This is a genomic window from Ensifer sp. Root954 (assembly GCF_001429005.1).
GTDB classification, from domain to species: domain Bacteria; phylum Pseudomonadota; class Alphaproteobacteria; order Rhizobiales; family Rhizobiaceae; genus Ensifer; species Ensifer adhaerens.
In genome coordinates this window covers 311-44,596 of sequence record NZ_LMJM01000010.1, presented here as the reverse complement: position 1 = coordinate 44,596, position 44,286 = coordinate 311, and the positions used below count along the sequence as shown (strand labels likewise).

General features: G+C 59.1%; 43 protein-coding genes and 2 pseudogenes. 24 read left to right on the top strand and 21 right to left on the bottom strand.

The features are described from left to right. The 4 genes from ASE71_RS36765 to ASE71_RS06055 all read left to right on the top strand — a co-directional run. On the top strand, positions 1-352 hold a 352-nt coding region (locus ASE71_RS36765), incomplete at its 5' end, for an SDR family NAD(P)-dependent oxidoreductase (protein WP_244497354.1). Between the two features lie 140 nt (positions 353-492). Further along, positions 493-1,650, top strand: a complete 1,158-nt coding sequence (locus tag ASE71_RS06065; RefSeq protein WP_162251858.1) for an ROK family transcriptional regulator — start codon at positions 493-495, stop codon at positions 1,648-1,650. Between the two features lie 80 nt (positions 1,651-1,730). Then, positions 1,731-2,165, top strand: coding sequence for an RbsD/FucU family protein (locus tag ASE71_RS06060; protein WP_060520136.1), 435 nt, complete (start codon positions 1,731-1,733; stop codon positions 2,163-2,165). Between the two features lie 41 nt (positions 2,166-2,206). Beyond that, positions 2,207-2,866, top strand: coding sequence for an HAD-IA family hydrolase (locus tag ASE71_RS06055; protein ID WP_060520137.1), 660 nt, complete (start codon positions 2,207-2,209; stop codon positions 2,864-2,866). Between the two features lie 4 nt (positions 2,867-2,870). Here ASE71_RS06055 and ASE71_RS06050 read toward each other — a convergent pair whose 3' ends face one another. After that, positions 2,871-4,073: an ROK family transcriptional regulator gene (locus tag ASE71_RS06050; RefSeq protein ID WP_060520138.1), complete on the bottom strand. Its 1,203-nt coding sequence runs from the start codon at positions 4,071-4,073 to the stop codon at positions 2,871-2,873. Between the two features lie 294 nt (positions 4,074-4,367). Here ASE71_RS06050 and ASE71_RS06045 point away from each other — a divergent pair, with 294 nt between their 5' ends. From ASE71_RS06045 to glcF, 13 genes are all read left to right on the top strand, one after another. Then, positions 4,368-5,621 carry an ABC transporter substrate-binding protein gene (locus ASE71_RS06045; protein ID WP_060520139.1) on the top strand — a complete coding sequence of 418 codons (1,254 nt, stop codon included), beginning with the start codon at positions 4,368-4,370 and terminating at the stop codon, positions 5,619-5,621. A gap of 98 nt (positions 5,622-5,719) precedes the next feature. Beyond that, the gene (locus ASE71_RS06040) at positions 5,720-6,601 is read left to right on the top strand and encodes a carbohydrate ABC transporter permease (protein ID WP_060520140.1); all 882 of its coding nucleotides are present in this window, start codon (positions 5,720-5,722) and stop codon (positions 6,599-6,601) included. A 13-nt stretch (positions 6,602-6,614) separates the two neighbouring features. Then, positions 6,615-7,496 carry a carbohydrate ABC transporter permease gene (locus ASE71_RS06035; protein ID WP_060520173.1) on the top strand — a complete coding sequence of 294 codons (882 nt, stop codon included), beginning with the start codon at positions 6,615-6,617 and terminating at the stop codon, positions 7,494-7,496. 5 nt (positions 7,497-7,501) lie between these two features. Then, positions 7,502-8,593 carry an ABC transporter ATP-binding protein gene (locus ASE71_RS06030; protein WP_060520174.1) on the top strand — a complete coding sequence of 364 codons (1,092 nt, stop codon included), beginning with the start codon at positions 7,502-7,504 and terminating at the stop codon, positions 8,591-8,593. Positions 8,594-8,617: 24 nt separating this feature from the next. Then, positions 8,618-9,694: a Gfo/Idh/MocA family protein gene (locus ASE71_RS06025; protein WP_060520141.1), complete on the top strand. Its 1,077-nt coding sequence runs from the start codon at positions 8,618-8,620 to the stop codon at positions 9,692-9,694. Continuing rightward, the gene (locus tag ASE71_RS06020; protein WP_060520142.1) at positions 9,694-10,527 is read left to right on the top strand and encodes a sugar phosphate isomerase/epimerase family protein; all 834 of its coding nucleotides are present in this window, start codon (positions 9,694-9,696) and stop codon (positions 10,525-10,527) included. Before ASE71_RS06025 ends, ASE71_RS06020 begins: the two co-directional genes overlap by 1 nt. Beyond that, entirely contained in the window at positions 10,527-11,348 is an 822-nt protein-coding gene (locus ASE71_RS06015) for an alpha/beta fold hydrolase (RefSeq protein WP_413814627.1), read from the top strand. Before ASE71_RS06020 ends, ASE71_RS06015 begins: the two co-directional genes overlap by 1 nt. Next, on the top strand, positions 11,341-12,042 hold the full coding sequence (locus ASE71_RS06010; RefSeq protein WP_060520143.1) for a ribulose-phosphate 3-epimerase: 702 nt from the start codon (positions 11,341-11,343) through the stop codon (positions 12,040-12,042). Before ASE71_RS06015 ends, ASE71_RS06010 begins: the two co-directional genes overlap by 8 nt. A gap of 14 nt (positions 12,043-12,056) precedes the next feature. Then, on the top strand, positions 12,057-13,037 hold the full coding sequence (locus ASE71_RS06005) for an ROK family protein (RefSeq protein ID WP_060520176.1): 981 nt from the start codon (positions 12,057-12,059) through the stop codon (positions 13,035-13,037). 20 nt (positions 13,038-13,057) lie between these two features. Next, positions 13,058-13,498, top strand: a complete 441-nt coding sequence (locus ASE71_RS06000) for a GlcG/HbpS family heme-binding protein (RefSeq protein WP_060520144.1) — start codon at positions 13,058-13,060, stop codon at positions 13,496-13,498. Between the two features lie 59 nt (positions 13,499-13,557). Beyond that, a complete protein-coding gene (locus tag ASE71_RS05995) occupies positions 13,558-14,997 on the top strand; it encodes an FAD-binding oxidoreductase (RefSeq protein ID WP_060520145.1) in 1,440 nt (479 codons plus the stop codon). Continuing rightward, positions 14,994-16,196 carry an FAD-binding protein gene (locus tag ASE71_RS05990; protein ID WP_060520146.1) on the top strand — a complete coding sequence of 401 codons (1,203 nt, stop codon included), beginning with the start codon at positions 14,994-14,996 and terminating at the stop codon, positions 16,194-16,196. Before ASE71_RS05995 ends, ASE71_RS05990 begins: the two co-directional genes overlap by 4 nt. A gap of 142 nt (positions 16,197-16,338) precedes the next feature. Continuing rightward, complete coding sequence (gene glcF, locus ASE71_RS05985; protein ID WP_060520147.1) at positions 16,339-17,643, top strand: glycolate oxidase subunit GlcF; 1,305 nt, start codon at positions 16,339-16,341, stop codon at positions 17,641-17,643. A 487-nt stretch (positions 17,644-18,130) separates the two neighbouring features. Here glcF and ASE71_RS05980 read toward each other — a convergent pair whose 3' ends face one another. From ASE71_RS05980 to ASE71_RS05950, 7 genes are all read right to left on the bottom strand, one after another. Beyond that, on the bottom strand, positions 18,131-18,775 hold the full coding sequence (locus ASE71_RS05980; RefSeq protein WP_029742521.1) for a helix-turn-helix domain-containing protein: 645 nt from the start codon (positions 18,773-18,775) through the stop codon (positions 18,131-18,133). A 68-nt stretch (positions 18,776-18,843) separates the two neighbouring features. Next, entirely contained in the window at positions 18,844-19,182 is a 339-nt protein-coding gene (locus tag ASE71_RS05975) for a hypothetical protein (protein WP_029742522.1), read from the bottom strand. An 88-nt stretch (positions 19,183-19,270) separates the two neighbouring features. Further along, positions 19,271-19,882 carry a response regulator FixJ gene (gene fixJ / locus ASE71_RS05970; RefSeq protein ID WP_029742523.1) on the bottom strand — a complete coding sequence of 204 codons (612 nt, stop codon included), beginning with the start codon at positions 19,880-19,882 and terminating at the stop codon, positions 19,271-19,273. Continuing rightward, on the bottom strand, positions 19,878-21,362 hold the full coding sequence (locus ASE71_RS05965) for a PAS domain-containing sensor histidine kinase (RefSeq protein WP_029742524.1): 1,485 nt from the start codon (positions 21,360-21,362) through the stop codon (positions 19,878-19,880). Before ASE71_RS05965 ends, fixJ begins: the two co-directional genes overlap by 5 nt. Positions 21,363-21,612: 250 nt before the next feature. After that, complete coding sequence (locus ASE71_RS05960; RefSeq protein WP_029742525.1) at positions 21,613-22,380, bottom strand: SDR family NAD(P)-dependent oxidoreductase; 768 nt, start codon at positions 22,378-22,380, stop codon at positions 21,613-21,615. Between the two features lie 192 nt (positions 22,381-22,572). Next, a complete protein-coding gene (locus tag ASE71_RS05955; protein WP_049810946.1) occupies positions 22,573-22,836 on the bottom strand; it encodes a hypothetical protein in 264 nt (87 codons plus the stop codon). Positions 22,837-23,371: 535 nt separating this feature from the next. Continuing rightward, positions 23,372-23,851 (bottom strand): MarR family winged helix-turn-helix transcriptional regulator, encoded by a 480-nt coding sequence (locus ASE71_RS05950; protein ID WP_029742527.1) that lies wholly within the window; start codon positions 23,849-23,851, stop codon positions 23,372-23,374. A 46-nt stretch (positions 23,852-23,897) separates the two neighbouring features. Here ASE71_RS05950 and ASE71_RS05945 point away from each other — a divergent pair, with 46 nt between their 5' ends. The 4 genes from ASE71_RS05945 to ASE71_RS05930 all read left to right on the top strand — a co-directional run bounded on the left by ASE71_RS05945 (position 23,898) and on the right by ASE71_RS05930 (position 28,539). After that, a complete protein-coding gene (locus ASE71_RS05945) occupies positions 23,898-25,415 on the top strand; it encodes an FAD-dependent oxidoreductase (RefSeq protein WP_060520177.1) in 1,518 nt (505 codons plus the stop codon). Then, complete coding sequence (locus ASE71_RS05940; protein ID WP_060520149.1) at positions 25,412-26,386, top strand: quinone oxidoreductase family protein; 975 nt, start codon at positions 25,412-25,414, stop codon at positions 26,384-26,386. Before ASE71_RS05945 ends, ASE71_RS05940 begins: the two co-directional genes overlap by 4 nt. Next, on the top strand, positions 26,383-27,615 hold the full coding sequence (locus tag ASE71_RS05935; RefSeq protein WP_060520150.1) for an MFS transporter: 1,233 nt from the start codon (positions 26,383-26,385) through the stop codon (positions 27,613-27,615). The genes ASE71_RS05940 and ASE71_RS05935 overlap by 4 nt, the downstream gene beginning before the upstream one ends. A 309-nt stretch (positions 27,616-27,924) precedes the next feature. After that, positions 27,925-28,539 carry a DUF308 domain-containing protein gene (locus tag ASE71_RS05930; RefSeq protein WP_049810997.1) on the top strand — a complete coding sequence of 205 codons (615 nt, stop codon included), beginning with the start codon at positions 27,925-27,927 and terminating at the stop codon, positions 28,537-28,539. Positions 28,540-28,666: 127 nt separating this feature from the next. Here the strand turns inward: ASE71_RS05930 and ASE71_RS05925 are convergent, their stop codons facing one another. Then, on the bottom strand, positions 28,667-29,608 hold the full coding sequence (locus ASE71_RS05925; protein ID WP_029742814.1) for an AraC family transcriptional regulator: 942 nt from the start codon (positions 29,606-29,608) through the stop codon (positions 28,667-28,669). Between the two features lie 91 nt (positions 29,609-29,699). Between ASE71_RS05925 and ASE71_RS05920 the strand changes: the two genes are divergently transcribed. Next, positions 29,700-30,677, top strand: a complete 978-nt coding sequence (locus ASE71_RS05920; protein ID WP_029742813.1) for an oxidoreductase — start codon at positions 29,700-29,702, stop codon at positions 30,675-30,677. A 267-nt stretch (positions 30,678-30,944) separates the two neighbouring features. Here ASE71_RS05920 and ASE71_RS05915 read toward each other — a convergent pair whose 3' ends face one another. The 5 genes from ASE71_RS05915 to ASE71_RS34680 all read right to left on the bottom strand — a co-directional run bounded on the left by ASE71_RS05915 (position 30,945) and on the right by ASE71_RS34680 (position 34,220). Then, entirely contained in the window at positions 30,945-31,391 is a 447-nt protein-coding gene (locus ASE71_RS05915) for a carboxymuconolactone decarboxylase family protein (RefSeq protein ID WP_029742812.1), read from the bottom strand. A 94-nt stretch (positions 31,392-31,485) separates the two neighbouring features. Then, a complete protein-coding gene (locus tag ASE71_RS05910) occupies positions 31,486-31,926 on the bottom strand; it encodes a cupin domain-containing protein (protein WP_371814290.1) in 441 nt (146 codons plus the stop codon). Between the two features lie 10 nt (positions 31,927-31,936). After that, on the bottom strand, positions 31,937-32,689 hold the full coding sequence (locus ASE71_RS05905) for an SDR family oxidoreductase (protein WP_029742810.1): 753 nt from the start codon (positions 32,687-32,689) through the stop codon (positions 31,937-31,939). 11 nt (positions 32,690-32,700) lie between these two features. Next, positions 32,701-33,213 (bottom strand): RrF2 family transcriptional regulator, encoded by a 513-nt coding sequence (locus ASE71_RS05900; protein WP_029742809.1) that lies wholly within the window; start codon positions 33,211-33,213, stop codon positions 32,701-32,703. 122 nt (positions 33,214-33,335) lie between these two features. Continuing rightward, entirely contained in the window at positions 33,336-34,220 is an 885-nt protein-coding gene (locus ASE71_RS34680) for a zinc-binding dehydrogenase (protein ID WP_244496893.1), read from the bottom strand. Positions 34,221-34,495: 275 nt separating this feature from the next. Here ASE71_RS34680 and ASE71_RS05890 point away from each other — a divergent pair, with 275 nt between their 5' ends. Continuing rightward, positions 34,496-36,121: an ISL3 family transposase gene (locus ASE71_RS05890; RefSeq protein WP_089046219.1), complete on the top strand. Its 1,626-nt coding sequence runs from the start codon at positions 34,496-34,498 to the stop codon at positions 36,119-36,121. Here ASE71_RS05890 and ASE71_RS05885 read toward each other — a convergent pair. From ASE71_RS05885 to ASE71_RS34885, 5 genes and pseudogenes are all read right to left on the bottom strand, one after another. Continuing rightward, a complete protein-coding gene (locus ASE71_RS05885; RefSeq protein WP_146243049.1) occupies positions 36,109-36,600 on the bottom strand; it encodes a hypothetical protein in 492 nt (163 codons plus the stop codon). The two genes, ASE71_RS05890 and ASE71_RS05885, sit on opposite strands and share 13 nt — an antisense overlap. A 485-nt stretch (positions 36,601-37,085) precedes the next feature. Further along, on the bottom strand, positions 37,086-37,877 hold the full coding sequence (locus ASE71_RS05880; RefSeq protein WP_060520151.1) for a hypothetical protein: 792 nt from the start codon (positions 37,875-37,877) through the stop codon (positions 37,086-37,088). A 112-nt stretch (positions 37,878-37,989) separates the two neighbouring features. After that, positions 37,990-39,306, bottom strand: coding sequence for an alpha/beta hydrolase (locus ASE71_RS05875; protein ID WP_371814291.1), 1,317 nt, complete (start codon positions 39,304-39,306; stop codon positions 37,990-37,992). Positions 39,307-39,405: 99 nt separating this feature from the next. Further along, positions 39,406-39,771 (bottom strand): annotated as a pseudogene (locus tag ASE71_RS05870) (arylsulfatase); the annotation flags it as partial. Then, a pseudogene (locus ASE71_RS34885) lies at positions 39,772-40,222 on the bottom strand (SUMF1/EgtB/PvdO family nonheme iron enzyme); the annotation flags it as partial. Between the two features lie 690 nt (positions 40,223-40,912). Between ASE71_RS34885 and ASE71_RS05865 the strand changes: the two are divergent. Beyond that, a complete protein-coding gene (locus ASE71_RS05865) occupies positions 40,913-41,890 on the top strand; it encodes an AraC family transcriptional regulator (RefSeq protein WP_244496894.1) in 978 nt (325 codons plus the stop codon). A gap of 63 nt (positions 41,891-41,953) precedes the next feature. On the opposite strand, the gene ASE71_RS05860 is transcribed toward ASE71_RS05865, so the two are convergent. Both ASE71_RS05860 and ASE71_RS36760 read right to left on the bottom strand, forming a co-directional pair. Next, positions 41,954-43,939: a mechanosensitive ion channel family protein gene (locus ASE71_RS05860; RefSeq protein WP_060520153.1), complete on the bottom strand. Its 1,986-nt coding sequence runs from the start codon at positions 43,937-43,939 to the stop codon at positions 41,954-41,956. A 202-nt stretch (positions 43,940-44,141) separates the two neighbouring features. Beyond that, a partial coding sequence (locus ASE71_RS36760; RefSeq protein ID WP_244497356.1) for a DUF1214 domain-containing protein occupies positions 44,142-44,286 on the bottom strand: 145 nt, incomplete at its 5' end.

The following is a 44,286-nucleotide window of genomic DNA, read 5'->3' as shown; positions in this document are numbered from 1 at the left end:
CGGGCGGATCGTGAACATCAGTTCGCAAGCCGGTACTGTCACGCTGCGGGGCGAGGCAATCTATTGCATGAGCAAGGCCGCGATCAACCACCTGAGCCGCTGCCTCGCGGCCGAATGGGCGCAGTACGGGATCACCGTCAATACGGTCGCACCTACCTTTATTTGGACGGACTCGACGCGGCCAGTACTCGCAGATCCGGATTTTTACAGTCGGACAGTGGGCCATATTCCACTTGGTCGCATCGGGGACACCGACGACGTTGTTGGGGCAGTGGTCTATCTCGCCTCCCCGGCGGCCTCGTTGGTGACCGGTGCCAATCTGCTTGTCGACGGCGGATGGTCGATCGCATGAAGGTGTCGCCTGGAGGGTAACCTTTGCTTGCGTTCGGGCATCTGATAGTTCGTCAGAATATGTCGTCGGTAGCGATTCGAATGCGCTGCCGGCATCCTGCGATAGCTCCTGACTGACACATGGTGTCCCTGGGAGGAATGTTGACGACGAACAGTGTCCTGCGACACATGAATGCGGTCCGTTGCTTGCGCGTCCTGCGCAGGGACGTCTCGCTTTCGCGCGCCGATATAGCTCGTGAATTGAACGTCACGCGTGCTACGGTCGGCAACTCGATTAAGCAACTCCTTGCCGAAAAGCTCGTCATCGATCTCAACGAAAGCGCAGAGGCAAGCGGTGCAGGGCGGCCAGGCGCCCTCGTATCCCTTAATCCGACGGGTGCATATTTCATCGGACTGGACATATCTTCGGCTGAAATAAACGCCGTTCTCGTCGACTTCTCGATGCGTGTCGTGGCCAAAAGGATCGTATCTATCGCGGACCGCTACCAAGATCCCGACCGGGTGATCGCGCTGCTCGCGACCTTGCCGAAAGAACTCATAGAAAATTCGAAGGTGCGCGCCTCACGAGTTAGGGGCGTTTGCATCTCCGTGCCCGGCATCGTCCGTGAAGGCAGGATTATCTCGGCGCCATGGCTCAATTGGCGGGACGTCGATGTCGTGGCAGCAATGTCCAAAGCCATGCAGCCCTTGCAAAAGATCCACATCTGCAATGACGCTGTCGCGCTTGCGTGCGCGGTGGCCACGGATGCGGGCGAAGGCGATCTGAGTGACGCGCTCCTACTGCTGCTTGCCCAGGGTATTGGCAGTGCGCACCTAAGGCAGGGCCGTGTTATTGAGGGTGCGCATGGGCTTGGCGGGGAGGTGGGACACATGGTCATGGGCGCACGCCCACAAATGGCGGCGACCCACACCTTCGAAATCCTGGCCGGTTACCAGAGGTTCTTGCCCTTTATCGACCAAGAGAGCCCGATCCCTGAGGGGTTGGCACGTCTGGCGTCGCTCGTGAACTCGCCGGAGTTCGATAGCGCACTGGACGAGTGGGCCTCGGCCCTTGCCACCGGTTTCCTCAACCTCATTCATATTCTCGATCCCAAGACGATCGTTCTCGGCGGTCCGCTTGCGGTACTCTATCCAAGGGTCGCGTCGAGAGTGGGGGCGTTGTTGGCCGAAAACCTCGTTCACGGCTTCGACGTTCCGCCCATTTCCGTTGCGAAATTCGGTGGCGACGGTGCGGCAATTGGGGCGGCCGCGCTTTTACGTGAAAGCCTTTTCGATCTGCCCGAACTGCCTGCAATTTAGAAGAACCGCGCAGGAAGTCGTTTGACACCTCATTTGTATTTGTATAAAGCAAAAGCAAATAGACTCAGAGGAGGAAGCCAATGCTCAAACACATCGATCCCATTCTATCGCCAGAACTGCTTTATGCCCTGAGGGCAATGGGCCATCGCCATGACATCGCTATTGTCGATGCCAACTTTCCGTGTGACGGCGGAGACGACCGCCTCATCCGGCTCGATGGTGTTGATGGCCCACGCGCGCTTGAAGCCATCATCGGGGTGTTTCCGCTCGAAGAACAGGAGCCGCATGTAGCCTGGCGCATGATCGCGGAAAATGATCCGGCGAAAATCCTGCCTGTCTTCAAGGACTATGCTTCTGTTCTTGAAAAGAGCGAAGGAAAGCCGATCGAGTTGACCGCCGTCGAACCAGATAACTTCAAGGATCGTGTCCGGGCTGCCCACACGGTCGTCGTAACCGGCGAGCGACGCTTCTACGGCGGCGTTATCTTGCGCAAGGGTGTCATCGCTCCGGAGTGAGGAGTGATCGCCTGAAGAAAATCTGATCCGAACGTTGCATCATGTCCGACCTTCTTTACGACGACACCTTCGAAGCCTTTTTGTTCGATATGGACGGCACCATCCTCAATTCGATTGCCGCAGCGGAGCGCGTATGGGGAGCTTGGTTTGGGAAGTTCGGCCTTGACCCCGAGGTCTTTCTTCCAACCATCCACGGGAGGAGGGCGTCGGAGACGATCGCTTCGCTCGGGCTTTCTCACGTCGACCCTCACGCCGAGGCGTCGGCCATCACGCAGGCTGAAATCGCAGAGGTCAAAGGCGTGGTGCCCATTCCCGGGGCACCACTTTTTCTCAACAGTCTGCCGCCGCGCAAGTGGGCCGTCGTGACATCGGCTCCTCTAGCTCTTGCAAGAACAAGGCTGGAGGCGGCGGGATTGCCGACGCCAGCCATTCTGGTGACGGCCGAAGACGTCCAGAAGGGAAAGCCTGCGCCGGATTGTTTCATCCTCGCAGCCGAGCGGCTGGCTGTGAACCCAGCCCGCTGTCTGGCCTTCGAGGATGCGGAGGCTGGAATCGCTGCCGCAGTTTCAGCCGGTTGCACGGTCATGGTTGTGACTGAGACCCACAAGCTTGGTTTTGAAGGCGCCCACAACCAAATTGCAAACTATCTGCGCGTCCGGCCCGAAATCCTCCGCGGAGGCCTTGGCTTGGCCCGGATCTAACAGCTCAGCGCGCTGACGGCCCGCGGTTACGTCGATAGATCAACTCTTCATCGACCGAAAGCATTCGTTTGTGCAGCATCGAGGCTCCTCCAATCGCGGGGCCCTCCGGGCCCAGCTTGGATAGGCGGATCTCCGGGATCGGGTGCTCGTCCAGCAGATTCTGGCGAACATTCTCCATGACCTCGTCGCGGCACAAGTCGTAGAGCATCGCGACGGGGCCGCCGAGCACAATTCGTGCCGGGTTGAAGATGCTTGTCAGCGTCGCAACACCCCGGCCAAGGTAAAACGACCAATCCGTCAGCGTCGATAGGGCCGCGCGCTCCTTCCGCCGAGCTGCGCTTGCGAACTCGTCGATGTCGCTGGCGGATCCTCCATGAAAGCGGTAGCGGGCGAGAACCGCCTCGCGGCCGATGAAGCTCTCGAAGGATCCGGAGATGGTCGCAAGCTCGACGAAGCCTTCATCTCCAAGGATGATATGGCCAAGCTCTCCGGCATAACCGTCCTGTCCGTGCAACAATTGTCCTGAGTTGACGATCGCGCCGCCGACGCCGGCGTCGAGGAAGATGTAAATTTCCGTATCAGTGCTCTCGTCCTTCGAGCGGTACATCTCCGCCATTGCGAAGGCGTTGGCATCGTTTTCCGCAGCGAGCAGCAGATCTTCGGGAAGCATTTCCGCCAATTTGTCGAGGATCGGCTCTTGGCGCCATCCAAGAATCGGCGCACGTAGGATCGTTCCGGTCCGATCAATGACGCCGGGCGCCGTCAGACACAGACCTCGAACCGTATGCGTCTGCGACAGGCTCTTGGTGAGCGATTTTACGGTCCTCACCAACTGCTGAATGATGCGTTCGGGATCGGCGACAGCCAAATCGAAATTTGATTGAGACTGCGCGACGACCTGTGCCTCCATGTCGAGCGCCACGACCGTAAGACGACCAACGCCTATGTCCGCGCCAATGAAGACGCCGTAGTTGGCATTGAGCCGAACGAACGTGCCGGGGCGTCCTGTGCCTGCACTCTTGTCGTCTTCTGAATTGTCTTCGACAAGCAATCCTTCTTCGGTGAGGCTCGCCACAATGCTGCTGGCGGTCGACCGCGTAAGTCCAAGTTCACGGGCGATGTTGGCGCGGCTGACCTTGCCTTGCCGAAAGACGACATCGAGCACCCTGACTTCGTTGATGTGCCTGACGGCGCTGGGCATGGACATGGAGTGCTCCGACTAGGTTGGGCCCGCGAGACTGGTAGCGAATCCGCGTGGGATCGCCTTTCGAGCGAAAGCATATAGTCATTTCAGCCGCGACTGTCGCCGATTTTGCCGGCTTTCAAATTTGTCGACCAACTCGACCGCGGCGAGGCCGCTTCCGTTCACATTTTTGTCCACGGCCCATCGAACCAAGTTGACACGGTCGCGTCAATATGTTTGTTTTCCATCCAAACAAACGGAAGAGGAGAAGCCGTCTGTTTGCAGAGGCGGCATGGGGCCGCCCAGGGGAGGAACTAAATGAAATCGACTTTCAAATCACTGGCCATTGCCGCGGTGCTCAGTGCTTCGGCGTCCGGCTTCGCCCTCGCACAGGACAGCGTCGAGGTGTTGCACTGGTGGACCTCGGGCGGCGAAGCCGCCGCCGTCGGCGTCTTGAAGGATGACCTTCAGAAACAAGGCGTCGGCTGGCAGGACATGCCCGTCGCGGGTGGCGGTGGCGAGGCGGCTAACACGGCGCTCAAAGCGCGGGTGACTTCAGGCAACCCCCCGACCGCTGCGCAGCTGCTCGGCATGGCGGTAAACGAATGGTCGGAGGAGGGGCTTCTTGGTGACCTGACTTCGGTCGCCGACGAGGAAGGGTGGGACAAGGTCGTGCCCGACGCCGTCAAGAATTTCGCCGTGCACGACGGCAAGTGGCAGGCCGTACCGGTCAACATCCACCGTCCGAACTGGCTCTGGATCAACGCGAAGGTCTTCAAGGACAACGACCTGGAGCCACCGAAGACCTGGGACGAATTCAACGCAGTCGCCGACAAGCTCAAGGAGAAGGGCATCGTTCCCCTCGCTCACGGAGGCCAGCCGTGGCAGGACACAACGGTTTTCGACGACGTCGTTCTCGGGATCGGTGGGCCGGAATTCTACAAGAAGGCCATTCTCGAATTGGATGATGCGGCGTTGAAGTCGGATACGATGGTCAAGGTCTTTGACCAGATGCGCAAGATCCGCGGCTATGTCGACCCGAACTTCTCCGGCCGGGATTGGAACCTTGCCACCGCGATGGTTCTCAAGGGCGAAGCGGCCATGCAGCTCATGGGCGATTGGGCGAAGGGCGAGATCGTCAAGGCCAACCTTGCGCCGGGCGTGGATATCCTATGCGTCACAGCGCCGGGCACCGAAGGGGCGTTCCTGTTCAACACTGACTTTTTTGCCATGTTCCCGGTGGGCGACAGCAAACTTTCGGCCCAGCACAAGCTCGCGGCAAGTGTCATGTCCCCGAGTTTTCAGGAAGCGTTCAATCTGGTGAAGGGTTCGATTCCAGCCCGAACGGACGTCTCCGACGACAAGTTTGATACCTGCGCAAAGAAGTCCATGGCCGATCTCAAGAGCGCCGTTTCATCCGGGACGCTTCTGGGCTCGCTCGCACATGGCCACGCCGAGCCGGCAGGCATTCAGCGCGCCATGTTCGACGTCGTCACCCAGCACTTCAACTCCGACATGTCGTCCAAGGACGCAGTCGCGGCGCTTGTGACTGCGATCAACGCCGCCAGATAAAGATCCTCCCAGGAGTTGGCCGCACCACAACGGCGACCAACTCTTGCGCGGCACCAGTCGTCTAGGCGGCTGGTGCCGCTGAAATCGGGCAGATAGCAATGACTCTTTCCAAACGTATACAGGCCGCGTTGCCGGCGCTCGTCCTATCGCCGTCGTTGGCGGCGATCGCGATCTGCGTTTATGGCTTCATCGCCTATACCGCGCTTCTATCCTTCACCGGATCGAAGATGTTCGCCAGGTTCGATTTCGTAGGCTGGCGGCAATACGAGCGGCTCTTCGACAATCCGCGTTGGATAACCGCGATTGAAAACATGGCGATCTTCGGCGGTCTCTATGTCGTGGTTGCGACCTGTCTCGGCCTCTACATCGCCATCCTGATCGACCAGAAAATTCGGTTGGAAGGCGTGTTCCGCGCGATCTTCCTCTATCCGATGGCACTGTCCTTCGTGGTCACCGGGGTGATCTGGCAGTGGCTTCTCAATCCCGGCCTGGGGCTGGAGCACATGGTGCGCAGCCTCGGCTGGCAGTCATTCACCTTCCAGTGGTTGGTGGATCCGGATTGGGCCATCTACACGATTGTCATCGCTGGCGTGTGGCAAGTCACCGGCTTCGTCATGGCATTGTTCCTGGCAGGACTTCGCGGCGTCGACACGGAGATCCTGCGCGCAGCGCGGGTGGATGGCGCCCCCATCCACAAGGTTTACACGCGCATCGTCATTCCGGCTCTCAGGCCCGTATTCCTGACCGCGTTCGTCATCGAAGCCCATCTCGCCATCAAGAGCTACGACCTCGTCGTCGCCCTCACCAAGGGCGGGCCAGGCGTCTCGACGGAACTGCCCTCGACATTCATGTATTCGATGACCTTCACCCGCAACGAACTTGGCGTGGGCGCGGCCAGTGCGACCGTCATGCTGACGAGCCTTGCCGCCATCATTGTCCCCTATCTCTATTCGGAGCTGCGCGATGACCGCCGTGCCTGACAGCAACTTTGCGATGGCCCTGGGGCGACCACGATCGCTCAATCCGACCAAGATGTTCGGCCGCATCTTCGTCTATGCCTGCTTGGTCGTGCTCGCCGCTTTGTTCCTCGCGCCTTTGGCCTCGATGGTCATGACTTCGCTGAAGAGCATGGACGAAATCCGCAGCGGCACGCTTCTTTCCGTGCCGCGCGCCCCCACGATCGAAGCGTGGGTGTCCGTATGGAATTCGGCATGCATCAGTGTCGCCTGCGGCGGTCTTAAGGGATACTTCGGCAACTCGTTCCTGATCGCCGTCCCGGCGACGTTGATTTCGGTCGGCCTCGGCGCGTTGAATGGCTACGTCTTCTCCACCTGGCGGTTCCGAGGAGACAACGTCCTTTTCGGATTGATCCTGTTCGGCTGCTTCATTCCGTTTCAGATTGTTCTAATTCCAATGGCCGGACTGCTTGGCATGCTCGGTCTCGCGGGCACCATTCCGGGTCTCGTGCTCGTGCACGTCGTATACGGCATTTGCTTCACCACCATGTTCTTCCGCAACTATTTCGTGACGGTGCCGGCAGAAATCTTCAAGGCGGCCCGGGTCGACGGCGCGGGCTTTTGGGCGATCTTCTTCCGCATCCTGCTGCCGATCTCGTGGCCAATCGTCATGGTGTCGATCATCTGGCAGTTTACCGGGGTTTGGAACGACTTCCTGTTCGGCGTCTCCTTTGCCGCCGGCTCCAACCAGCCAGTGACCGTCGCCGTCAACAACCTCGTCAACACCTCGACCGGGACCAAGGCTTACAACGAGGACATGGCGGCCGCGATGATCGCAGCTATGCCAACTATTGTCATCTATGTGGCCGCGGGCCGCTACTTCCTTCGCGGCCTGATGGCCGGCGCAGTCAAAGGATAATGCTCATGGCCAATCTCGCCATCAACCATGTCACCAAGAGCTTCGGAAGCCTCGCCGTCCTGAAGGACATAAAGATCTCGATCGATGACGGCGAGTTTCTGGTCCTTGTCGGCCCCTCGGGGTGTGGCAAGTCCACGCTGCTCTCGATCATCGCAGGTCTGGAGGAACACACGTCCGGGACCATCACGATCGACGGCAGGCCCGTGGATGGTCTGGAGCCGAAGGAACGCGACATTGCCATGGTGTTTCAATCCTACGCGCTCTATCCCGCGATGACGGTGGAACAGAACATCGGCTTCTCGCTGGAAATGAGCAAGATGCCGAAAGCCGAGCGCGTCGAGCGCGTCGGAAGGGTTGCGGACCTGCTTCAGATAAGCCATCTGCTCAAGCGCCGCCCTGGCCAACTTTCCGGTGGCCAGCGTCAGCGCGTGGCTATGGGACGCGCGTTGGTGCGCGAGCCGAAGATCTTTCTCTTCGACGAGCCGCTCTCCAACCTCGACGCCAAGCTCCGTGTCGAGATGCGCACCGAGATCAAGAGGCTCCATCAGCGGCTCGGCGCCACCATCGTCTACGTCACGCACGATCAGATCGAGGCAATGACGATGGCGACGCGCATCGCCGTGATGAAGGACGGCGTGCTGCAGCAATTCGGCACGCCCGAAGACATCTACGACCGACCCGCCAATGTCTTCGTCGCCACGTTCATGGGATCGCCGCCGATGAACCTTCTCCCGGCAACCGTGGTTGAAGGGGCGTCGGGCCCGTGGCTGTGCCTGAAGGGAGCGGACGTTACCCTGCCGTTGCCTGCTTCAGTGACGGCGCGACTGGTGCCTGGCAGCGACGTGCTTCTTGGCTTGCGGCCGGAATGGCTTTCGCTAGCGACGGAAGAAGTGTCTGCCAATCCGATGCTTACGCTGCATGTCGACGTTATAGAACCGACCGGTCCAGACGTGTTTGTCGCCCTTCGCGCAGGCGAGCGCGAGATCATGGCGCGGCTACCGACGGGAACATCGATCCGTTCCGGTGAAAAGCGGGCCTTCGCGCTCGATCTTTCAAAGACCGTTGTCTTCGACGCCGGTACCGGCATCGCCCATTAAAAACTCAGTTTCAGGGACACACCAATGCCAGCAAAACAGGAAAGACGTCTTCGCGTGGGAGTACTGGGAGCCGGGCAAATTGCCCAGGCCGCCCACTTCGAGGCATGCACAAAAGCGGCCAACGCCGACCTCTATGCGATCTGCGACGTTGCGGACGATCTGCGTGAGCGGATGGTCATCACCCACGGGGCTCAGAGATCCTACAACGACTATGACCGGATGCTCGCCGATCCGGAACTCGACGCCGTCATCATCGCAACCGCAGATGCGTTCCATGTTCCGGCCTCCATTCGCGCCTTGGAAGCGGGCAAGCATGTGCTGTGCGAAAAGCCCGTCGGCGTGACCGTCGAGGAATGCTTCGATCTGAAATCAGCCGTCCAAAGGTCCGGCAAGGTCCTCCAGGTTGGTCATATGAAGCGCTTCGACGCAGGGCTCCAGGCGGCCAAGTCGTTCATCCGTGACGAGATGGGCGACATGATCGCGCTGAAGGCCTGGTATTGTGACAACACCCACCGCTATCCGATGACAGATGCCGTCCAGCCGCTGATTGTGACCAGTTCGAATGCCAAGCGTCCGTCCACAAACCCCAAGGCGGATCTTCGCCGATACTACATGCTGGCGCACGGCTGCCATCTGATTGATACGGCCCGATACTTCGCCGGCGACATCGTTGCCGTAAATGCGCGCCTCTCGGAGCGCTCGGGTATCTGGTGCTGGTTCGTGGACGTCGAATTCGCCTCCGGCACGCTCGGCCATCTCGATTTGACCGTCCAAGTGCGTATGGACTGGCATGAAGGTTTCCAGATCTACGGCAAGAACGGCAGCATCCTCGGTAAGACCTACAATCCCTGGTACTACAAATCGAGTGAAGTCGACATATTCCGCGAGGCGGACGGCGCCACCCATCGTGTGCTGGGCGCGGACGGCCATTTCTATCGTCGTCAGGTCGAAGGCTTCGCGCGCAGCGTTCTGGACGGCGCGATTCTCGAAGGGGCGAACATCGACGACGGCGTCGCCTCCGTTCAGGCGATGGTCGCGATCGCTCGGTCGGCCGAGACCGGGAAGCGCGTCGCGCTGGCGGACGTTTCAGGTGGTGTGTGATGAAGCTTGGTATTTTCGCAAAGACGTTCGAAGGCACTGATCCCCGTGTAGTGCTCCAGTCTGTCGCAGCCGCAGGCTATGCGGGCGCGCAATACAACATGGCCTGCTCCGGCCTTCCTTCATTGCCAGACGAGATTTCCGACGGTCAGGCCCAGGCGGTGGCTGAGGCCGCCAAGGCCTGCGGCGTGGAGGTGGTGGCGGTGTCCGGCACCTACAACATGATCCACCCGGACCGAGCTTTGCGCGCGGCGGGCCATGAGAGGCTCGAGGTGCTTGCGCGCCATTGCGCGAGGATGTCGACACGTCTCATCACGCTTTGCACCGGTACGCGTGACCCGATCGACCAGTGGAAGGAGCATCCCGACAACGACACGGCCGAGGCGTGGCGCGACCTTCTCGCGGCTATGGAGACGGCTGTTGACATCGCCGAACGGTACGACGTGTATCTCGGGATAGAACCGGAACTGGCCAACCTCGTGAATTCAGCGGAAAAGGCGCGGTCGCTGATCGACGAGGTGAAAAGCTCACGTATCAAGGTCGTGCTCGATCCCGCCAATCTTTTCGAAGTGACGAGCCTCGATGAACAACGCAGGGTCGTCTCCCTCGCAGTCGACCGCCTGGCGGATCACATCGTCATGGCACATGCCAAGGACCGCAATCCAGATGGCACTTTCGCCACCGCAGGAAAGGGTGTTCTCGACTACGCCCACTATCTGGGATGCCTGAAGGCCATCGGCTTCAACGGCAGCCTCGTCACCCATGGTCTGTCGGCCAGCGAAGCTGCCGGAGTCGCGTCGTTCTTGACGCAACACCTTCAGGACGGAGCGGGTTGATGATCAAGGCCATCTCTCCGTTCGAGACCGCTGACGGAACCATTTTGAACGTCGATACGGCTGGCGAAGGACAGGCGGTCGTATTCCAACATGGTCTGTGCGGCGACGCAGCCCAAACGGATGAAGCATTCCCGGCAAAGCCCGGCTTGCGTCGCATCACGGTCGAGGCCCGGGGGCACGGCCGCTCGCAGGCGGGGCACCTCGACAACCTGTCGATCGCCACGTTCACCGACGACGTTGCTGCCTACATCGAACAGAACTTCCCTGATCCGGTGGTTATCGGCGGTATTTCGATGGGAGCGGCGATCTCTTTGCGCCTCGCCGTCAAACGGCCGGATCTCGTCAAGGGGCTGGTCGTCGCCCGCCCCGCCTGGGTGATTGAAGCGGCGCCAGCGAACATGGCGCCCAACCTTAAGGTCGGTCGGCTATTGAAGACGTTGCCGCCGCAAGAGGCGAGGGCGGCCTTTCTGTCCGGCGCTCACGGGCGCAGCCTCGCCGCCGATGCGCCGGACAATTTGGCGTCGCTAGAGGGGTTCTTTACGCGTGCTCCCATCGAAGTAACCGCGGCACTTCTGTCGGCGATCTCGGCGGACGGACCGGGCGTGACCGAGGAAGAGGTCCGCGGTCTCAATCTCCCGACGCTGGTGATCGGCCATGAAAGGGACCTTATCCATCCGCTGATGCACGCACGCGCTCTCGCCCAAATGATACCTGGAGCGCGCCTCGTGCAAATCACCCCCAAGGTCGAGAGCCGAGAGAGATACGTCGCCGATTTTCGCCTCGCACTGGGGACTTTCCTAGAAAGCCTGAGACATGACTAGACCTGAAAAGAACTGGATCGCCAACCTTCCGGAAAGCCGGCTCATAGCAGAGTTTTCGGTATGGTCGGCCGACCTCGTGCGCCTGGCCGACGACCTTGCCCGTGCCGAGCCATTCGCCGACATCCTGCACATCGACGTCGCCGACGGCCACTTCGCGCCGGCCATGCTGTTCTTCCCCGATCTCGTTGCAGGCGTGCGCAGGATCTCCTCGCGCCCGATCCATGTCCATCTGATGGTAGCCGACAGCGTCCTTCTCTCGCAGATTGAGCAGTTCGCCGATGCGGGCAGTGATCTCATCAGCATACATGTCGAAAACGAAGCCGTGGCGGATGCCGCGCTCGACCTGCTGGATCGGCGAAACGTTGCCGCAGGCATGGTGATCAAGGTGGACACGCCCGTTGAGCGGGTGGCGAAATTCGCATCCCGGCTAAGTTTCATCACGCTCCTCGGGACCGCGATTGGCGTCAAAGGCCAAGGATTGGACGAGAGGGCGGGTACCCGCTTGCAACAAGCTAGCAAGATCATCGCCGATTGCGGTGCGACGCATCGCATCGTCCTGGCCGCCGACGGTGGCATTCGCGAACACACGGTGCCCCTGCTTCGCCAGGCCGGTGCGGAGACGGTCGTGCTTGGTTCCCTGGCTTTCAACGCTCCGTCGCTCGAAGAGCGAATGGGGTGGCTACACGCACTCTAACGCACGGTTTGGAAATGCATCAGATCGCCATTGGGATAGATTTGGGAGGAACGCAGGTCCGCGCAGCTCTCGTCGACGAGCGGGGCAATATCGTCGCGCGCATGGAGGAGCCGACCGAGGCCTACGCCGGTCCTCTACGGGTCCTATCGCAAATCCGTGCACTGGTCGAGCGCCTGTTGGCAACATCCAAGCCGTCGACGGTCGTAGGCATCGGCGTCTCCACGCCCGGTCCCATCGACACTGTAAGCGGTGTTGCCAGGGATATTCCGACGCTTTCCGGATTTGCGGACTTTCCCCTGAAGGCCGAACTTCAGCGCCAGTTCGCGTTTCCGGTCTGCCTGGAGAACGACGGGATCGCAGCCGCAATCGGCGAATGGCAGTTTGGGGCCGGGCGGGGTCTGGCCAACCTGGTGTATGTCACCGTCAGCACGGGCATCGGCGGCGGGATCATCGCGGATGGACGAGTGCTTCGCGGCAGGAAGGGCATGGCCGCCCACGTGGGCCACATGTCGGTCATGCCGAACGGAGAGGTTTGCCCCTGCGGCAACAATGGGTGCTTCGAGGCCTACGGCTCCGGAACGGCGTTCACCAAGCGGGCTCGTGCCCGTGCGGCAGATAGCCACGAGACTCAACTCGGCAAAAATGGAACAGCGATCCACAGCCGAGATGTGTTCGCGGCTGGACGAGGCGGGGACTTCCTCGCCAACCTCCTAATCGACGAGGAGGCCGAAATCCTCGGACGCGGCTTTGTAAGTCTGATCCACATTTTTAGCCCGGACGTAGTGATCATGGGAGGAGGTCTCTCCCATGAGTTCGACCGCCTCCGCCCTGGCATTCAGGATTACGTCGCCCGCTGGGCGATGCCGGCGTTCAAGGACGTGAGCGTGGTCCGTGCCGCGCTTGGACAAAACTCCGGTCTGGTCGGGGCCGCAGCCCTGGCATTCCTGGCGGATCTCCCGAGCGAAGAGACCTTGGCGCTTGTCGCGCATCAATGAAATCCAGAGGAGCTACAACATTGTTGACGATCAGAAGATTAAGTCTGCCCGACGCCCGCCTACTCATCGAGGGCGCCCGTGAACGCGCTCGCGAAATCGCGGTACCGATGTGTATCGCGGTGACGGACGAGTCGGGGCAGCTCATCGCGTTCGAACGCATGGACGGCGGGAAGGTGACCAGCACGATCATCGCGCAGGACAAGGCATTTACTGCCGCAGGTGCCAAGCGCACGACCGAAAGTTACTGGGAGGCAAGTCAGCCCGGAAAACCGGCGTTCGGCATCAATTCCGCAATCGGCGGGCGGCTCATGGTGGTGGCCGGTGGGATTCCCGTCGTGGTGGACGGCGATGTGGTCGGCGCCATCGGCGTCAGTTCCGGGACGCCCGCTCAGGACAGCGACTGCGCGCAGTCCGGGATCGACCATTTTCTTGCCAGCCTGCGCGGGCCCGAAGCGAGCTGAGCTCGAAGGGCCATTGGTGGCCAGGTCGAATCTCAACAGCCGAGGATAACGGAAGCGATATGGACTCAGAGATACTTTTCTTGGAACCGCGTCCGGCTGTTCTCGCCCGCCGCCGCGAGATTGTCGCGGACCTTGCCACGTTCCTACCGAAGGACGCCCTCATCAGTGACGAACGCGGTCTCAAGCCCTTCGAAACGGATGCCTTCGTCTCGTACCGGCGGATGCCGTTGGCCGTCGCACTACCGGAGACGACCGAACAGGTCGCGGACGTTCTCAGATACTGCAGCCGGAATGGCGTTCCGGTGGTGCCACGCGGGGCGGGCACTTCGCTATGCGGCGGCGCGATTCCGCAGGAGGACGCGGTTGTCATCGGACTTTCGAAGATGGCACGCGTTCTTGATATCGACTTGGTCAACCGGACGGCAACCGTTCAGGCGGGCGCAACAAACCTCAGCATTTCCGAAGCGGTATCTGGCGCTGGCTTCTTCTATGCGCCAGACCCAAGCTCCCAGCTTGCATGCACCATTGGCGGCAACATCGGCATGAATTCGGGCGGCGCCCACTGCCTGAAATATGGTGTGACGACCAATAATCTGCTCGGGGTGAAAATGGTGCTGTTCGACGGGACGATAATCGACGTTGGCGGTAAGGCACTCGATGCCGCCGGCTACGATCTTCTTGGGATTATCTGCGGTTCGGAGGGCCAACTCGGGATCGTCACCGAGGCTACTGTGCGATTGATCGCCAAGGCCGAAGGCGCGCGTCCAGTGCTCTTCGGATTTAGTTCGTCTGAGGCAGCTGGCGCGTGCGTCGCAGATGTTATCGGCGCAGGCATCATTCCCGTTGCAATAGAGTTTATGGACAAGCAGGCGATCGAAATCTGCGAAGCATTCGCACAAGCCGGCTACCCGCTCGACGTAGATGCGCTGCTCATCGTCGAGGTCGAAGGTTCCGAGACAGAGATGAGCGCGACGCTGGCGGATATCGTCGAAATCGCGCGCAGGCATGACGTGAAGGTTGTTCGAGAATGCCAGTCGGCACAGCAGGCGGCACTCATTTGGAAAGGGCGAAAATCAGCCTTTGGCGCGACCGGGCGCGTCGCCGACTATATCTGCATGGATGGCACAGTGCCCCTCAGCGAACTTTCGAATGTCCTGCGCCGAACTGGCGAGATTGTCGCGAGCTATGGCCTGCGTGTCGCCAACGTTTTCCATGCCGGCGACGGAAACATGCATCCGCTGATCCTTTTCAACGCAAATGATCCGGTTGAGGCTGCAAAAGCGGAGGCTGCCGGAAACGATATCCTAAAGCTCTGCGTCGACGTGGGGGGCTGCCTCACCGGAGAACACGGGGTGGGAATCGAAAAGCGGGATCTCATGCGGCATCAGTACGGGGCAGTTGACCTTGAACAGATGATGGCCGTGCGCGCCGCGTTTGATCCCGACTGGATTTTGAACCCCTCGAAGGTCTTTCCGCTCGACGGGCGAGGCGCCGCATGAAGAGCCTCGCGCCGAAAACCGAGGAAGAGGCCTCGGCAATCATCGCCGTGCATGCCGCGCGCCGCGAACCATTGGTCATCTGCGGGAATGGCACCCGAAGCGGCTACGGCAATCCCGTCGCCGCCGAAGCACGGCTTCAATCGAGCGAACTTGCTGGCATCGTCGCGTACACCCCGCACGAGATGGTCATGACCGCGCGCTCTGGTACGCCGGTGGCGGTCGTCGAAGAGGTGCTTGCGACCAAGAACCAGATGTTGGCTTTCGAACCCGTGGACCACAGGGCCCTAATGGGGACCATCGGTGCGCCGACGATCGGCGGAGTGTTCGCCGCTAACGTATCGGGGCCACGGCGGATCGTCGCCGGGGGGGCGAGAGATAGTCTCCTCGGCGCGCGTTTCGTCAATGGGAAGGGACAGATCGTCAGGGCGGGCGGAAGGGTGATGAAAAACGTCACAGGACTTGATCTGGCGAAACTGGTGGCGGGGTCGCACGGGACACTAGGTCTGCTGACCGAGGTGACATTCCGCGTTTTGCCGCGCCCCATGACTGAGACGACTGTTCTCATACTTGGCCTGGCGGAACCAGCAGCAACATCGGCCATGGCCGCTGCCATGGCGCTGTCGGTGGAGGTGTCCGCGGCCGCGCATCTGCCGGTCACGAGGGAGGGGGGCGGCTACAATTATAATGGAGAAGGAAACGCCGTCGCGACGACGGCTCTTCGTCTCGAGGGCACGGCGTCGTCTGTGGAGGGACGAGTCGTGAAACTGCTACGAGCGATGAGCGCGTTCGGATCGGCCGCACGGCTGGATCCGGACCGCAGCGCGATGCTTTGGCGATCGGTTCGAAACGTATCGCCGTTCTGCGACGGCTCTGCGAGGCCGCTTTGGCGGGTGTCAGTGGCTCCAAGTTCTGGTCATCGTCTGGTTGCCGCATTACGCAAGACGGTGGACGTGGACGCATTCTACGACTGGCAGGGTGGCCTGATTTGGTTGAGAACTGAAGGCGACCCCCATGCCGATGTTCTTCGCGGGCACCTCAAAGCGTTCGGCGGACACGCGACGTTGCTGCGAGCCAGTGCCGAGGCGCGCCGGGCGGTGCCTTCGTTCGAACCGAGTAGCGACAGCGTCTCCATGCTCTCGCGAAAGATCAAGGAGAGCTTCGATCCGGCCGGAATTCTGAATCCAGGAAAGATGGGATGACGTTGATCACGATGGTCCCGAAAGATCCCGATTGGAAGCACTAGCGCTGCCTTAGAGAACGATCATGGGCGGCCCCAAGAGCGGGCTTGATCGAGACGATTGAAAGAGAAGAACGCGTTCTTGCGTTCGCGGAGCCTTGCAGATGCAGACTAACTTTACTGCCTCCCAACTGGCGGATCCCGCCGCCGCCGAATCCGAGTCGATACTGCGGCGTTGCGTGCATTGCGGTTTCTGTACCGCAACATGTCCGACGTACCTCACACTTGGCAATGAGCTCGACAGCCCCCGCGGGCGGATCTATCTTATCAAGGACATGCTCGAGAACGGCAGGCCCGCCGACGAGTCGGTTGTAACCCATCTCGATCGCTGTCTCTCCTGCCTCTCCTGTGCGACGACCTGTCCATCCGGTGTCGACTATATGCACCTAATTGATCACGCGCGCGCCCACATCGAAAAAAGCTATCGTCGGCCGCTGATGGACAGGGTCATCCGTGGCCTGCTGGTGTCAATCCTGCCGCATCCGAAGAGGTTCCGCATGGCACTGAAGTTGGCGCGAGTAGGCCGGCCGTTCCGAATGGTTGCTAAACGTTTCCCGGCGTTGAAACCGATCGCCGCGATGCTTGAATTGGCCCCAAGGCGGGTCACACCACTATCACCATACTCGTTACCGCAAACTCATCAGGCGCAAGGAACCAGACGTGGTCGGGTGGCAATTCTGACGGGCTGCGCCCAGCCGGTTCTCGATCCTGGTATCAACGCTGCTGCGATCCGATTGCTTACGCGTTTTGGGATTGAAGTGGTAGTTTCCGACCGGGAAGGGTGTTGCGGGGCGCTGGTTCACCACATGGGACGCGAGGAGTTAGCGCTGAAAAGCGCTAGAGCCAATGTCGACGCATGGTTCAGCGAGATAGAAACAAAGGGGCTCGATGCAATAATCATAACCGCTTCCGGCTGTGGGACGACGATCAAAGATTATGGTCATATGCTGAGGCACGATCCGGAGTACGCGGCAAGGGCCGCCACTGTGTCTGCCTTGGCACGGGACGTCACGGAATACCTGTCCACGCTTGCACTTCCCACGCTTCCGCCGAAAGGAATAGCTGTGGCCTATCACTCGGCATGCTCAATGCAGCATGGTCAGAAGATCTCGTCAGCGCCGAAGCATCTTCTGTCGGCGGCGGGCTACACAGTGCGCGATCCGAAAGAGGGGCATCTATGCTGCGGGTCGGCCGGTACCTACAACATTTTGCAGTCAGATATCGCAAGCAAGCTGAAACTACGCAAAGTCTCCAATCTTGAGGCGACAAAAGCAGATATCATCGCGACCGGCAACATCGGCTGCATTGCCCATATCGGTTCAAGTACGTCGATGCAGATACTGCACACGGTCGAATTGCTCGACTGGGCCTACGGTGGGAAACGTCCTGACAAACTCCACCCTCGCTGAGTACCTTGCAAGGAGAAGGCCGGCCGACTGCGACACGGAAATTGGCTACATTGTCCTTCCGGTTCGTTGAACTGCCTCCGATGGTGAGCGCGGCCTTCGGACGGACAGCAAGTACAACGAAGCCTGCGGTTCGGGGTTCCCCCAGAAGCCGCTCATTATCCGTCCACTCGAGTCCTGTCGATCCTAGACCGTCCGTTACCAGAGCCACCGCTCGCCGGTCGAAGGTGCTGCCGCAATCTGTGCTCATACCAAGCATGCCGTCGATTGCATATGCTTGCGACGAATGAGTCCATCTTGCTCCGAGTGGGGCAGGGGCAACGAGATCCAGCGAGCATGGTTCTGCGTTTGTTTCCGATTTGTACGTTTCGGATCGCATAATGTATCGTCTGGAAGCGCCGGGTAGTAAGGCGGGGTGCGGACGTTTAAAAACTCTTCACTCCGGAATCATCTCAGACTTGAATGTGCCGCCGGCACCCTTCAGCGAGCACTATTCACTTATCATGCGTAGCTTTGTCAGGCTCAACACCTCGACAGCGCGTGCGCTTTTGAGTCGAATAACCCCCATCGAGCGCAGCTTAGAGAAGCTGCGTGAGACCGTCTCGATCGTCAGGCCAAGATAGTCGCCGATATCTGTTCGGGTCATTGGCAAATCGATCGTGCCCTCGGCGCCTTGGCGTTCATAAAGGTCAACGAGGAAGACGGCCACTTTTTCAAGAGCGTTCTGTTTTCCGACGACCAGAAGATGTTCCTGCGCCCGCACCATGCTCTCCAGCGCCAGCGCCATCAATTCGGGAGTACCATGGCCTGTTTCTTCGATGGCGACGGTGGTCAAACCCGTGGGCACGATGCTTTCAGCAAAGAAGCTATGCATGGCCCTCGCTTCGAAGCCGAAGGTTTCTCCGGCAACGTGAAACGCCACGACCTGCCGGCGTCCGTCGGCGAGGAGACGGAAAATCCGAACCGCGCCGTACTCGATCCGATAGAGCGCACCCGCCAGTTCGCCTTGGGCATAGATTTCGGTTTCTGCGTCGTAGAATGCGACCGGGCGCGGCCGAGCAAACGACCGACCAACAAGGCTGGCAGCGGCATTAAAGCCGAAGGAGGAGGCGATGGAAGCGGTAGAAGCGTGCATGGGACCGACCCTTTGTTGATGGTCAGATCATGACGAAGCATGGCCGCGTGCGAAATTCGTTCGTTCCACTACGCATTACTACGTAGTGCGGCCAAGGCCGCGATGACATCGGGGCCGGAAAGAGGTTTGTGAAGGACAAGAATGTTCTGAGGCCTCGCCCGGTCGATGTCTTCATCTGCAAGCAACAGGACTCTCTTGCCGGCCGCCAGCGCCAAGCATGCTTCGATGTCCGTCACCGGAAGAGATCCGTCAAGCACCAGGATCTCGGCCGCAGAGCTTCGCTCTTTTGCTGCAAGCCATGACTGGAACTGCTCGACCTGGTATCCATGCGCCTGCATTGCGAAGACCAATGAGCGGAGCAAGGCTTCGTCTTTCGCAATGGTGACGACAGGTGGCGGGCTGGACACTGCAGTTCCGTGGGTTCGAGCGATAATTCCTCAAACTTCGCACAGACTGAAAGTCCAGGCTTTGTCCCAGATCAAGATGATGGCGCGATTAGTCTGCGGTTTCCGCTGCGAGAGACATTCTGACAAGTTCCGGGAGACTGCGGGCCTGCATCTTCGCCATGACGTTCGCCCGGTGAACTTCAACGGTGCGCGGGCTGATGTCGAGCGTAAAGGCGATCGCCTTGTTCGGTTGTCCAGCAACGACCGCGGTTAGAACCTGACGCTCGCGGTCGCTGAGGGTGCTGATGCGCGCCCGAATGTCTTCAGCACTCTCGATTGGCGACGATGCATCGCTCAAACGCTCAGAGGCGCGTCGGATCGCTTCAACAATGGTGTGGTCGTCAAAGGGCTTTTCAATGAAGTCTACGGCTCCCGCTTTCATCGCTTCGACCGCCATCGGCACATCCCCATGGCCAGTTATCATGATCGACGGGATGGTTGTCTTGAGGGCGACCAGTCGGCGAATGAGGTCCAATCCGCTAAGGTCCGGCATGCGCATGTCGGTAATGAGCACGGCTTGCCGCAGATTTGGAGCAACGGAGAGGAACGCAGTGGCGGACTCGTGCACTCGAACACCCAGTCCGTTCATCGTCAACAAAAATGCGAGCGATTTCCTGACCGCCTCTTCGTCATCGACAATATGCACGGTGAAATCGTCAATCGGCATTTTCTTCCTCGTTGTATTGCGGCAAGGTAAAGCTGAAGCGGGCGCCGCCCAAACTCCCGCTGAAGACGGTTAGATCGCCACCATGCGCCTCGACGATGCGCTTGGAGATCGACAACCCAATGCCCATGCCACCAGCCTTGGTCGTTGTGAACGGCTTAAACAAGTTGGCGGCAATTTCCTCAGGTATGCCAGCGCCGGAGTCTTCGACCGCAATCATGACCTCTGCAGTGCCCAAGCGCCGAATGGTGACCAAAAGTTCCTTCTTGGGCGTATTTTTCATCGCCTCTACGGCGTTGCGCATAAGGTTTGTCAGCACCTGCTGTATCTGGATTCGGTCGACCAGGACCTGGTCTGCGCCTGATTCGAAATCGAAGACCGTTCGCACGCCTTTCTCACGCGACCCGACCAAAGCAAGCGCGCCGGCTTCTTCGACCAGTTGCCGCAGGTTGTGGGGAGACTTATCCGTCTCTCCCTTGGTGACGAATTCCCGCAAGTGTTTGATGATTTGTCCCGCACGCAGGCTCTGTTCGCCGGCTTCCTTCAGCGCATCCCGTATCTGGATGTCGCGCGGACTTTCGGCTTGCTGAAGCAGCCGCCCGCAACCGTGGACATAATTAGCTATAGCGGAGAGTGGCTGGTTCAATTCGTGGGCGAGCGTCGAGGCCATTTCGCCCATTTCGTTGAGACGGGCGAGGCGAGCCAACTCCGTCTGAACCTCTTGCAGACGAGCGGCCGATTCTTCGCGCTCAGTCAGGTCGCGTATAAAACCTGTGAAAAACCTTCGACCACCGGATCTCATCTCCCCGACGGCAAGTTTCATGGGAAAGGTCGACCCGTCCTTTCGTTGACCGACGACCACACGGTCGGTTCCGATAATACGTTTTTCACCGGTCGAGAGGTACCGCTCGAGATAGCCGTCGTGTTCCTTGCGATAGGGTTGCGGCATCAGCATCCGCAGATTTTGGCCGATCACCTCATCTTCGCGGTAGCCAAACTGTCTGATGGCCGCAGCGTTGAACGATACGATCGTGCCGTCCTGCTCGCTGACGATGGTGGCGTCGAGAACAGTGTCCAGGATCGACCGGAGATGCGCCTCTCTAGTACGCAAGGCTTCGTCAGCGGTTGTTAACTCATGTTGAGCGCGTCGGAGCATTTCTCCCAAGAAGGAAATTGCGACCCCCACGGTGGTGAACACGACCAATTCCGGTATCTGTACCCCGCCAGGAGTAAGTGACCGAAGATAGGCTGCCGAACCGATGGAAGCGATGACAGCAAGGATCCCGGGACCGATGCCCCCGATTGCGGCTGCAAGGAGGACGGGGGGCACGAAAAGAATGTAGATTGCCCGATCATCTAGAACACCCATTAGGAAATAGCGAAGGACAAAGGCAATCAAGACCGCGGTGGCGGCAAATCCGTACGCTTTGACGGGTGACGAATTTCTGTGGAGCACGCAATCCGAAATGGTGCGCATGAAGCCGGCCCGACCAGTGAGCATTATGTCTTCTTCCGCGATTCCCAGTTGCACTCGAACTGACGTTTATCATCCAGGCAATGCTGCTGTCACATGGAAAGCCGAACCTCTGCCTTGCCGAAACGGCGATTGGAATGTTGTTTCAGTCCGGATGATGGACCTGATGACGGTCGGGTTGGGGAACCAGTCTTGCGCTTTCGTGACTCAAGTGCCGGTCGCCCAGGGTGTCAAGGTCAGCGGCGCCACGCCCTTAATAGGCGCGAGTAAAACCGCCATCGTGCAGGATGTTCAAGCCTGTCATGTGATCCGAAAACTGCGAAAGCAATCCCTCGACCACGATCGCAACCTCGGCTGGCTCGCCATATTTGCGGAGTGGAACATTGTCCGTCTCGATGGCGAGCTGCGCCTCAAAGGAAATGCCGTTCTTCTGCGCCTTCGTTTCGAGTTTGTCTCGGTACCACGGAGAAAGTGTACCGCCGAGGGACAGGGTGTTGACGTGAATACCTCGGCTTCCAAGCGCGAAGGCGAGCGTTTTGGCTTCGCCGATCCAAGCGGTTCTGATGACGTTGGCCGTTGCGTAGTGGCCCAGGACTTGCGCTGACGAGATGCCGGAGATGATGACGATCTTGGCTCGCCGGCCCCGGGCGGGGTCCGGGTTCATGCGTGCGATCGCGGTTTTCAGCAACCCCAGCGGGCCGATGAAGCTTACCTGAAACAAGTGTCGCCAGACGTCAGGGGCGGGCATTGGATCGTCATCAGCATGCGGTTGCGGTGGCATGAGTACCACCCCATCGAGATTGACATGCTCGCTTTCCATTCTCGATGCGAAAGCATCGATGGCGCGATCCTCACCTATGTCGGTCGCCCATGCCCGGTGCGTTCCACCAAGATCCCCAGCTAAGGCATCGAGTTTGGCCTGATTGCGCGCCACCAGCATCAAAGAATGATGCGGGGCCATTCGTCGGCAGATTGCTTCACCGATGCCACCGGTTGCTCCGGTTATCAGATAGGTTCCCATTTATCGCTCCCCGGACCGCGCGGAAGTCCCACCATATTGCGACCGGCGCTATGAAGCCGTAGCCTCTGTCGTGATTAACTCGACCCTCGTCGCGCAGCTTTGCGGCCACAAAATTATTCCGCGCCGTGGTGTCGGGCAATCATGCAAACGGGTGAACACGCGGTCGCGGATGTTGCGGGTCCAGTCCCGGCGCTAGTGGAGAGTTTTGGGCCAGGTCACATCCACGAACCGTCCAATCGACCGAAGGTAAGTGATAATCTCAGACTTGAGGGATGCGCGGTTGCCGTACCGTTGGGCGATCCGTCTCAATTCCTCTTTGGCTTCTTGCTGCTCGTCGACGTCGCCAAGCACATACATGTCGTTGCCCACGGCGTTGATGTCGCAACCCGCCGCAATCACCTCGGCGACAAAACTCGGGATCTCATGGACATTCATGATACGCTTGCTGTCGGTCATGCAGCCTCGCTTGCTGAACGACAAACGAAGGCGAGGGCATCGGGTTCCGCGCCTCCGCGAGATTGATCTTTCCGAGCAAGGCGAGGTTACGTGTTTGATGTCATTTTAGCGCGCTCTCAATAACAACTGAATTGCCTACCGGAGATAGCCCACTGCGGGTTTCGCAGGTGTTTTCGCCATCCTGACTAGGCCTTCGTCCAGTGGCGGGAGTGTGGATTTCCACACCTTACCTTCTTCCGCGTTGGCGAAAAGCTAAACCAATGCAGAAAGCACGAATTTCTAAAGGTTGCCGGATGCCTGCGCACGATGTTCCTTACGCAACCGAAGGAAAGGACTCAGCCGGGAAAACGCAGGCGCCCTTCATGCTCGGCAAGGTAGTTTAAGTCATCGCATCGCGAGCATCACTGTCGGCATCCTGCTTCTCGCGCTCGCCGTTGTCGCGTTGCGTGTTTGCCTAACCGTTGGACGTTGGGTAGCGTTTCCACAAGTCGTGATGAGTGGTGAAGAATTCCGATAGATTAGCGATCCTTGACCTTCATGTCTTCTTATCGTGTCTGAACGCTTCGGCAAATCGGGACATCAGCCGCACCAGATCTTCAACATCCTTCTCCTCCCATGTAGCGAAGATCGCTCGGCACATCCGCTCGCGCGCTGCATCGAGTTTGTCGGTCATATGCTTTCCCTCCTTCGTTATGTCCGCTTCTCGAATGCGTCGGTCGGCAACGCTTCCCTTGCGAGCGACGAGACCCAGGCTATCGAGCTTACCGACTTGCCGACTAACCGTCGTGTAATCCAACCCTATGCGCTCAGCCAGCTCAACAACGCCGATCGGCCCGAAACGCTCGATGGCTATCAGGAGGCGAAACAGCGCGCGATCCAGCGTAATCCCTGCTTCACGCACGAGTTCGTCGTCGCGCTGGGGACGGTTCATCGCGCTGACGATCTCGATCAAGGCACCGTGAAGATCGCGCATCATCGCGGAGGTGCGTGTATTTTGCACATTGTTTGTTGACATCGGTCCCATCTCCATTTATGTGCATAATACACATATGGAGGCAGAGATGACAAATGATTTCGCTGCAGATGTACTCATCTGCGGAGCGGGTGCGGCTGGCCTGACGCTCGCCATTGAACTTGCGCGGCGCGGGGTTTCCTTCCGATTGATCGATCGGCTGAACGCGCCATTTCACGGGTCGCGCGGCAAGGGAATACAGCCCAGAACCCAGGAAATATTCGAAGACCTCGGCATTCTCGACAAGGCTGTGGCAGCAGGCGGACTTTATCCACGCCAACGGACCTATCGGGACGATGGAAGCTACAGCGATACTGACATGGGCGAGATCATTCAGCCAACGCCGGCGGAGCCCTACCATTTGGCGCTCATGGTTCCTCAGTTCATAACCGAACAGATTCTACGCTCGCGCCTGGCCGAACTTGGTGGCCGGGTTGAATTCGGTCTGGAGTTGAAGGGGTTCGAGCAAGATGAGGACGGAGTTACTGCCTTTGTTGCGCATAATGAGCGCGAAGAAATCATTCGGGCACGCTGGCTGATCGGCGCTGACGGCGGCAAGAGCTTCGTGCGACGATCTCTTGGGATCGGTTTTCCCGGGAGCACGCTTGATGCGCGTGCTGTCGTTGCCGACGTCGATCTTTCCGGGCTTTCCCGTGAGGTCGCTCACCGCTTCGCCAGGGGCGGCGACATGAGTTTGCAGATTTGGATCGGTCCGCTTGCCGGCACAGATCTGTTCCAGATCCAGGGACCTGTCGCGCAAGAAGCGCACGTGGATCTCACTCCCGCAGGGCTGACGAAGTTTGTCTCAGAGCGCACAGGTCAAAGCGACGTCGTCGTGCGCGCTGTCTACTGGGCCTCAGACTACGAAATGAACGCTCGCCTGGCTGACAGTTATCGGAGCGGCCGCGCATTCCTGGTCGGCGATGCTGCCCATGTCCATCCGCCGACTGGTGGCCAGGGCCTGAACACCAGTGTGCAGGACGCCTACAATCTGGGCTGGAAACTTTCTGCCGTGTTGCGCGGCGCGCCAGTTCGCTTGCTGGACAGCTACGAGGCAGAGAGGAGACCGGTCGCAGCCACCATGCTCGGCCTGGCAAGCCGCCTGCTTGACGCCCAGAAGCAAGGAGAGATGCGACGCGGCAGGGACGTCCGTCAGCTCGATATCGACTATCCGTTTTCCGGACTGTCGCTGAATTGCACGGCAACGCAGCCTTCTGTTCCTGCCGGCACGCGTGCTCCAGATGCACCCCTTCGCGGAGCCGGAGGACAGATCACCCGCGTCTTCGATCTGCTGAAGGGACCTCATTGGACCTTGCTGGCATACGAGTTCCCAAAGCAGACGGTCAAGTCACGTGCGGGATTGCACGTTCACCGGATCGGCTCCGATGGCGAGTTTTTCGACGCGTGGCAGCATTTCAAGGACGCCTACTCACTGATGCCGGGAGAGTGCGTCCTGGTCCGTCCGGACGGATACGTTGGCGCCGTCTTCGATGCCGAACGAGACGAGGACATAGAAAGCTATTTGGCTGGAGTGAACCTCACCTCTTTGCAGGAGGAACGCCGATGAAGGCGGCAATCGTCGCGGCGATGGGAAGGGAACCCGTTTTGGGTGAAGTCTCCCCGCCTGCCCCTCTCTTTGGAGAGAACTGGATCAAAGTCACCGCAGCCGCGATCAGCCATGTCGCCAAGGCGCGTGTTTCGGGTGCCCACTACAGCGCGAACGAGGTGTTTCCCTTCGTCGTCGGAATCGACGGCGTTGGCAAGCTCGATGACGGGCGTCGTGTCTACTTTGGTCTTCCCCGACCGCCGTTTGGAAGCATGGCTGAGTACGTGGTCGCAGCACCTCGCTTTTGTGTTCCCCTTCCAGACGACCTCGACGATTTTACTGCCGCTGCCGTTGCCAATCCGGGAGCTTCATCTTGGGCAGCGCTGACAGAACGGGCCCGTTTGCAGCCGGGTGAAACGGTATTGATCAACGGAGCGACCGGAACAGCCGGACGCCTCGCAGTGCGGATCGCGAAATGGCTTGGCGCCGGCAAGATTGTGGCAACCGGTAGAAATCCGATTGCGCTTGGCGAACTCAAGCAGAGTGGCGCCGTCACGACCATCCAGCTCGCGGCAGAACCGGAAGCCCTCGAACGCCGATTGGTGGACGAATTTGAACAAGGCATCGATATCGTTATCGACTATCTCTGGGGAAAGAGCGCGGTGTGCCTTTTGACCGCCGCTGCAAAGGCTGGCCGCGACCGGCCGCCGGTGCGTTTTGTGCAGGTGGGGTCCGCCGCTAGTTCTGAGATCTCTTTGCCGGGTGCTTTGTTAAGAGCGTCAGCGCTCGAGTTGATGGGCTGCGGAATTGGCAGCGTATCCGTGCAAAGGCTCGTTGAAATCACCGGCGAGGTGCTGCGTGCCACGATCCCCGGCAATCTGGACATCAATTTTAGAAAGGTCCCGTTCGCGGATTTCGACAAGGCATGGCCTAAGGACGACAGTACATCGCGTACTGTTTTCGACCTTACTCAGGGGGCGACGTGGGGATGAGCGACACCATGTATCCGAAAACCGCTTCCAAGATGCGCCGGAACTGGCAAACCTTGGCGCCACTCTTTCTGATCGTTTGCATCTATGCTGCTGGAATGGCGTCGGTCCTGCCTGTCTTGCCGTTCTACCTGCGGGACTTGGGGGCAGGCCCGTTCATCTTCGGCCTTGTCCTTGCGACGGAAGCATTCATCCAGTTTGTTGCCGCACCCACCCTCGGTCAGCTGTCAGACAGGTTCGGGAGGAAACGCATTCTGCTTGCGAGCCAACTTATGGCAGCCGCGAGTCTTCTTCTCCTCGCGATTGCGCCAAATGTGTTCGTCGTAATTGTAGCGCGCGCTCTCTTTGGACTGACAGGCGGCAATTTCTCCGCCGCCGCAGGTTACGTCGCTGACCACACGACACCTGAGGATCGGAGGCAGGCCCTTAGTATCCTGACCGGTGGCGTAGGTTTGGGCGGTATTAGCGGCGCCGGCTTGTCAGGGTTTCTCTCTAACACTTCGCTGACAATGCCAATCTTTGCAGCCCTTTTCCTCTCGATCGGCGCTGTTGGGCTGACAGTGTTTGCGCTCAAGCGAGATCAAGGAGCATCTCCTCAGACCACAAGATATCAACGCGAGAAAATCTCGTTTCGTGCCATCTTTTCCTCGCCGGTCGTTCGCATCCTGGTTCTTGTGATGTTATGCCATTTTCTTGCCTACGGCATCTATAGCTCGCAAATGCCAGTCTTCCTCGCGGAGACGTTCATCTGGAATGGGGAGCCTTTCGGCCCCCAGCACCTCAGCATCATCGTCGCGGCTGACGGAGTGATCAACATCTTGGTCCAGCTCGTTGTATTGGGTTGGCTCAGCCGGGGGCTCTCCGAACGCCACCTGATCCTTTTGATGTTCGGCCTGGTCTGCACAGGATTTTTGGTGGCCAGCCTGGCGACCACGGTGCCTTTTCTGGCATTGGCGGTCCTTTGCGTGAGCACAGGCGATGCCATGGCCAAGCCAACATATCTTGCGGCCTTGTCCGTTCATGTGCCGGGAAACCGTCAAGGGGTCGTCATGGGTTCCGCCCAATCGCTCGGAGCGTTCACGGACATTGCATCGCCTCTGATCGGCGGTCTGATTCTCGGTCAAAAACTCTACGGCGTGTGGATCGGTCTGGCGATGGGTGTGGCGGCCATAGGCGCCATGTTGGCGGCTGTAAAACTTCCCGCCACAGATCCGGAAACACCGAAGTCGTAGGCTGAGCTTGATCTGCCTCAGAAGATCCTTCCTCAGCGCCGCCGGCAAACGGTGGCTGCCCTCTCCGACGGAGTGACTGGATAAAGCTCTCAATTCGAGAGAATTATAGAATGCCCTTTCACGCCGCACTCGTCAGCGTGTCGATCCTCTTAACGGTTTTAAGCGGATGCACGACACCGGAACGTCCGATGTATAGTTCGTCCGAGGCCGAACGCGCTCAAATTGCAGGATTTGAGAACATCAGGGCTCACGTTGATGATCCGCGGCCAACGGCTTTAGAACATGACCCCTGGAGGCCGGTCGTCGTGAATGGAAGGCCTACTATGCTTGCCATCTCAGGCGGCGGTTCAGACCTCCCTTGCCGCGAGCGGAAACGAGCAATGGCTCAAGCAATATTACTTCACGCGTGCGGCGTTCTCGTTGTTGTGGGTCACAGCTGCCTTGACCATAGGGCAGCAATCATTTGCGATAACTGCCGCACTCCTGATCGCCTATCCGGCTTGGGACGCCGCCGCGAACGTTATTGACGCGGCCAGGAGCGGTGGCTTGGCGGTCAACCGCAGCCAGGCGATCAATGTCACTGCAAGCTCGATCATGACAATTGCCGTGATCATCGCGTTGACGACGAGCATGAACTGGGTTCTTGGCGCATTCGGCCTATGGGCGATTTTTTCAGGCCTGCTTCAGCTTGGAACTGCCCTCCGGCGTTGGAAAACGAGTGGAGGTCAGTGGGCGATGATCTTGAGCGGCGGCCAGTCCGCTCTGGCAGGCGCTGTCTTCATGTACCAAGCGCAAATGCCGGAGGAACCTTTGATCTCCACGGTCGCCGGATATGCAGGCTTCGGAGCATTCTATTTTCTTGTTTCGGCAATATGGTTGAGTATAAGTCTGTCGCGTCTTGGTACGAGTGAAGTAGAACATTAGACTCCGTGTAGCTCTTGTTAAACAGCAGCTCGCCTCAGTCCTGGACTGGAAGCGCTGACAGATAATGGCGACTTGTTTGCCGTTGTATCTCCCGACGTACGTGACGGGCCCGTCGGGAGGACAGCAGTCACGACTTGACAGCCTCACTCTGCTTTTTTTCGCGATACAGGGCACGGTAACGTGCGGGCGATTGGCCAAGGACGCGGCGGAAGCTGGCGGCAAACGCGCTATCAGACGCATAGCCGAGCGACTGAGCAATCCGTGGCAGTGGCTCGTTGCCACGCCGTAGGCGAGCGGCGGCAAGCCGCATCCGCCAGCCCACGAGATAGTCTATCGGGGATGCTCCGACGGTGGCGCGAAATTTTTCGGCGAATCCGGAGCGGGATTGGCCCGCGAGAGATGCCAGTGCCTCCACCGTCCAGCGGTGCGACGGATCGGCGTGGATTGCCCGCAGTGCCGGAGCCAGGCGGGCATCCGCAAGGCCGGCGAGCCAGCCGGGATGCTGCGCTGTCTGGCGCGCCATATAGGCACGCAGGACGTGGATAAATACCAGCCGCAGGAGGTCGTTGCAGGCAATGCGAGCTCCCGGCGCGGTGCTGTTCCACTCCAGGTCCAACTGTTCAAGTAGCCAGCCAATCGGTCCTGCCTCCTCGCGATCGACGACTACGATCGGCGGCAAGGCGTCAGTCAGGAGTGACCCGTCGACGGTGTCGAGGTTGACGCTGCCTCCGAGGAGCACGAAATCCCGGCCATTGCCCACCGAGACATCGAGATTGCCGCCTGCGAACACCTCTGCCGCCGCCATCGGTTTCACGTTGGGAGCGCTGCAAAGCGTAAACGCCTTGCCGCTGACCACAAGACAATCCCCGGCTTCAATGCGCAACGGCGCCTCTCCCTTCGAAATCAGCCAGGCACCGCCTTCGCGGACCGCATTGAATTTCAGATAGCCCGGTGGTGGAAAAGCGACAGACCATGCGCCTCCGGCGGCAAATCGCACGGAGAACAGCGCCCGCGCATCTATGGCGCTGAGCACGTCGGACAGGGGATCATGAATGTTTTGGACGATCACGACAAAAATCCGGATTCTGCAGGCTGGGGGCTCCGAGAACCTACTTGATATAGGGGCGGGACACCAGAGCCACAAATGAAGGAGTAACAACATGTCCGAACAGAAACCTATTGGATCTCGTTTCAGCGCATTCAGCACGGCGCGCGGGGTTACCGAGGGCATCGATCTTTCCGGCAAGATGGCAATTGTCACCGGGGGCTATTCCGGTCTCGGCATCGAGACGACGCGGGCGCTGGCAGGTGCCGGTGCTCATGTCATCGTACCGGCCCGCAATCGCGAAAAGGCCGGACGCACACTCGCCGGTATCGACAATGTTGTTATCGAAGCGATGGATCTTGCGGATCCCGCATCGGTTGCCGCCTTTGCTGGCAAGATCGTTGCGACGGGCATGCCGATCTCAATCCTAGTAAACAGCGCTGGCATCATGGCAACGCCGCTTGCCCGTGATGAGGCTGGGCACGAGAGCCAGTTTGCCACCAACCATCTCGGCCATTTCCGATTGGTTGCAGGCCTGTGGTCAGCCCTTGTCAAGGCAAACGGCGCGCGGGTGGTCTCGGTATCTTCGCGTGGCCATCAAATCGGACCGGTTGATTTCGACGACATTGATTTCAAGACGCGCCCCTATGACAAGTGGCAGGCCTATGGCCAGGCGAAGACGGCAAATGCTTTGTTCGCGCTGGAACTTGATCGCCGCGGAGCCGCGCTTGGCGTGCGAGCATTTTCATTGCATCCGGGCGTTATCCTGACCGATCTCGCCCGCCATCTTACCGAAGACGAGATCAACTCTTTTGATGTCTACGACGAGAATGGCAATCGTCGGGTCGACCCCGCGCGCGACCTCAAGACGCCGGAACAGGGAGCAGCAACAAGCGTCTGGGCAGCAACGCGACCCGAACTCGACGGCATTGGCGGCGTCTACTGCGAAGATTGCGAAGTCGCCCTGCCGCAGACAGAGACGGATGGGACCAGAGGTGTGGCCCCGTGGGCCATGGATCCACAGGCTGCTGAACGGCTCTGGCTGCTTTCTGAGCATTTAACCGGCTTGCCAGTAGGTGATCGTCGAGGCTGAGGCATATCGGCAGACTAGCGCTTTGCGATGTCGCCAGGCGAGGCCTTTGGGCGGTCGACGACCGGCTACATTATGGTCAGTCGGTATCACGCAGTGGTAAAACAGCGGCTCACCTTCAGAAACACACTGAAGTGGTCGATCCGGATAATACCTTCTGTCTCTGGGAGAGGGCGACGCGGATGGTCGCACCGCCACTGCAGGCCGGAACACCCTGTCGGGCCTCGACGGCCCGGCAGGGGGTGCCTATGCGTTGCGCTACTGGCGCGATCAGGCCTTGGCTGCGACCGGAAGCCTGAATGGCGCCCCAAGGCGATTGAACGCGTTCATCGCGGCGATCGTAATCGTCAGATCGACAAGTTCCTTCGGTTCGAAAGCGGCGGCGGCGGCGGCATAGGCCTCGTCGGAGGCATGGGTCTGGCTGACATTCGTGACTTCTTCAGCCCAGGCCAGTGCTGCTCGTTCCTGCTCGCTGAACAGGTGAGGCACCTCGTCCCACACCGGCACAAGCGTGATCTTATCGACCGACATTGTCTTGCGCAGATCGCGACTATGCATGTCGATGCAATGGGCGCAGCCGTTGATCTGCGACACGCGCAGGAAGACGAGATGAACCAGCTCTTCAGGCAGGTTCGTTTTCTTGGTGACGTAGTGATGGACGCCGAAGAGCGCTTTCGCACCCTCGGGGGCGACTTCGGACCAGTTCATGCGGGACATATTGTTTTCCTTTCTCGTGGACACGGTTCTCCGTTCGCCGGAGAAATCGTCGTTGCTTGTGCAGTAGGGGATGGTGTAGGTCGGGTAGGTAGCGCTACGGCTTGCGCGGCGTCGTCAGGGCGGTGTCATCGGTATCGACGACGAAGACGGCGAGCAGCTTCGCCGGCTCGGTCTTGCTGGCGTTGGCGCTGACGTCGTGGCGGTCTCCCGGCAGTTCGGTGAAGTTCTGACCGGCGGTAAAGATCTTCGTCTCGCCGCCGTTTACGGCGCTTAGGATCGCGCCTTCGAGAACCGTGGCGTAGATAAGTGCGGACTTTGCATGCGTATGGGCAGAGCTGTAGCCGCCGGGGCCGTACTCGACGAGAACGCCCTTCACGCTCTTGCCGGGAACGTCCGGGAGGGGATGCTTGTAAACCAGCCTCACCTTCGCGTCCTTCGTGTCATATGCAAGTCCAGGATTGGCGACGTCATGAGCGGACGCTGTGGTCAGAGAGACCGCAAGTGCAGTAGCGGCATAGAATATGGCTTTCATCATTCTTTCCTGCCTATGCTCTGAGCCACTCGGCGATCGTGATCGCGCCCTTGATGGAGTCTCCGCCGGGAACCAGTGAGCCGGTGACAACGGGAGCGCCGAAGTAGTCTACGGCCGCGTCGGCCTCGACCGGACGAGTGTCGCCCTTGGCATTGAGATAGGTCCGGATGAAGGATCCGAACGGTCCCCGTTCGGGCCCGGCAAGATCGACGGGTCCATTCTTCGGCTCGCCGAGCGCGGCTTCCACCAAAGCAGCGGCGACGTCGCCGGCCGCGATCGGTTGGAAGTCGATATCCGGCACTGTCACCGCGCCGTCGGCCGAGTACGCGTCCACCAGCGTCTCCGTGAATTCATGGAATTGTGTCGCACGCACGATGGTGTAGGCCTGGCCCGATGCTGCGACGGCCTCTTCCTGGGCGAGTTTGCCGGCCATGTATGGGTTAGCGGCCAGGCGGTCCGCGTTGACGATCGAGAGGACGACGTGATGACGCACGCCCGCGGCCTGTTCGGCGCTCGTCAGATTGCGGCTCGACGTGTCGAAGAAGTCGGTGATGACGGCCTTGTCGAAGGACATCATGTTCGACACGTCGATGACGGCGTCAGCGCCCGCGAGGGCTTCGGCCAGTCCTTCGCCCGTGTAGGCGTTGATGCCGTTGTGGGAGCTTGCGACGACGGCCTCGTGGCCGGCGTCCTGCAGCAGTTTCACTGCCTTCGAGCCGATCAGGCCCGTGCCGCCGATGACGACGACTTTCTTCATCTTGGTCATGGTGCTTTCTCCTATGACGAGGCGCGATTGCCCGTCTTGCGTTCGTGGAGTTCGAGGAAGGCGCATCCTCGTGCGGCGATTCCGCCGTCGTCGTCTGCATCCAGATCCGCCAGAAGGTCCGCAACGGACACCTTGGCGAGTTCTGCGCGATAGGCCTTCTCAGCCTTCAGCATCGCGGCGTTGATCTGGCAGGGCTTGGTAAAGTAGCGCTGCGGCAGCGGGTTCGGCCCCCGCTGGCGGATTTCCGCGCAGCGGAAAGCTGGCGCCGGTCCTTCGACCGCAAGGACGATGTCGAGAAAGCTAATGTCCTTAGGCGCCTTGGCCAGCCGATAGCCACCCTTCGGCCCCGGCGTCGTCGCAACAATGCCCGCGCCGGACAGCGCCTGCAGGTGCTTCAGCAGATAGCTCGTCGATACGCCGTGGAGTTCGGCCAGGGCTGCCGCCGAAAGGACGCCGTCTTCAGACAATCCCGCAAGAAACGCCGTGCAGTGGATAGCCTGCTCTACGCCTTCGCTCAGTTTCATGTTGCATCTCCTAATCATGGATATAAAATATCTACGATTTGGGTCGAAGTCAATCCCCGATCGTGGGGTCGGTTCGAAATTCGGAATCTCACTCAGCCCAAGAGCTCACCGCGTATCCGGCATCACCGATAAAAATCTGTCAGAACGATCTTCCCAAACAACCCGCCAGCCTCCATTCGGCGATGGGCCTCCGATGTAGCCGCGAGCGGATATACCGCTCCGATGACCGGCTTAAGCACTTGTCCCATCATCGGCAGAACCTGTTCGGTGAAGCGCTGGACCATTGCTCTCTTTTCCGCCCTCGACCGTGACTTCATGACCGTTCCGATCAGCCGCAGGTGGTTGTGAAGCACGACGCCGAGTGGAATGATGGCGTTGTCATCGCGCCCCAACAGGCCCACTTGGACAAGCCGACCACCGGGAGCAAGACTACGAATGTTGCGGGCGAGGTAGGACCCGCCGACAAAGTCGATGATCAGATCGACCCCGCGAGATGCTGTCGCATCGACGACCTCCGCCTCGAAGTCCGACCGCTGATAATCGAACACGGCTTCGGCGCCCAGCGAAAGCACGTTCCCGATGTTGCCCGCCGAAGCGGTGGCCAGCGCGGTTGCTCCTGCCGCTATCGCAAGCTGGGCGGCCGCAGATCCGATGCCGCCTGCAGCAGCATGAATGAGAACGATCTCGCTTTTTGCGATTTGTCCGAGGTGGGCAAGAGCCTCCCAGCCCGTGACGAAGCTTTCCATGACTGCGGCCGCTTCGATGAAGGACATCCCGGTCGGAATGGCAGCCGCCATCCCGCTGTCGAGCCGCGCATACTGGGCATAGGCCCCGCCGCCGACAATCCCCATGACACGGTCGCCGACGGCAAAGCCGGTTACTTCGTTTCCGACGGCGGTCACTTCACCAGCGACCTCGAGGCCGAGTATGTCACTGTCCCCGTAAGTCTGAGCACCATAGACGCCTTCGCGTTGAAGAAGATCAGCGCGGTTGACACCAGCCGCCATGACCTTGATCAGAAGATCGTCTGAGGCATGGGTGCATCGGCGAGGCGCAGAACATCCGCGCCTCCGAAGTCATCGAAGATGATCGCCTTCATTTGGATATCTCCTTACTTGGAAAAGGCCCGGCGGGCGATGCTTGCAGCAAAGAGTGGTGTCTCACGACTATTGTGGTCGCCGCCTGCGGCCTGACGGGCTGCTTGTCGTTTGGCACTTGAAAGGGGTCTTCCTCAATTTCTGTGGTTAACAGAGTGTTAGCGCCGCAACCGCTATCTGCGGGGATGCGAGCGCAATTGAAATGGTCACCCGGCCCAGGGGTCAAAGTTCTGGGTATTACCCTTCAAGACGAAGAAAACTGGGTTGTTTCTGCCGCTGCGAAACCTGTCGGTATCTGCCCGGATTGTGGAACGCAAAGCCGGCATCGACACGGCTGGCATAACCGCCGCCTCCAGGACTTGCCTGTTCAAGGGCAAGTTGTGAAAATCGAGCTTGCACTGAACCGGTGGCAGTGTCGACACCGGAAATGCGGGCGACGAACCTTCACCGACAGGGTGCCTGAGATTGCTTCACCCTACATGCGACGCACTGAGCGGATGGCTGAAATTGTGGACTTGGTTGGCCACAGGATGGGCGGTCGTCCGGGAGAGCACTTGATGCATCGGCTCGGCATGCCGGTCAGCGACGACACGATCTTGCGGCAATTGAAGCGCGGTAATCCGGCGTCCACACGAAAAGATACTGTTCGGGTCGTGGGTATTGATGATTGGAGCTGGCGGCATTCCTCGCGGTACGGGACGATTATGGTCGATCTTGAGCGTCATTCGGTCGTCGATATCTTAGAGGACCGCAGCGTCGAGAGCGCAAAATCTTGGTTGCAAGAGCGTCCAACGATCGAGGTCGTGAGCCGAGATCGCTGCGGTTTGTATGCTCAGGCAGCCCGAGAGGGCGCCCCGCAAGCCCTCCAGGTGGCTGACCGTTTTCATCTGGTCCAAAATCTCAGGGAGGCGATCAAGGAACAGATGAGCGTCTACGGTCACGCCAATGTTAGACCCATTCTCTCTGAAGATGCTATCGCCAGCGCCAGGTCACAACAGCGCCGTGCCCGCTTGGCGCACAGGCAATCTCGTCAGGAAATATTCGACACGTTTCAAGCTTTGCGGCAGCAGGGCCTCACCTACAGCGAGATTGCAAGGCGGACCGGAAACGAGCGCCGCAGCATCGCGAATTGGCTTACTTCCAATGCACCTCGAGACAGGAATCGGGCGGCATTGAATCCGACATCGCCACTGTATTTCGAAGCTTTTCTGGCTGAATGCTGGAAAGATGGAAACCGGGTAGGGCGCCATCTGTTTTACGATATCAAGAACCGCGGTTACACGGGCAGCCGCTCCAATCTGGAGCGCCTGTTGAAAGTGTGGCGTGAGGTCGAAAACATTCAACCCGACGGGCCGCCTCCGGAGATGGATGTTTCAGAACCCGTTCGCGATCCTGACACGGGCCATATGATCTCGTCTGTGGTGGCCGCAGCTTTGTGCATAAAGCCGCGCCGCTTGCTGACAGATCGCCAGGCCAGAAAGGTCAATGCATTGAAGCAGGGCTCTCGAGCGTTCGCCATAATGCGTGGCTTGGCCATGCGCTTCAACGGTATCTTGCGCAGCAGGAGCCCGGACGCACTGGATGAATGGATCGACGATGCCATCGACACCGAGCTCACGGCAATCATGCGTTTCGCCAGCGTTTTGCGCCGGGATATTGATGCCGTCAAAAATGCAATCGAACTCCCGTGGAGCAACGGTCAAGCCGAAGGGCAGATCAACCGCCTCAAGATGCTGAAGCGAGCAATGTACGGTCGCGCCGGTCCAGAACTGATGAGGGCGAGAATGCTGCCGCTGAATCACAGAAATTGAGGATGAACCCCCTCTCCGGCATTTCCGGCCGGAGAGCCCTTCGCCCGAATCTCCGTCGCGAGATGATCGAGGTATTCTAGCGCTTCGTGAGTGGCGATCAAAGACGTCATACTCTCGTCCGTGCCGGCTCGTATCAGATCGTTTCTAGCATTCTCCACGGCATCATGGATGAACCGGTTTGGATCATTGCATTGCTCGGCAGCCCACCGCAACAATTCACACAGCAATCTTTCGTTAACGCGCATCGCCGTAACGGCCTGGCTCAACATGAGGTTAATTTTCTGGACCTTCTCATCTTTGATCCTGCGGGCCATCGGAATTCTTCCTGATCTACTTCTACGCATGCCTGCGGCCGTTCCAAAGTCCAACGGCGAGGCGAATACATTTGTTCCGCGCCAGAACGCTGCTTGAGCGACGAAGCTGGCGCCCCCTTCTGCACGTTCATCCTGGCCACTCATGATTGAGGCGAGCTGCAACAATGAAACCGCCTTGTGGGACATGGCGCGAGGCGGAGCCTCGACCCGATGCTGACCGGGCCCAGATGGCCCCGTCCCACTTCCTTCTACCCGGGTCTAAACAAGAACTGCTCGAATTCGTGCGGTAATTCGAACAGAGTTTGATCATGGCAACGCGCCGAACGTCCAGCGGTGTTTGCCTCGCGGTCAATAGTGCCTGCGCTTCCGTTGGCGAAAGCGAGGCAGATCGTTTGTGACTCGAGCGGATGGCCACCCGTCCCCAACTGCTAGCCGCCGGGCATTAGTCGTCTCCCGGCCGGAACGCAAGGGATGTTTGAATGATGGAACCATGATGGCTAAAGTCTGATTTGAACTTCAGCATTTTGGCGCCTCCACAGTATCCGGTGTAAAGCATCGCGGCATCGACAGCGTACGGTTCGAGTTCGACATAGCGATCCGGCTACAGGTCGAGGTCGATCCGCTCCAAAGGCTAGAAAGTGCGTGCTTCCTTAGAACCGCACTGTGAGCCCCAGCATCGGACCCTGCTGAGTGACATCGAACACGAATCCGTCATTGCTGTAATCCACGCCCAATGCGCGGTAGCCGGCAATCGCCGAAATCGTATCGTTGAACCGGTAGCCAATTGCTGCCGCCACGTCCCAATCGAGATTAGCGCCACCAGCACCGACAAGGCCCCAGCCGATTAGGTAGATTTCGGATGTGAGCGAATAGGTGCCGCGGAAGCCGGCCAGACCGTCTATCCAGGTTGCCTGATCGATTCTGGTGCGCCCATCGAGAACGCCGCCGTGGAAGGAAAGCTCGCTTTCGACGGACCATACGCGCATGCCAGCAACCAGGTCTAACCGCGCTGCATCGCTATCGATAACGGAGTATCCCGCGCCGAGCAGCCCGGCGAAGGTTTCCGATGTGAGCTCGACGTCTGTCGCAAGCACACCTCTTGGCGTGCCCGACTGCCCCGAAATCTTCGTATACATGACATCGGCAAAGATGCTGTACGGACCGTTGCGGGCTTCGCCGATCGCCATCGCACCGAACTCAAGATGGTCGAAGATGTCGCTGAAACTGGCATCGACATCCACCGCCGGCAGCCCGAACTGAGCAACCTCCCCCGACAATCCGGCCGCCCAGAAATAGGGGGCAAAGGAAAAGGTCCATCCGCTTTCGGTGGTCGTCTGTTGAAGCTCGGGCGTCATTGGGGAATAGATGTCCGTGGCCTTTGCCGTCCCAGCGACGAGGCAAGTTCCGATTGCCGCTAGAGTACGAACGATGCAAATCCTCATGATATCTCCTGTTAGGGCCGCTCTTGCGAGCAACCTTGTTGTAGGTCTTCGTTCAACCCGGCGTGAGACCGCGGCCTGATCAAGTGTCTTTCGGGTGCCGTTTTCTATCGGGCTATGGGTTGCATTTTCCGGATCTCGTCTGATTTTCCTTCCCGCATGCGCTATCGGCCGTGTTCGATCTTGCTCTGCCGGAGGGTCCGACGAGTGTCTCCACATGATGGGCATAGTTTTGCCGGGTATTTTGATCCACGATCGCAGCTGGAGCAGCAACGACCAGGCCCGCAGCGGTACCAACCGTTTGTGCGGCCCCGGCAGTGGCCGCGACGATATGGTCGCCCAGCCCCAGTCTGCTGTCGGTTAAGGTTTGGCCGCCAGACAGACGGTTACCAATCAATTGTACGATTTCGGGCGACTCTGCGAACTTGGTATGGTGCAGATTGTCACCTGCCTTGACCTTGGTGAGATCCACGACGGTGATCCCATCGGCCGCCAGTTCCTCTTTGTAGGGCGACTGCTCCGGATCGATCGCTCCCAACCGGGAGACATTGCCCCAGACGCGCCGAGAAACGGCGAGCGCACGGTCATCGCGGGAAACGAAGAGTGTGAATCGCGGTCGCCGCTTGCCCATGTCGGCAATCTGCGAACCGAAGACGTCGACGTCGACGTCCGGCGCTGCCAACATGACGTTCTTGAACTTTGCCGGCAGCCCGTCGTTGCGGATGGCCATCTGGCGCAAGGATTCCAGCGCCAGCCAATTGCCCATCGAATGTGCCAGGATGGAGACTTCCTTGACCTCGGGATCACGCGCCAGATATTGAAACAAGCGTTCTACGGCGTTGCGCGTATAGTTGGTGCTTTCACGATCGTAACCATAGGCCAACAAACTCCCGCGCGACGGCCAGGTCGCGAGCACCGGCACACTGCGCGCGCCCGAGTCGTGGACGATTTGCGCGAAACGGAAAACTGCGTCCTCGAAATGGTTGTTGAACCCGTGGATGAAGACCAGGACACTGCCGTCCGGGCTCTTGCGCACATGGCTGTTCAACCATTTTTCGGCGACGACGCGGTCAATTTCCTCAGCCTTCAGCGCGGCGAAATCCGTCGCCGGATTCGGTGGAAGCTTGCGCGGCCAGGCGACTTCGCCCGCCTTGCGAACCGTGTCAGGCGGTATCGACACGGTAATGTCGGCGAATGTCGGGCTGAGCGCGCGCTCGCCGCTGAACATCTCGCCCGGTTTTTCCGCCCGGCCTCGGGTCGTCGTGACCAGCATTTCGACTTGAGCGGTCGAGGGATTGGCCGCTACCGGCGCGAGCACCCCTGTCGGACGGCCCGCACATGCAGAGAGCAGCGTCACGCATAAGGCGACTGACGGTAAAAACGGCCAGGATGGTACGCCGCCCTTGGCGTTCCGGAAGAGGCACAGCGTCAATTTAATCGCTCCCGTTAAGCACAGTATGCACGTCGGCAGAAAGAAGAGCGGCGATCGAAACGTCGCCGCGCCAAGGCTCCGAGCGTGCCATCGCTCACTTCAAATTCGATCTTCAAGCTTGCAGTCTAAGTATGCGAGGGAGACTGGAGTGTAGCTGTCTCTGCCCACATCGAAGGCGTCATTCGCCGAAAACGCGAGCGGAGCGGAGCGCGGCACGCGGCCCTTCGCTATCTCTTTGCCATCAACGCGGATAACGACGTCGAGCGGTGCGTCGTGATTGCGGCCGGCCTTGCGTGTTTCGAACTCGATGTTGATCTTTCCGTTCGGCAACGGATCTGACGATTCGAGGCGCGTCCGTTCGATCTCGATCAGATTGTACTCGCAGATGAGCTTGCCGTTCTCGACCCACAAAGCGACACCTCCCGAAAACGCACCCAGAGCGTAGAGCACGCCCTCGGAGTCCGGCCCGTCCGGCAGGGCTAAGCCCCACGCATATTCTGCGCCCTCGAGCCCACCCCTGGCAGCAAACTCCCATTCGGCCTATGTTGGAAGATCCGCTCCACCGCGCGTATGCGAGCGCATCCTGGTCGGAAACATGAACGACTGGATGGTCATCCAGTCCTTTGATGTTGCTTCCGGGGCCGTATGGATGACGCCAGCAGGCGCCATTCACAAAGGACCACCATCGAGTCCAGTCTTGGAGACCAACGGTTCCGTTCGGCTGTTGAAATACCAATGAACCGGCATACAGCATCTCCAGCAAAATACCGGGATAGTCCGCAGGGTCGGGAACGGCATCGGCGAACGTGCGATAATTAGTGGCCGAGACAAACTTGGAAAACTGGGCGTTGGTCACCGGCGTCTCGTCGATGAAGAACCCGTCGACCGTCACGCGATGGGCCGATCCCTCCATCATGCCATCGCGCGGAGAAGTTCCTGGCAATTCGACGTGAGCCGATTGAGAATGCACCGGCGAGTCCCTTCAGTGTGCGTACAAGGAGTTCACGGGCTGACCGCTGCTCCTGTTCATCTCAGTCGTACCTACAATGAAACCAGGCGACGAACTTATCATTTGACGCCACGTCCGGTCTCAGCAACCTTGTTTCACTAGTGATAAATACCACTTTTGATTGTTTTTCAAAGCGCGAATATTCGGAGCTTCGGCCGAGCTTGGCGTAAAAGGATAAGACGCGGCTTCGCTTCCGTTGCATCTTCAGAACTAGATGCCGTGATGATGAATGGGGCGCCCCACGGCTTTGGTGGCTTTTCTCGCAATAGCCCGTCGCAACCGCGAACGCTATTGGTTCAAAGGATTACTAACGGCATGCTGTGCCTTGAAAGCCTGCGGCAAAACTTCCGCCCCGATAAAGTGGGCGCCGTCATCTGCGTATCGAGGGAAACCGAATAATGCGTGGGCACCTTATATCTATACCGATCTGCGGATACCACTTGCCAAATATACCGGCGGTCGAATATGTGAGAACTATTCATTTTCCGCCAGTATCGTTTTCAGGAACCATTTCAGATCGCACCGATTCCCGTGATCTCGAGCCATGTCTTGCAAGGCTTGCCCGCGTTCGTTCGAAGCGAGCTCGGCGAGCGAGCGTTGCTGCGTGCCAACCGCGCCGCGGGCTTCGACGTAGAGCTGATCGAGGATCGCAATGTCTACATTCCTCAGCAGTCCGTGGTGGGCTTCGTCGAAGCCATGGCGAGAGCAGTGGGCGACGCGAATCTCGGTCTCCTGCTCGTGCCCAATATGGACGTTTCCGCGTATGGCAGCTTCGGGCGTTTTATCACTGAAGCGGACACGCTCGGCGAAGCGATCAAACGAAGTATCGTGGCACTGCAGTATCACAGTACTTTTGACAATTTGACGGTCACCACAACGAAGGAGGAACTACGCTTTGGTTACAAATTCGCTCTGGCCGGGTCTCGGGGTTATGAGTCGGTCGCATGTGCTGCTGCTGGCGAACTGCTGAGTCTCTTCAAGGCATATCTGCCTGACCATTGGCACCCCCTTCGCATCGAACTTGACATCCCGACCCCGAGCCATACCTCGCTTTTTGAGAACGTGTTTCAATGCCCGGTGATATTCAATGCGCCAGCAGTGGCGGTGGTCGTTGAGCGGCATCGGTTGATGGCTGCGTCGCGACGAACATCTCGGTCGATCTTGACTCTCGAGGACGTGGCTCGCGATCGTCCAGGGGGTGCACCTCGGAGTTTGTTGGAAATCGCCACTGCACAGATTCGGGCACAACTCCTCGCGGGCGATGTGTCGATCGAGGATGCTGCGCGGACAATGGACACGAGCGTTCGGACGCTGCAGCGTGAACTTCGACAGGCAGGCGCCGACTTTCGTAGCCTGACCAGTGCGGTGAGAATGCAACGTGCGACGGAAATGTTGCGTGATGGGAACGTCTCGATCACCAACATTTCGGAGGATCTGGGCTATTCTTCTCCCGCTGGTTTTTCCCGTGCTTTTCGAAAGGCTACCGGATTTGGACCTCGCGAGTTTCGCGTCAAAGAGAACCTGTCCACTGCTGATCCTGACAGCGAATCCGCAGCACGGAGTGGCGGCCTATAGTCGAACCGCGCTAAAGCCAGTTCCTCTTTCTTCTTCACGTGGCTTTTTACGGAATCGAGCCGGCTAGACGGTGTCCGGCGTAACAGTCTTACCTGGACGCTGCCGCACGGCCAGCGTCGCGGCGGCTGTTTCCTTTTCGTCACCGCTAACTTGAACCACCGGCTGTGCAAAGTCGATCCCATTGTCATGGAAAGCCTGCATCAGCATCGCGTAAGCCTTCCGACGGATCACAGTCTGTTCCCCCGGCTTGCAGGTGAAAGCGATACCAAGTTCGATTCCGTATTCACCGATCTGCTCGACGCCTTTGAGCTTGAGCGGCTCGATAAAGAGCGATCCGAGTTGCGGATCGGCCTGCAATTGGGCGCCGATTTCCTTAATCAGCTTGCGGACTTTATCAACATCAGTTTTGAAAGGGACACGGATGCGGAATTTGTCGACAGTCCAATCGCGGCTAGCATTCTTGATCGCGCCAAGCGAACCGAACGGTACGGTGAAGATTGGCCCACGGTGGTGCCGCAGTCGCACGGAACGAAGGCTGAAGGATTCCACGACGCCTGTATAGTTTCCGGCTTCGATGTATTCCCCAACCCGGAAGGCATCGTCCAATAGATAGAAGATACCGCTGACCACATCCTTGACCAAGGTCTGCGAGCCGAATCCAATTGCAACACCGACCACGCCCGCGCCTGCGACCAGCGGGCCGATTTTGACGCCCATCTCCGAAAGAACCGTGAGCCCCGCGACACACAGAAGTGCTGCTGCCAAGGCGTTGCGGAAAACAGGGAGCAAAGTGCGAAGCCGGCTTTCTCGCGCGAGCGCGTTCGACGTCCCTTCATCGCCAACGTCGCTCAGCTTGCTTGTAATGTAGGCTTTTGCCAATTGCCAGACGAGGTCGATAATGAGCAGAATCACGACGCTGTTGAATGCCCCGGCAATGATCGTCCGGATCAGTGTCACTTCACCGGAAACAAAAGGGAAATTGTGGCGCCAAACGAATGCGACCCAGTCGACCGCTGCAATAAGGATAATAGCCCGCGTTCCGCGGACGAGCAGCACCGACTTAGCGTCCGGTAGGCTTGAACGCGAGGGCGAGAATGAAAGGGTTAGACTGTCGGCAATCGACAATGCGCGGGGCACGAGGGCAAGCATCATGCCGAGCCAGAATAAAGCCAGGAAGTCGCCGCACCAAAGCAGCCACAGGACGACTGCACCCGAGATGCCCATGGCGCGAGAGACACGGCCTTGCAAAGATCCGACATTGCTGGAGCGCTCACGCCAGATCATCGCGACTGCTATAACGACAAGCGGAATGGACAATCCAATAGCAAGAGCCGATCGAACGTCAGCTGCAACTGCAAGCCGCTCGCATATGGCCGAGAATGCCATCGTTGCCGCCAGCAGTGCGACGAATATTTGGGTCCGCGAATAGGAGCGGGCCGACACTATGGACGCGGCCAGCGCGATGCGCAAGAGCGCGGTCGCGAGCCTCCAGGCGATCAATGCGACGAGCGAGTAGAGTAGGACCACACGCATGAGTGGCGGCCAAGTGAACAGAAAAAAGAAGATCGCAACGCTCGCCGTGAATATGGAGAGCGTCAGAATCTCCGTGTAGGCCTGCCCCCGGGGGAGGGCCTCTGGCAGTGAACGACGAAAGATCCATTCGGTGCTAACCGCAATCCCTGCGATGATAACGAACATCAGCGCCGCGGGCACCAAACCGCTGCTCCGTGCCTCTTGCCGAATCGCAGACACGACTCGGGAAAGTTCATCGCCGACCCGAGGCACTGCGGCAAGAAGTGCATTGAAACGGGCACGTGAGCGGGCCTCCCATTCCTCGATGAACCACACTGCCTCATTGTCGCGGGGCTCGGAAAGGGCGTCTTGCTTCCGCTCTAGCCAGACCCTTACGTCCTCATCCTCGAGAAGACGCAGCAGTTCGTCTATCTTGGACGGTTGCGCAATTCGGGCCGCAGGCGTTTGCGCCTGTAGGTTCGTAAGCCCACAAAGGCACAGAAACAAACTGAATAGCAAAGGCCGAAGAATGTACATAGAAGCTCGGTCCACTAGATCAGACCCCATTTGTCAAAAATTGGTCTCCAAAAACCAAAGACAGGGCCGAAACTAACGTGGTTTCATTCATCATGGCGCGGTGTATCTCCATCGCACCATGCTTGCACTGATGGACGTCGATAGTTCGTGTTTGCAGCCGCCAAGGACCGGAGCCGTGGCAGCTGCATGCACGCTGACAGAATCAGCTCACCTTCTTCACCGGCGGTATCGTCCAGGAACCATCAATGATGGAGGGATTGCTCTCGTTGGGCCAGTAGAGCCGCATCATGAGGATGAACTTTCCCTTGGGCGCCGGGAGCCAGTTCGATTCTTTGTCGGATCCGGGC

Bases quoted from the DNA above. Each gene is read 5' to 3' on its own strand.
- ASE71_RS06040 (WP_060520140.1), top strand. From the start codon at position 5,720: ATGACTCTTTCCAAACGTATACAGGCCGCGTTGCCGGCGCTCGTCCTA.
- ASE71_RS05920 (WP_029742813.1), top strand. From the start codon at position 29,700: ATGTCCGAACAGAAACCTATTGGATCTCGTTTCAGCGCATTCAGCACG.
- ASE71_RS06050 (WP_060520138.1), bottom strand. From the start codon at position 4,073: ATGTCCATGCCCAGCGCCGTCAGGCACATCAACGAAGTCAGGGTGCTC.
- ASE71_RS05900 (WP_029742809.1), bottom strand. From the start codon at position 33,213: ATGAAACTGAGCGAAGGCGTAGAGCAGGCTATCCACTGCACGGCGTTT.
- ASE71_RS05960 (WP_029742525.1), bottom strand. From the start codon at position 22,380: ATGGGAACCTATCTGATAACCGGAGCAACCGGTGGCATCGGTGAAGCA.
- ASE71_RS05930 (WP_049810997.1), top strand. From the start codon at position 27,925: ATGGAAGGCCTACTATGCTTGCCATCTCAGGCGGCGGTTCAGACCTCC.
- ASE71_RS34680 (WP_244496893.1), bottom strand. From the start codon at position 34,220: ATGGCGGCTGGTGTCAACCGCGCTGATCTTCTTCAACGCGAAGGCGTC.
- ASE71_RS06060 (WP_060520136.1), top strand. From the start codon at position 1,731: ATGCTCAAACACATCGATCCCATTCTATCGCCAGAACTGCTTTATGCC.
- ASE71_RS06020 (WP_060520142.1), top strand. From the start codon at position 9,694: ATGAAGCTTGGTATTTTCGCAAAGACGTTCGAAGGCACTGATCCCCGT.
- ASE71_RS06030 (WP_060520174.1), top strand. From the start codon at position 7,502: ATGGCCAATCTCGCCATCAACCATGTCACCAAGAGCTTCGGAAGCCTC.
- ASE71_RS06045 (WP_060520139.1), top strand. From the start codon at position 4,368: ATGAAATCGACTTTCAAATCACTGGCCATTGCCGCGGTGCTCAGTGCT.
- ASE71_RS06025 (WP_060520141.1), top strand. From the start codon at position 8,618: ATGCCAGCAAAACAGGAAAGACGTCTTCGCGTGGGAGTACTGGGAGCC.
- ASE71_RS06005 (WP_060520176.1), top strand. From the start codon at position 12,057: ATGCATCAGATCGCCATTGGGATAGATTTGGGAGGAACGCAGGTCCGC.
- ASE71_RS05940 (WP_060520149.1), top strand. From the start codon at position 25,412: ATGAAGGCGGCAATCGTCGCGGCGATGGGAAGGGAACCCGTTTTGGGT.
- ASE71_RS06035 (WP_060520173.1), top strand. From the start codon at position 6,615: ATGGCCCTGGGGCGACCACGATCGCTCAATCCGACCAAGATGTTCGGC.
- ASE71_RS05990 (WP_060520146.1), top strand. From the start codon at position 14,994: ATGAAGAGCCTCGCGCCGAAAACCGAGGAAGAGGCCTCGGCAATCATC.
- ASE71_RS05910 (WP_371814290.1), bottom strand. From the start codon at position 31,926: ATGATGAAAGCCATATTCTATGCCGCTACTGCACTTGCGGTCTCTCTG.
- ASE71_RS05905 (WP_029742810.1), bottom strand. From the start codon at position 32,689: ATGACCAAGATGAAGAAAGTCGTCGTCATCGGCGGCACGGGCCTGATC.
- ASE71_RS05980 (WP_029742521.1), bottom strand. From the start codon at position 18,775: ATGCACGCTTCTACCGCTTCCATCGCCTCCTCCTTCGGCTTTAATGCC.
- ASE71_RS05935 (WP_060520150.1), top strand. From the start codon at position 26,383: ATGAGCGACACCATGTATCCGAAAACCGCTTCCAAGATGCGCCGGAAC.
- ASE71_RS05950 (WP_029742527.1), bottom strand. From the start codon at position 23,851: ATGTCAACAAACAATGTGCAAAATACACGCACCTCCGCGATGATGCGC.
- ASE71_RS06010 (WP_060520143.1), top strand. From the start codon at position 11,341: ATGACTAGACCTGAAAAGAACTGGATCGCCAACCTTCCGGAAAGCCGG.
- ASE71_RS05955 (WP_049810946.1), bottom strand. From the start codon at position 22,836: ATGACCGACAGCAAGCGTATCATGAATGTCCATGAGATCCCGAGTTTT.
- ASE71_RS05890 (WP_089046219.1), top strand. From the start codon at position 34,496: ATGCGAGCGCAATTGAAATGGTCACCCGGCCCAGGGGTCAAAGTTCTG.
- ASE71_RS06055 (WP_060520137.1), top strand. From the start codon at position 2,207: ATGTCCGACCTTCTTTACGACGACACCTTCGAAGCCTTTTTGTTCGAT.
- ASE71_RS05945 (WP_060520177.1), top strand. From the start codon at position 23,898: ATGACAAATGATTTCGCTGCAGATGTACTCATCTGCGGAGCGGGTGCG.
- glcF (WP_060520147.1), top strand. From the start codon at position 16,339: ATGCAGACTAACTTTACTGCCTCCCAACTGGCGGATCCCGCCGCCGCC.
- ASE71_RS05860 (WP_060520153.1), bottom strand. From the start codon at position 43,939: ATGTACATTCTTCGGCCTTTGCTATTCAGTTTGTTTCTGTGCCTTTGT.
- ASE71_RS05880 (WP_060520151.1), bottom strand. From the start codon at position 37,877: ATGAGGATTTGCATCGTTCGTACTCTAGCGGCAATCGGAACTTGCCTC.
- ASE71_RS06015 (WP_413814627.1), top strand. From the start codon at position 10,527: ATGATCAAGGCCATCTCTCCGTTCGAGACCGCTGACGGAACCATTTTG.
- ASE71_RS05965 (WP_029742524.1), bottom strand. From the start codon at position 21,362: ATGCGCACCATTTCGGATTGCGTGCTCCACAGAAATTCGTCACCCGTC.
- ASE71_RS05995 (WP_060520145.1), top strand. From the start codon at position 13,558: ATGGACTCAGAGATACTTTTCTTGGAACCGCGTCCGGCTGTTCTCGCC.
- ASE71_RS05915 (WP_029742812.1), bottom strand. From the start codon at position 31,391: ATGTCCCGCATGAACTGGTCCGAAGTCGCCCCCGAGGGTGCGAAAGCG.